The sequence below is a fragment of the Novipirellula herctigrandis genome (assembly GCA_007859835.1).
In the GTDB taxonomy this organism is placed as follows: Bacteria; Planctomycetota; Planctomycetia; order Pirellulales; family Pirellulaceae; genus Novipirellula_A; species Novipirellula_A herctigrandis.
Genome location: SJPJ01000001.1, coordinates 5,069,949 through 5,127,619, shown reverse-complemented (window position 1 = coordinate 5,127,619; position 57,671 = coordinate 5,069,949). Strand labels below are relative to the sequence as shown.

Sequence of the window (57,671 nt, the reverse complement as noted above, 5' to 3'; positions counted from 1 at the left end):
TCCGTCAGAGCGTTTGTGATCATGTTTTTTTCAGCGGTGCTGGTCTCATGTGCCGCCTTATGTTGGAAAGCATCGCAGTACGCTTCGCGTGGTAATGGAGCATCCGAAACCATCGCAGCAGTCTTCCAAGAAACCTTTCCGAATCAACGGGCTTCGGGAGCGGTCGTCAAACGGATGAAGAGCGAACACATCAAGGCACTCGGGCAACGAACAACGAGCGGTGGCGTTGAAGAGCCAATCGACGCGATCGATGTGCTTGTTCCGCTGGCCGACGCCTTCCCGCCGGATCTTGCGATGGCGGTACGTTCGATACGTATCAACGATGGTGATTTTGTTCTCGACCTCGATCTGGGGTCACATGAACAAGCAGGAACGGTTTCAAGAGCTTTGGAAGCAGCGGGGTTTCATACAGAACCTCCCTCTAGCGTTCGCGGATCGAGGGGACGAATTCAAACCAGCCTTCGCGGAACCTTTTCACCGTCAACTGCCCCTACAACGGAGCCAGCCGATGGGAGATAAAACAAATGCTTTCACGACTCGGTATCCAACGTGGGTCACTGCAATGCTTGCATTGGCAGCCCTGTTTGGACTTTTCATTTCCTACCACCAATACGCCTCGACCCGAAGATCCTCTGGTGCCACGATAGACGATGCCGCCCAAGTGCAGAAATGGGCACGGGAAATCGTACAAGCACGCCACCGACCTCGAGTCGCTTCGCTCGAAGTTGAGCCTCCCGATCGTATCTCGAGGCGAGTCGATGTAGCACTTTCCGCTGCTGAGATCAGACCATCGTCGCTGCTGTCGGTCGACCCCCAAGCCCCGAGCCGTGTCGGTCGAACCGCCTATCAATTGCGTGCCACACAAATGGTACTGCAAGACCTGACCTTAAAGCAGGTCATCCTGTTTTCAAGTGCCTTGCGGGATGCCGAGAATGGCATGACAGTCCGAGACCTCAGTTTGACGCCCCGAACGAATCCTTTGGTCCAAGAAGAACATTGGAACGTGCGGCTGACCTTGACCCAAATGATATTTTCCCCCATAAGCGACTTGTGAAGCTGTTTGTTAGTTCAGACAGCGTAGCGTTCAAGCTCGCTGAACCTCGACCCGCATCCCTGAAATTTGGGTGAGAGGGGAAACGGGCGTAATTTCCGCTTGGTTTCCCCCAAAAAAAGCAACTCTCGGTCGATTCCTCCAATGCTCCCTGTCCAATCCACGACGACAGATCGACGCAAATGCGGTGAAGGGCTGCCCGACCGACCTCGAATTCATCAACTATTTCTGTTTGTTTTCAGTTTCACGCTGATTCCGTTTCACAGCGGATGTATGGTGTTCCATCGCAATGGTGACACGGAATTCGTTCACACATCCGTGACAACCACTTCGGATGTCTCGCCGGATTCATTGGCGGCGTTCCAAAAAGGTCTCAAATCTTACAAAGCCGGAAAATGCGATTTGGCGACTAAGTCTTTTGAAAAGGCGATCCAACTCGACCCAACCAACGGACGAGCCCACAACAATCTAGGACTGATTTGGTTCAACAAACATCGGCTCTCTCAAGCGGCATTCCACTTTGATTCCGCATCACAATTGCTACCCGAAGACCCCACACCGCTAAACAACCTTGGTATGACGCTCGAAGCGGGCGGACGAACGATCGAAGCGATCGACCTTTACCGGCAAGCCAGCCAGCTTGATCCAAGCAGCCCCTTGTATCTAGGGAATCTCGTTCGCTCTAAGATCCGAATGGGCGATCAAGACGAATTGACGCGGCAACAAATGCAAGATCTCGCCATGATCGAATATCGACCGCGATGGGTACGTTGGGTCCAGGATCAATTGGCACTGGATTTGAACCCTATGCTAGACCGTGGCGGATCGGACCTACAACAAGCGGGCAATCTGATGTCGAGCCAAAATCCGCCAACATCCACGGATGCCGTCGAGTGGGAAACAACGCCAAGCGATCTGTCGGAGTCGATTATGGTTCCTGCGTCGGTTGCGAACGAATGGACATCCGATGGCGTACCGCTTGCCCTCCCTGTTGGCGTGGTTGATCAACCTGTCGACGTGTTCGACTTGAGCAGCCCAGAAACCTCTGACACACCGATGGAATCGATGCCAGAGCATTTTGATTATTGACGTGGGATTGACGTGGGATCGACGTTATTCAGGACCTGTCATGGCGCCGCCATGCCTGGACGGATCTGGGCCTACAACCAACTCAAAAACACTCTCGAGTGCTGAACTCCACTCCATCAGCAAAAACGCTACGACATCTGTCGGGGGGGAAGGCTCGGTGAGATTTCTCTGTGTTGAACTGGTTTCAATGCCTCAACAGCTGCGGAAAGAGCCCACGATGCACCATTATCAAATCAACTAAGTAAAAAACAGCACCGCAAATGCCAAAAACCGCCTGTCTCATACAAGAGTTTTTTGACTACAATGAGGGACTCTTCGTCGATCACGTATTCAATGCTCTTTTCCCAAAGGCTGTTTTATGCCTCTATCTCGCAATCTACCAAGCTTATTGCTTCTTTTGAGTTGCCTAGTTGTCGCCACAAGTGCTCCATCACATGCTGATTTGATAATCGACATCAGCGACGCGTCGATCATTGGACCGGATACCCAAGCGGTAATTGATGTGACGGTCACGAGTGATTTGCCTCCTTTTGACGTCTTGCCCGATGGCATTTTGAACTTCCTTATCAATTTTGATCTCACTCCTGTCATGGGCGGAACCAATTTGGAGTTCCCCAGCAGTTACCCGGACATTGATGTAGTGACTGGGCTTGAAGCTTACATGAGCAACGACACGAGCTATCTCTTCTATGATGATCCGACGGACAGTCTGGATATGAGTCAAAACGTGGCAACCGACACCAATGCACTGGACTGGATTAGCAGTAGCGAGGTTGACGTTAGTGATTTCTCCGGACTCGATGGCCCGCTTTTTGGCGTTGAAGTCAATAACGAAAACTCGTTTCTCCTTACACGCTTATACGTTGATCTCCCACCAGGAATGACCACATCGGACTTTGCCCCGGGTTCCACCTTTACCGTGTCGCTTGACGACGACGGAGCCGATGCGTCTGAATTTACTGACGCCTTTTTCGGCGATTTAGTTTACTCGTCGACCTCGGGAACCATCACGGTCAGCGCCGTCCCGGAACCGGGTAGCCTTGCAGTGCTTGGTTTGTTTGCTATCGGGGGTGTTTGGCAACAACATCGCCGTCGCAAACGATCCATCGACGGCTGATCCGCTTTAACAAGTAAAGCGTCTCGATGGGAAAGACATTTCCGCAAGAGCGTTCGATTGGTGTCTTGTTGAGAAATGCGGTACCGGCCACAAGGACACGGTACCGGCCACAAGGACACGGTACCGGCCACAAGGACACGGTACCGGCCACAAGGACACGGTGCCGGACAGAAGGACACAGCACCGACGGCCTCGCCTAATGAGCACATCCGCTGCCGACGGTTTCAAAGAAGTCGTTTCCTTTGTCGTCCACCAGAATGAACGCTGGGAAATCTTCGACTTCGATTTTCCAAACCGCTTCCATACCGAGCTCCGCAAATTCAACGACCTCGACTTTGCGGATGTTCTCTTTCGCCAAGATAGCGGCGGGTCCACCAATGCTGCCGAGATAGAATCCGCCATGTTTCTGGCAGGCTTCGGTCACTTGTTTGCCACGATTTCCTTTGGCAATCATCACCATACTACCGCCATTGCTTTGAAACAAATCGACGTAGCCGTCCATCCGTCCAGCCGTCGTTGGACCAAACGATCCACTCGGAAGTCCCGCGGGAGTTTTCGCAGGACCGGCATAGTAGACAGGGTGCTCTTTCAAATAATCAGGTAGCGGTTGCCCTGCATCGAGACGTTCCTTGAGTTTCGCGTGAGCAATATCGCGAGCGACGATAATCGGCCCCGACAGTAACAGACGAGTTTGAATCGGGTAGCGTTTCAGGTCAGCGAGAATCTCGTTCATTGGTCGACGCAGATCCATACGCACCGCGCCCTCGTCCTTCCGATGACGAAGCTCCTCGGGGATATACTTCAGCGGTTCGAATTCGAGTTGTTCGATGAACACGCCGTCACGCGTGATCTTTCCTTTGGCTTGTCGGTCGGCACTGCACGAAACACCAATGCCAACTGGTAGCGATGCTCCGTGACGCGACAAACGAATCACGCGAACGTCGATGGCAAAGTACTTGCCACCGAACTGGGCACCGATTCCACATTTTTGAGCCGCTTCCAAAAGCTCTGCTTCTAATTCCACATCACGGAAGGCGCGTCCTTGGGCATTCCCGGTGGTAGGCAGGTTGTCGAGGTACTTGGTCGACGCAAGCTTGACGGTTTTCAAATTCATTTCGGCGGACGTTCCTCCAATCACAAAGGCCAAGTGATAGGGAGGACAAGCGGCCGTGCCAAGCGTTTCCATCTTCTCAGTGAGGTACCCAACCAGCGTCTTAGGATTCAAGATCGCCCGAGTTTCTTGGTACAGGTATGTCTTGTTTGCCGACCCGCCACCTTTGGCGATAAACAAGAAGTTGTAGCTATCGCCTTCCACGGCACCGAGTTCGATCTGTGCAGGCAAGTTCGTGCTGGTGTTCTTTTCATCCCACATCGTCAGCGGAGCGTTTTGGGAATACCGCAGGTTGTTTTCGGTATAGGCGTTATAGACACCGTGTGCCAATGCCGATTCGTCGCCCTCGGACCAAACCGAGTTTCCTTTTTTACCCATGATGATTGCCGTGCCGGTGTCTTGGCAAAACGGCAACACGCCGGCGCTGGCAACATCCGCATTCTTGAGCATTGTCAATGCAACCATGCGATCGTTCTCGGACGCATCAGGGTCATCGAGAATCGCGGCAACTTGTCGCAGATGAGCAGGACGCAAGAAAAAGTTAATATCGTGAAAGGCCTGCTGACTCAGTAGCGTCAATGCATCGGGATCGACACAGAGAACTTCTTTCCCTTCGAAGGTCTTGGTACTTACGAAGTCACCGGTCAGTTTGCGGTACTGAGTCTGGTCGGCTGCGAGTTCGAAGAGTTCTTGGTAGACAAATTCGGGTGCCGCCATTGTTATGCTCCTTAAGGACCCAAGATGGGTTGGCTGTTTGTAATCGAAGTGAGGGACCCGGATTGTCCAGAATGGATGGATTTGGAACAAGGGGCGGTCAGCGATAAGATTCGTTCACTTCATTTCTGTTTGTCGGTCTTGATCGCCCCAAATGCTGCGAAACAGCAGTTTTTATGAAGCAGTTCCACATCACTAAAACCAACCCGCCGCAGCAGATCCAATTGGTAAGTGACCGGTCGCGGCGAATCTTCTTTATCGATATAGGCGAACACTTTGTCGCAGTAGGTTTGGCCCCCTAGCTGCGTCAAATAGTCGGCATACCGCTGCCACATCGTCGCTTGCACCGACTCGGTTTCGTGCCACACCAAGTCCGTGATCCATAGGCTGCCGCCGGGGGTCAGCAAGCGATAGAGCTTTTCGAATGCATTGAGCCAATCCGTATCGTCACGCAAATGATGCAGTACCGCAGCGGCAAGAATCACGTCATAGGATTCTTCTGGTAATTCGGCGTCACGAAAATCACCGTGCCAAAGGCGGACTTCGGTTGCTCCCTCGCTACTAACTCGAAGTTCCGCGCGATCAAGCATCGGTTCGCTCAGGTCCAACAAATCCGCTTCAAAGTCTTCACTGAGTGCCTTACGAAGTCGAAGCGTGTTGTTACCTGCGCCACATCCAATATCGAGTACTCGGCGAATCGGTTTCGTCGACGCGACCGCTGCCTCCGTAATGAGCTCCATTGCCAAAGGCGCGTCAATGGTCGCCGATTGCCCTGTTTCGAGATGACTGAATCGATCCACGTCAACATCAAACCGCTCACGAATCTCTTGAGTCGACGATTTTTCATTCAGAGGCGTGGTCACCGGAATCTCCATCTTTTTCGAGGATCGGCATCGACAGGACCGCTTGATCGCCATCGGGCCATCGAACCAAAAGTTCGCAGCGAATTTTGCCTTCTAGCTGCAGCTCCGCGACGCCAGCTTGCAACACTGCTAGCCGCTCTGACATTTCCGCGGCTATCTTTATTTGCGCTTTAAGCTGTTCGCGTTGTGGCCTTAGGTTTTGCCGCTGACTCGAACTCGCTTGGTCATAGATCGCTTCACTTCGCCGATGCAATTCGTTCAAAACCGACGACCGCTCGATCAATTGATTAGCGAGTTGTGCCAAGCCGTCTTCGGTAAAGGTTTGCCAAGGCATCGACGGATCGAGACGTCCCGCGAAACGAATTTCGCACGACATTTTGGAAGTACATCGAATATTCATCCGCACCGCGATTTGGACAAATTCTTGTTTACGGTGCGTTAGAACCGCCAAAGCTTTCGCCCGTCGAGGACTAGCAGGATCAACAGGATCGATCCAGCCAATTTCGATATCTTCGGGAAGTTCAAAATCGACCGTAATCCGAGTCACGTTAGGTGGGATCATTCCACCGAGTTCCCAAGTTGGACGGTAATCCGTTTGTGCAAACGCCATTGGCCATGGATCGGCTTCGACGCTCTGACGCAAGTAAGTGATATGGCCTTTCGCATCTTGCAGTCGACCATGATGAAGTGTCGCCGCGGCTGAAGCCGACTTTATTTCATTGGCCCATTGAAACGCGTAGCTGCCATCAACCACCTCTAACGTTGCAACGTCCGTTTCACTTCGAGAGTCATGAATGAAGTATCCATCTTTCGATTCGCCTGGGACCAACACCATTGGCACATCGATGGGAAATTGCAAAGTGAGCTTTCCCGGCGAAAGGTTGTCGATCAGACTCGGGTCAGGATCGTCACCCCAAACAGGAAACGCATTGGCTTGAACCGGAGCGATTCGGACTCTTTGAGGAGCTTCCGGCAATTCGGCGTCCGGAACGGCCTCTAAAGCATCTACCGTTGCGGGTCCATCATTGGGGTCATTCGCCCCAAGTGACATGTTTGGAGCGTCGGATGATTGTGTTTGTTCGGCTTCAGCACTTTCAATTCCGTGTGATGGCGGTGACACAACCCTTGGTACCGCAGGCAGCAAAGAATCAACCGAAAGTAAAGAATGCAATTCTGGCACCGGTGACTCGTCGGTGAGGTCTGGGGCATTGTCGAACGTCTCAAGCGATAGTGATTCATCGCGAATCGCTTCGGGACTTTTGGGATCCGACGCCACACCCTTCAGCGGCGGTTGCGAGGGCGCGGATACGCTCTCGTTGCGATTCGATGCCACACTCGCGTCCCGACGGATGAAAGGATAAGCCATCAGCAGGGCGAACAAGAGACCTGCCGCGGCGGCGGCGAACCAACCTTTCTTGGATTTCGATTTCGGCTCTTTCCCAAACTCGCTTTGGTCGGTGGTAGGAAGTTCAGGGCGGATCGTTTCCTCAGTCCCAAGTACTGCATTCTCAAATACCGAATTCCCAAGTACCGCATTTCGGAACACTTCGATGCGTTCCTCACTAGCGGCATTCATGGGCGTACCGAACTGGGAAGTCGGTGGACATGCATAACACTGGCCCGCAAACCAAAGCTCTCCTTCGGGACCAAGAAACCACTGGGCCAAATCAATCTCGGCTAGCGGATGCCCGAGTCGATTTTCGTGATCGATCGCTGCATCACGAAGTTGATTACACCAAACTTCAACGACCGATTCAGGGGGTTTCCCCAATCGCGAAACAAGTTCAGCGATCGATTCGCAAGAGGAGTCCGCCGGTGGAAAGGAGTCAGTTGATGGGGTCACAAGCCGTTCTGTGCGCAAAGCGAGTGGAATAGAATTGGCGTCAAACGTTTGAAGCCAATTCTACCACGACACTGCGGCTTGTGTGGGAGCCTGTGTGTGACAATTAGAACAACAGAAGTTCTAACATGCACGAAACCGTTACGGCATCATCAGTGCTCAACGACGCGGGGGAACCCGCTACGTGATCAATCACGGGCATGTCAGAGAAGTAGGTCACTCCGACGGTCAAGCCAACATCAACACCACGGATGTTCGACCGCGTCGTGAACGCGGTTTCAACCGTATAGGTTGTTTGCTGCATTTCACTCGCCGACGAGGCGGCCACCGAACCTGGAACCGCGAGATAATCAACATTCATGTCATAGAACCCAACGTTGAAATCAAGCTTGCTGGCTCGGCCAAATAAATAGCCGTCCCATCCGCTGACAATCTTTGCACCCTGAAAATCGGTATCGAGTTTCTCTTGGAACAACGCCGTGGAGCCATCCGCGAGATCAAAGTCCTGGTCAAACGCCATAAAGCTGTAGGCGAGACCAGCATTCAGGCCACCGAATCGGGTTTGCCATGTGTCGCGAATGATCAAGTCGCCACCATAGTGACGAACGCTCCCATCGAAGCGTGGATTGGCGCCTGTCAGAGCAACACCGGCTCCGTCGGCAGGATTGGCAAAGGTAATGTCACCGAGGTTGCCGTCGCTCGACGAATCCGCAAAGGCATAGAATATATTTCCTTCAAAGCTGGTCCGCGTGCCGAGAGCACGGCGGACGGCGTCAAGTCTGACAATGCCGCCAAAATCGCTCTGGTTATCGAAAAACGCAGAACCACCGCTTGCGTTGGTCCCGAGGTCGTAATCGGGCAGATCGGCGATCCAAGCGCCTGTGCTGGCCGTCAAATTGAAGGGTGTGTGACTAATCGTGCTCTGAGCTTGTGCATGAGAAGAAAATAGCAACGAAAGCAAGGTTAGCATCAGGGGGAGGGTGTAACGCATAGCTTAGTGTGATCCCGTAAACGCCAATCCACAAAGAGATTCAGGTTGCTCAAGCAGAGAGGCATAAAAACATTAGAAGAAACCGTAGTGCATTTTCTATCGTTCCAATTACCTTTTTGTGTGTACTCGTTTGTTACAAGAACCGAACAAACCGGTGTGCCCCGTCTGGGGTGGTGCGAATTGTGTCGGAGCTGTGCCGTACTCATGTTCTGAGCGATGCCCGCATTGGGTAAACTATGCGGGTGAGTAAACCCCTAACGCCCGCTATAATCGTGAAAGCTCTCCTCAGGATCCGATGGTGCCCCAACGAAACTTACCCAGTGAAGAAAACGAACCACGTTTCGCGTTTGGCGAAAATTGGAGAGGATTTCTCGCATCGTTGGACGAAGCCCGAATCGACGAAGCAGTGACTTCGCTGAAAAATAATCTCCAATGCGAATCACTCCGCGGCAAGCGTTTTCTTGACATTGGTAGCGGCAGCGGACTCTTTTCGCTCGCCGCGCATCGGCTAGGCGCAGAGGTTACTTCGATCGACTACGATGCCGACAGCGTCTGGTGCACGGGCGAACTGAAACGCCGTTTTGGAAAAGACGGACTTGATTGGAAAATCCATCACGGATCCGTTCTCGACCGAGCATGGATCACTGCGCTCGGCCAATTCGAAGTTGTGTATTCATGGGGCGTACTTCATCATACCGGCAACATGACCGAAGCAATCGAAATCGCTGCTGATCGCACGATTTCCGGGGGCCAATTGTTCATCGCAATCTACAACGACCAAGGAAGTGCGAGCCGACGTTGGTTGAAAATCAAACAGATTTACAATCGCTTGCCCCGAGGACTGCGGGGCGGTTGGGTGACCGTCGTTGCCGCTGCTTACGAATTGAAGTTCGCATTGGCGAGATTACTGCGAGGTAAGAACCCACTGCCCTTTGCGGACTGGAAAGCAAAACGACGAGACCGGGGCATGTCGGCGTGGCACGACTGGGTCGACTGGGTCGGCGGGTTGCCTTTCGAAGTGGCCACCGCTGAGCAGATCATCGTCCCGCTTCGCAAGCGGGGATTCGTCCTCGACTCGTTAAAAACCGTCGGCAACGGCTGGGGATGCAACGAGTATGTGTTCTGCCGCCAATCAATCGATCTTGGCGATTCGTCGTAACGTCTCGATGAATTCGTTGCGGTCTTTGGGTGAGACAAGGTAGATTCGTTTTTCAGTTCGAATCGCTACACGACGAATCGAAAGCGCCGGCGCACTGTACAGGCTTCCCGATTTTTCCACCGATTGAATTTGGTCAAACGGGATCTGGTAACAAAGCAACCCACAACGAATCGAAACGGAATCTTCAAGGACCGTGTAACGACACGGAACGGTGAAAAGGCCAGTTATCGCTAACGATGCGGCACCGATCAGAAATAAGATCGATGCGTCGCCTGGGTTGCCATCAAGGATTAAGTAAATGCCTGCGAAAGCGGCGATCACGGGCGCGAGAAACAACAGCGCCGCGAGCCAAAGGTCGACAGCGGAATCGAAACGAATCGGCGGTTTTTGAGTCTTAGGAGCGTCATTCATGTGGTTCACGAAATACCGAGTGTTGCTAACGGATATTGTAGTCGCGCGGTGAGAAACAAGGCAGGTCCGATAAGCTCAAGTTTCCATTTCACCGCTCTGCTTTGCAAGACGCCGCATTGCTTCGCGCGGGACCACAATGCCCACAACCAACCCAAACGTGATCGCGATTGCGGTATGCAGCCATGCCAATCCATTTCCCGAGTCACTTCCAGCAACCATTGCGGATGAACCGCTATAGACCCAAATCGAATGCGGCACGACTGCGGCGATCGCTGCGATCAAATAGGGAATCCGACGCGCCGAACTAGCTCCCATGGAATAGCTAATCATCATGGTGGGAATCGGCGATAGCCTGATCAACAAATGAAAGCCAACTCCGGCCTCGGCCGCCATCTCGCGAATCACGGCTGCCCACGGACTCTTGCTGCTGGCGACCTTTTCATCAAGGTATCGGCGCAGCCACCAACGCCCAATCGCATAATTCAGCATTGCGGCAAGTGTGGCAATCAATAACAACAGTAGCGAGCCAGTGAGCATCCCGAATAGCGCGCCGGCGGAAACGGCAATCGCAGTTTTGGGAACCACCGTGCTCATCATCACAATGCCAACGACGACGAAAAGAAAGGTCGCAGCATTTCCTTGGTTGGCAATCCATTGTTGGACTTCGTCAACGTCCACTCCGACAGCGGCGAAAAGCAATGCCGCCAACAACAAGACAGCGGGAACGATCAAGCGAAAAGGAAATCGTCGTGAGTCGGTTGGGCTAGCCATGCTGTCGATCGAATGCAATTTGTGCGATGATAGGCGGAATGACAAATCACATGACTTGAATGAAGGGGACTTTTTTGTGATTGGCCAGTCTACCATCTTTCCCAAAGTTCGCTGCGGCCGTCCTTGGGGTTGGTGCAATTTATTTCGCAATCCGTTTGGTGAATTGACACCCGACGAACGAGCCGAACTTGCGGTGGTGGATATCTCGGAAATCGTTGGCGTCCTAAACCAGCCACGCATTGCGATTCAATTCATCGGCGAGTGCGGACGTGGCAAGACAACGCGAATGCTCGCGATTGGAAAAGAATTGCCCGAAGCCGCCTATGTCTATCTTGAGGAGGATCGACCCTGTGGCGCAATCCCAACGGGATATCCGTTGATGATTGACGAAGCCCAGCGGTTACCGCGAAGCGTGATGCGAACGATTTTCTCATCAGGGTTAACGCTGGTTTTGGCAACTCATCGCGATTTATCTCGTCCACTGCGATCATTTGGTTACCGCGTCAAGACTTACCGATTGGGGCGAGATGGGGATGCGAATTTGATTTGGGAGTGCTTGAACCGGCGAATTGAGGCGTCACGTTTGAACGCTGGCCCGATTCCGGTTCTTTCACGAGCCGATGCAGCGGAGTTGGTCCGACAGTTCGGTAGTGATATCAGGGCGATGGAAAGTTACTTGTACGACCAGGTTCAAAAGCAGGTGTATAGCGATGGCGAAATGCGATTTATCGATTGAGTTGGAAAAAGAGCCTGAATTCCTTCATGATGGCGGCGCGACAATTCGTGGAACGCTTCATGTCCACGTTGATAAAGGTGTGTCGTGTAGTGGACTTGTTGTGGAATCGGTTTGGCGAACACATGGCCAAGGAAACGTAGCAAAAGGAACCGCAGAATCGAAAACGCTCTTCAAAGGCGAATGGACCGAGGGCCAGTCCGAATCGTACCCGTTTGAACTGTCGATCGCGGAATGGCCGCCGAGCTATCACGGTCGCTACTTGAACATCGATCACTATATCGATGCACGCGCGAAGATCCCCTGGAGTTTCGACCCCAAAGCATCGGTCCCTTTCCTGATGCGTCCCACATGCAACAGGGAACAAGCGATTGCTTCCACCAAAGTGCCAACAAAACAATTGGCGAGGTGGGCGATTGGACTTTTTGTTGTTATATGGTCAGTCTCTTTTTTTGGCGGTTTTGCGGTAGCAGGAAAGTCCATCGTTCCGTTTGTCTTGCTGACCTTGGTGATGCTTGTAGCGGGTGGATTTTATCTATTCCGTGTCTTTCTACCGCGATATTTGCTGGGCGAGGTGGTTTGTGACTTTGCAACTGCCTCCGTTGCGCCGGGCCAGCAAGCTCAAGGTGAACTCGTTGTCCGGCCACGTCGCAATGTTTCAATCAATAGTATCTCAATGACCTTCTCGGCTCGCGAAGAATGCGTCAGCGGCAGTGGAAGCAATCGAAAAACCCATAAGCATTTGTTCTATGAGCAAAAGGAACAGTTGGAAGGTCCGACGACTCTAAATGCGAATAAAGAACACCGTTTTGATTTGTCGGTCTCACTACCCAGTGACGCGCCCTATTCGATCGATTTGACGGACAACAAATTAATATGGTCTACCGACCTTCGCATCGATATCCCGCGTTGGCCTGATTGGCACAAAGCGATTCCGCTTGAGGTATTGCCGTCGGGGAAAGCAGGCCAAGTGCAGGGCAAACCGCTTCCAGAAATCATGGCTGGAGCGGCACCCGGCGGACGAGGACCGGAGCGGGCCATGCCGTCAGATTCGATCACTTTCGATGAGACCGCCGGACACCTTTGGGCCGTACGCGACGACCCGTCGCAACGCGAAATGCTGGTCGACGCAGTGACGGGATTGACATTCCAAATCTCGGCAAGGGTCGAACGGCGGTTATTGTACGCCGGCAGCGACGACCCCCATGTTTTCGATGGAGGATATGCAGTTTGGGCAAACGCCGAAGATCCCCCGTTGCCGCTGGTGCTCTACGTGCCACACCACTTGGCAGATGAATTCGAGCAGATTGGCCGCGAATTGTGGCATGGGCAAGGCAAAATATTGGGCTGGGATGATCGCCATGAACGACTGCAAATTCGTGTGGACGCCCTCTAGTCCCTCCCCTATCGGAATCGGCCCCCTCGGAATCAGCCGCCTCAGAATCTACTAGGTTCTCAATTCGCTCTGCGGAGTCTACACTGGCCCCTCTGCGTCCGTCTTCTGCTGACGGACTCCACTAATTTGCTATCCACGTTTTTGACCACCCCAATGGCTGCACCTCGCGTTTTGGTTCTCCGTGCTCCTGGCACCAATTGTGATGAAGAAACCGCCTATGCTTTCGAACAAGCCGGTGGGATCACCGAACGCGTTCACGTCAATCGGTTGATCGAAAACCCCGCGCTGCAAGATCGTTATCAGATTCTCTGTTTACCGGGCGGATTCAGTTACGGTGACGACATTGCGGCGGGTCGCATTTTGGCCACCAAACTTCGCCAATATCTCGCAGAACTTGTCGATGCTTTTGTTCACGGAAATGGCGATCGTTTGGTGCTTGGAATTTGCAATGGCATGCAAGTTCTGATGCGGTTAGGGGTATTGACCGAGGGAATCGAATCGGACAACCATGCACCGGCGACACTCGATTGGAATGACCACGGACGCTTCGAAGATCGTTGGGTCGATTTGGTCGTGGACGAAACACCGTGCGTTTTTCTAAAAGGGATCGAGCGGATGTATTTGCCGATGGCACACGCCCAAGGCAAATTTGTCGCTGCCGGCCCAAAGGTGATCGAATCGATGCAGCAAGCGGGTCGCTTGGCGGTTCGCTACGCAAACGGCGACCATGGCAAAGTACAAAACGAGCCTTTGCCGTTCCCCATCAATCCGAATGGTGCCGATGCGAATACAGCGGGCGTTTGCGACGCGAGTGGCCGTGTCTTTGGCTTGATGCCGCATCCGGAACGGCATATCGATCCCACCCAGCATCCTTTCTGGACTCGCCGAAAGACACAACCTAGCCAGGGCGACGGAATGGCGATGTTTAACAATGCGATCGAGTGGTTCAGTTAGGCATCGGATCAGAGCTCTACGTCGACCGATGGAATTTTCGTCGACCGATGGAATCCAGATGAAGTACCGCACTGGCGTTTCGGTATCGATCGTGCCGGTCGTAACGCCCAATTGCGATCGGCAATACTTCCGACAAAGCATCCGCCGATCAGGAACGTAGTGGGCTCCCTAATTGATTGCGCCTGATTTGTTTACGCCTGATTTGACCATGGATGCGTCTCAATGTTGCTTCGGCTGATCGTCGGTTATTGCGTTATAGGTGTTTTTGCTTCTGCTGCGGTTGCGGGCCCAGGCTCTCGACGTTCACTAGCTGATAAACATGCCCCCGCTGGAATCATGGGCGACCATTTACACGAGCCCGGTAAGTGGATGGTTGAGTACAAGTACATGAACATGTTCATGGAAGACAACCGCATCGGCGAAAACACGATCTCGGACTCCTCCGCACTCGGAACATCCACACCCGTTGGACCTCCTGGCCCGGGCATCACCACCGACGGGATCACAACCAACCGAGCTGCTACTCCAACGCAAATGACGATGGAAATGCACATGGCTCATGTCATGTATGGAGCGACAGACGATATCACTCTCTATACGATGGCGATGCTGCCAAACATATCGATGGATCATACGCGGGCAGACTTTACCGATTTTACGACAAGTAACAGCGGCTTCGGCGACATGGCATTCGGTGCACTGCTGCGGCTTTACAGCGACGACTGCCAAGATTGGATACTCAATTTGGGGTGCTCGGTTCCGACCGGAGACATCTTTGAAACCACTTCGATACCGACCGGTTCGCCGACCGCCTTTCCTTATCCGATGCGTCTCGGTAGTGGTACGTTCAACATGCGTCCGGGGATTACCTTTAAACGCTATTACGACTGGTATAGCTGGGGGATGCAGTTCCAAACGGACTTGCCGATTGGACACAACTATCGCGGCTATCGAGTCGGAGAGGAATACCGTTTCAATAGTTGGAACAGTATTCTCTTGACAGACAACTTGTCGGTCTCGATGCGAGGTGAGCATCTATGGCGAACCGCTTTCGATGGCAAGGACCCTGAGGCAAACGGAACGATGATTAGCACCAATGTCGAACAGTTCCGTGGCGGCTACTGGTATAGCCTTGGTTTCGGGGCTCAGTACCTTTGGGGAAGCCACTACTTCAATGCCGAAATCGTTCCGACGATCGCTCAAGAGGTTGATGGAGTCCAGCTCGAAACCGACTACGCAATCATCGCTAGTTGGTCGAGAACTTTCTAACTACATTTCCGACCGCAGCGGATCCTCAACCGCACCGACGCGATAGGTGATGGCTCACTTGATGGCTTCAACAATAGTGATGCCAAATCCTTTTGCGGCAATAGCGGTCCGAAGTCTTCGCACTAGAAAAATAGCACCCGTGTGCTGCGGAGCAGCTGATGAATCGACGGCCAATTGAACATCCGTATGGATCGATTCCATCCCGGCAAAGTGGATTGCGATTGCATACACACAAAAAAGGCTGCAAAGCAGAGTTGCAACCTTCACCATGGTGGTGGCGTTTTGTTTGCGATTCACCTAAGTCGCCCCCTTGCGCTCCTTCGGCGGTGGACATTGTTTCGCGAGCATGGTAACCGATTCGGGAAGCAATCGACTGCTATGAATTCAAACACCGCGAAGCGAGCAAAGTGAACGTCAACGGTGACCCAAAGCCGAGGGTATTCTGCCAAACGGATTGCCGGTCGACCGGAGTGACCGTCAAAGGTTTACGGAAACAGATTTGCCGATCAAGGATTGCTGCGCACCGTCACGTGATTTCAGTTGCGCTCCTTTTCGCTTGCGTTCCTTTTCGCTTGCGTTCCAGCGGCAAATCCGTTTTACGACCTGCGGTGTGAGCGGCACGATATAGGCCTACAAACGGCCAACTCAACCGTCCGACCAATACCTCCGCGTTGGCAAAAGCATCCCTAAAGCGATCGTAACCGACTATGGTTGTTGAGTGACCAAGCTCCCGTGGACGCAACCAATGGCGGTCTTTGATCGTGATTTTTCACCTAACCCGGATTATTCATGAGATCGGCGTTGAGACACGTTTGGGCTTCGATTCGGTGGTGATCGCGAGTTCGGTGGCTCTGGGGGTGTGCTCGGCGCATGCCCCCCCCTTTCCCCCACACGAGCTGCGCAACAGCTTGCCTGTCTTACTCCGCTCGTTGAAGTGGCGGTGTGTATCGAGCCAACGTTTCGGCGACTCGACGAAGAGGGTTGGTCCACGGCCAACTCGAAGAGATCAGCACACGCACTCGTCGAGTGCGAACGACCACGCGGCAAGCCACTTTGATGACGCGAGTTCGCCAGGTGCAAGCGTGACCTTCCCCCAACGGGTCGCGACGACGACGCGTGTGATGGCGATGCTTCACCGCTGGCGACTGAGCTTCCAACGGGATGTCCCTACAACCAGGTTCGTCCATCATGGGCTTGATTTCCACGATACCGTGAAGCCGTACCAGGAGATTCGCTGCCATCGAATGCATCATCGCTCGAAACAGATTCGCTATGTAGCGATGGTCACTTAGCCGATCGCAGCATAGATCACACTTGAGTTCTTTGTTTCGATTTTCGCTCTCGCCTCGATCGGCATACTCGTCGTAAACGCCTCCAGGGCAAACGCTCACGCTAGGTCGATTGCTGACCACCGCACGCCGATTGGTGGCTAGAGATTGCACCTCGCACTTGACCACAACGCTTCGCGACTGTCGCCACGTTTTGGTTTGATAATCAAGTAGGGAAAACTTCGCTGAGCTTCGCCGGTTGCTTCAAAGGCAGCCACACTTTGCTGTAATAGCTCGTCACTTTCGCATTTGACACGAGAATTCATTTGGTAACCGATGCTGTACACCACGCCCGCAATCCGCTCGAGCGTGGCGTACCTCTCGGGAACTGCGAATCCGGAATCCGCTTGCACGTGAATCGAAATGTCTGGAAAACACGCTCGAATCTTTTCAATTTCGCGCCGCAGATCATCGGCAGCCCCCAAGCTCGCATGAGCTGATCCGAACAACAGGCTCGGCAACACGATCATGTCATTCTCAGCACAGGTGATCGCGCGAACTTGGTACTGGTACTGGTTGTAGAAGCCGTGAAAGAAAACCAACTGCTGGTTGCCATGAGCCGGATCATCGAAGGTATCCATGTCGAGCGTGATGGTTGTCGGCTCTTGGTTGAACGATTCTCCTGGACTTGTTCAAATTCGACGGTCCGATTCGCTCAAGAACCGAAGACAAATTGCTGCGCAGACTGTTAACTCATTTCGGGCCTTTTGGGTTAGTCGAAAGTGCTTGTGAGATAAACACTTAGACGTCAGAAAGGCCCTTTTTGTTTCCACGTTCATGAATAACCCGAGCTAGATTATAAACCGCGATATGCACCCATCTGGCTAAGGAGATTGCATTCCGGGGGAAGTAAGCTATTTTGCCTACCGAAACACCGCTATCCTAACGTTCGGGGCGACACCAATTAACGCAAAACGATCGCTCAATTTGGTGTAGACTCTATGCCCTTATTGTCTTGCGTTACCCACCTCAACTTCACCGCCCCGGAATCACCCAAAATTGCGGGGGGAGTATTGCTAATGTCTATTGTCTTATGCCGCGGGGGCCTGTTGGGCTTCCTAGTCGCACTCTCGCTCTGCGGAACTCTACTGGTCCACCCGCCGAGTTTGGCCGAACAGCCGGATCCCAAGCGTCCGAAACCCGCAACGGTACGAGCCGACAAGCCGCTGCGAATCGCGTTCATTACTTGTTCGGTCGAGGGAAAATTCTTTGAACCGGTCAAACGAGGCATGAACGACGCCGCCAAACTACTCGGCGTGACATGCGAATTCAAAGGGACCCGAGGCGTCAACTTGGACTCGCAAGCAACAATGGTCCGCGCGGCTGTTGCCGAAGGCTACGACGGCATCGCACTGAACATTGTGGATCCCAACGCCTTCGACACTGCAGTGCAAGAGGCCATCGACGCTGGTGTGCCCGTTGTGGCATTCAATGTGGACGATCATAACTCACCCAACGCTCGTTTAGCCGCAGTGAACCAACGATTGTATGATGCCGGCCGATCCCTAGCCGAACATGTCGCTGCGGAGATCCCCGAAAACGCTCATGTCTTGATGACGATGCATGATAAAGGAGTCTCTGCATTAGAAGATCGATTGCATGGATTGCAGGATGTATTGAAAGACAAGCCCGTTCGTTGGACCATCGTGATTACCGGCAATGATTCCGCCAAAGGCGCAGCGGTGATCACCGATGCACTGCAGCAGCATCCTGACATTCGCATTGTTTTGAGCACAGGGCAAGCTGATACCGAATCGGCTGGCCTCGCGATTGAAAAAAACTTTAGCGACAACGGTTACTGGTCAGCTGGGTTTGATCTGTCCAACGAGACATTGCGTCTGATTCAAGCCGGGCATATCCACTGTACCGTTGACCAACAACCCTACGTTCAGGGATTTTATCCCGTAGTACAACTAACACACTACTTGCGTTACGGTATCCATCCTTCGGACATTGATGCTGGAGCCGCGATCATTAATCGTGACAACGTAAAACAAGTCTTGGAACTGAAGCGAGAGAACTACCGATGACGATTGACATTGAATTTCTAGACCTCGTCATCATCATTGGCTACCTGCTAGGGATTGTCGCGCTTGGTTGTTGGGTTGGAATACGGAAAAAGGGGAACACCTCCGAGGGCAAAGACTATTTTCTTGCCGGAGGCTCTTTGACATGGCCAGTCATCGGGCTTGCTCTGTTTTCAACAAACATCTCAACCATTCATCTTGTTTCGCTTGCCCAAGAAGGCTACGTGAATGGTTTGGCCTACGGCAACTTTGAGTGGATGGCACCGTTTACGCTTATTATCTTGGCGTTATTCTTCGCACCGTTTTACATTCGTTCGAAAGTCGTCACATTGCCGGACTTCTTAGAACAACGGTACAACCGTGCTTGCCGCGATTGGTTAGCGGTTTTGTCGATTATCTCAGCCGTTTTCATTCATATTGGATTCTCGCTTTACACTGGCGCTGTCGTCCTTCACGGCATGTTCGGTATGGATCTTTACCTATGTATTATCTTAACAGCTGCATTGACCGGTCTTTACACGATCGTCGGCGGGTTGAGTGCGGTGGTCATTACCGAATCGATTCAAACAATCGTCCTTTTGCTGGGTGCCTGCTGTATCACAGCGATCGCGTACTACCAAGTGGGCGGTTGGTCAGGCCTGACGGACTCGGTCGATCCCGTGAAGCTAACTGTAATGCGACCAGCCGACGATCCATCGGGTTTGCCATGGTATAGCGTACTGCTTGGATATCCCGTCATTGGCATTTGGTATTGGTGTGCAGATCAAACGATTGTGCAGCGAGTCTTAGGTGCGAAAGATGAAAACCATGCTCGTATCGGGCCACTTTTTGCAGGCTTTATCAAGATTTTTCCACTCTTTATTTTCGTTCTGCCTGGGTTGATGTGCGCGGCATTGATCAAGCAAGGAAAACTTCCCGATGAGCTCGCCAATTCCGCTGACACGTATGCGTTCATGATCGGCCATTTGTTGCCGGTCGGCCTCAAAGGAATCGTTGCTGCAGCATTGTTGGCGGCATTAATGGGAACGGTGTCTGGGGCACTTAATTCAACGGCGACATTGTTCAGCTACGACCTTTTCAAGCGTTGGCGTCCCGCGACGGAAGATCACAAATTAGTGGTGATTGGCCGTATCGTAACCTTTGTCGCCATGATTGCTGCGATCGTTTGGTCGCCACTTCTAGGTCGTTTCGAAAGTATTTTCCAAGGCGTCAATTCGATGATTTGTTACATCGCACCGCCGATCACCACGGTCTTTTTATGGGGCGTGCTATGGAAGGGAGCTTCACCGCGAGCCGCACAAGTGACCTTGTACGCAGGTTCTGTGTTGGGGCTCAGCGTATTCCTATTGGATTGGTTTAAAGAAACGACGCATTGGAATGTACCGTTCATGATGGCGGCATTCTATTTGTTTGTTGTCTGCTCGATGATGTTGGCTGCACTTTCGATGATATGGAAACGTGTAGCAACGCCCGAGAGTGATCGTTTGATTTGGGATAACCCGATGGCTTGCCTTCGTGCCGACGAAACAACATGGCGTGGAATCGGCGATTTTCGTTTGGTCAGCGCTGTGTTGTTCCTAACGATGCTTGGGCTTTATTGGCTTTTCGCCTAAACCGTGTTTAGAAAACCGAGATTTGGTGTTCGATCATGCAATCCTTGATACTTCAAGAACCGGGGCGGTTTGAGTGGACCGACACATCCGAACCGGATTGTCGTGCCGACGAAGCACTCGTGCTTGTTCGTCGTTGTGGTGTCTGTGGGACGGACATCCACGCGTACGCGGGCAAACAACCTTTTTTTTCGTACCCACGCCGACTTGGACATGAATTGGCTGTCGAAATCCTCGCAGCACCAAGCAATAGTGGTCTAGCAAAAGGTGATCACTGTGCAGTGGAAGCCTACGACTTCTGTGGCGTCTGCCCCGCATGTCGAGCGGGCAAGACGAACTGCTGCCATCGACTCAGCGTGCTCGGTGTCCATGTTGACGGAGGCCATACAATTCGGATGGCCATCCCGACGAAATACCTCCATAAAAGTGATTCACTTGATTGGGATCAATTGGCTCTCGTCGAACCGCTGGTGATCGGAGCCCATGCTGTGGAACGAGCCTCGATCACACCGCATGATCGTGTTGTGATTCTAGGGATGGGACCGATCGGATTAGCAACTGCTTTATTCGCAAAAGCATCCAAGTGCAATCTAACGTGCATCGACCTTAATGCGGACCGACTAAGCTTCGCCACGGAAACCATGAACCTCGGGACGCCCATTCGCGGCGGCGATGGGCGGAAAGAAAGGTTGATCGAACACCTCGGACAATTGCCCAATGTGATCATTGATGCAACCGGAAACCAGCGATCGATGGACGGCTGTTTTGATCTGGCTGAACATGGCGGGCGAATCGTTTTCGTCGGCCTATTCATCGGAGACTTGACCATCCACGATCCGAATTTCCACCGCCGCGAATTGACACTGCTCGCCAGCCGCGCGGGAACAAGCGAATCCTTCGCCGATGTGATTCGACAAATGGAGAATGGGTCGGTCGATGCATTACCATTGATTACTCATCGTATCGCGTTTGCGGAACTTGCAGATCGCTTGCCAACGATTCACCAAGAACCGAGGCTAGTCAAAGCCATGATCGATTTTGAATAAGCCACAACAAACGAACCACCATGAAAATCACCAAGCTCAGGCCGCTCATTCTCCACGCGCCCGTGACTCGCGGCGGAATCGCCGATAGCACACATAGCATCACCCACTGGGGCGCGCCTGGGGTGGCGATCCACACCGATTCGGGACACGTCGGTTACGGTTTTTCGGGGACCCACGCGCATTTGCCAACGGACCGACTGATCGTCGATTGCATCACCAATAGCTTTGGACCGCTGCTGATCGGAGAAGATCCATGCGAAGTGCGAGCCCTTTGGGAAAAACTCTATCATCAGAGTGAAATCTATTGGGTCGGCCGAGCTGGGATCACGCATTTGGCGCTCGGTGCAATCGATATTGCGCTGTGGGACTTGAAAGCCAAACAAGCCGAACAACCTCTTTGGAAGCTTCTAGGTGGGACGAATCAGAAAAAAGTGGAAGCCTACAACACCGACGGTGGCTGGTTGAATTGGCCAATGGAAACCTTGGTCAGTGATTGTCAACGCATGATCGACGAGGAAGGGTATCGAGCGGTGAAGATCAAAATTGGCGGACCGAGCGCAAACGAAGATTTGCGCCGTGTCGAAGCGGTCCGCACTGCACTCGGGCCGGACGTTCGCATCATGACTGACGTGAACGGTCGCTGGTCGCTACCCCGCGCGATTCAAACCGGCGGACGATTGCACGACTTCGATATCACTTGGATCGAGGAACCGATTTGCTTTGACGATTTAGAAGGGCATCGCCGACTAGCCCAGAGCATCTCGACGCCGATCGCCATGGGCGAACAATTGTATTTGGCGACCCAATTTCGTGATTTTATTCACGCCGGTGCGGTCCACTATGTCCAACCCGACATTGTCCGATTGGCTGGCATTACCGAATGGTGGCAAGTCGCGGATTTAGCTCATTGTTACCGCTTGGATGTCGTTCCCCATGTTGGCGACATGTGCCAAGTTCACCAACACCTTTGCCTTGCCCATCCCGCTTGCAGCTTGCTGGAATACATTCCTTGGCTGCGTGATTGGATGCTGCACCCCGCGATTGTCGAGGATGGTTACTACGTCGCACCGGAAACTCCTGGGGCAGGCATGGAACCGACGGCGGAAGCCATCGCCAAGATTAATCAAATTTAGCAAACTCCATTACCAACACTGAGAAGAATATGAACGAGTCTCCCTTTAGCTTAACGGGCGATGTGGCCTTGATTACCGGTGGCGGCACCGGACTCGGCTTGGGAATGGCCGAAGCGATGATTCACGCCGGTGCAAAAGTGGCGATCACCGGTCGCCGAGAAGCTCCGCTGCAAGAAGCAGTTAACCAACTCGGTCAAAACGCTATCTACATCGTGGGCGATGTCACAAAAGATTCGGATCGAAACAAGATCGTCACCGAGGCTGCGGCGCGGTTGAATGGCCCGATTTCGATCCTTGTGAACAACGCTGGGCAAAACATGAAGAAGCCAGCAATGGAAACGAGCGACGAAGAGTTTGACTCACTGCTCGAAACGCACGTCAAAGCGTCACTTGCTCTATCACGTTTAGTCGCGCCAGGCATGTTTGATCGCGAATCGGGGAATATTTTGTTTATTGCCTCGATGGCATCCTACATGGGAGTGCCAAATATTATTGGCTACACGGCAGCAAAGACCGCAGTGCTCGGACTCGTCCGCGCCCTAGCAACCGAATGGTCCCCGAAAGGGATTCGCATCAACGCAATCGCCCCAGGATGGATTGAAACACCGATGACTCGCAAAGCGTTTGATGGCGATCCCGAGCGAAAGAGAAAGGTTCTCTCGCGCACGCCCTTGAACCGGATGGGATTACCAGCGGACATCGGAAACGCCGCCGTTTTTCTCTGTTCGCCCGCAGCGAACTTTGTTACTGGACAAACCTTTCCTATCGACGGCGGTGCCTCAATTGGGTTTTGAATGAACCCACGGTTTTGAGCAATGCTTTTCCGCTAGCGTTAAGTTGACTTTCGCCACACGATTTCCGCAACGCAACATACCAAAGCCAAAGCTACCCACCATTGGAATCGGGCTTCATATTGATTGATCGTCGCGGTTTCAAACGATTGCTGAGGGACGTTAGAAACGTAGCCGCGATAGACACTAGCCATGTCCACTTGTTTCGTTCCCGCAGGGATGAACGCTCCTTCGGTTTCAGCTGCAATCGCCCTCAATATCTGACCATCGAGTTTTGACCAAACTTGCTGGCCTTCGTACTGCAAATAATCTCGTTGGCGTTGCGAGTCAAGCGGGATTCGCGCGCCCTGCTCGATGTCACCAAGTCCAACGGTAAAAATCCGAATACCATGTTCTTCGAAAGCACGTGTTGCGACTTGAACCGGCTCGCTCTCTTGGTCTTCGCCATCGGTAAAAATCACCATTGCCTTGTGATCATTCACTTTTGTCAAAAATCCTTCTACGGCCACGCGAATTGCATCACCGAGTCGCGAACCGCCTCGCGACACGCTATCAGGCGAAACGTTTCGAAGCGAGCGACGAAAGTCGTCATAGTGGCTTGTCATCGGAATTTCTTGACGAACGTCGCCTGCGAACACGATTAAGCCAACGCGGTCGCCCGTCATCGCATCAAGCATATCGCTGATCTGCTGCTTTGCTCGTTCGAGTCGATTCGGAGTCGCGTCTTCGGCTAACATCGATCGCGAAACGTCCAGAACAAACATCACTTCGATTCCCTTTTGCGGAACCTGCCTCGACACCTTTCCCCAGCGAATATCCACCAATGCCACGGACAAAAAGACGATCGCCATCGTGAGTAGAATCATATGGCTTGTGGTGCGAAGAACACGATGATGAGGCACCAAACGATCAACCAAATTTGCGGTTGCAAACCGCCTCAATCGATTTCGTCGCCAAATGGCACTTGCAACCATCACCGCCAAACAACCGATCGCCAACCACAACCCATTAAGTGCGACTAGATTTCCGTATTGAATGTCCATGGATCATCGTTCCTTAAATCAGTGCACGTATGACGGCGTGTCGCATCAGTATGCCTGCCACCAGAAACACCAATGCCACCATCGCAATTGGCGGAAAACGAAACGAACTCCAATCAAAAGATTGCACCGCAATTTCGCGGTAGTCGGTAAATTGGTGGGATTCCATTTTCGTTTTTTCTAGCTGGTCAATCGTTTCATAGATCGCCTTAAGCGATTCAGTGTCGGTGGCTCGAAAATAGGTACCGCCCGTAACATCAGCAATTTTTTTTAATGTCGCCTCGTCAATATTGACTCTCATCATTCGCATTACCGTACGTCCCATGAACGGGCTTTGCGTCGGAAACGGTGCGTTCCCCTTGGTTCCGACTCCAATTGTGTAGATCCGAATTCCTTTGGTTTGTGCTAGTTCAGCGGCTTGGACGGGTTCAAATTCACCAGCGGTGTTTTCCCCGTCTGTCATCAAAATCATAATTTTGCTGGCGACTTTCTCATCGCGGCCCTCGTCGAGCGAATTCAATTTTTCAACTGCTAAACTAATCGCGTCTCCAATCGCGGTTCCATCCTCGGACTGCTGAGAAACGATTTGGGTCCGGTTCAATTGAGCAAGCAAGAACGCATGATCAAGCGTAGGTGGAGTGATTGCATCGGCATAACCAGCGAATGTAATCAGCCCAATTAGATCACTGGCGCGGCCTGCTAAGGGGACACTTTGTGTCGGATCGCCTTGAACAAACTCCCCAGCAACATTCTTAATTGCGGTTAGCCGGTCGACATTCTGATTGTCAATTTGAAAATCCATCGCTTGCATGCTACCCGAACGGTCGACGACAATTTCCATTGCAATGCCCTCGGTATCAATGACGGTTTGCTCGCGTCCAATTCGGGGCCGGGCCAATGCGACGATCATCGCAGCAATCGACAACAACAATAAGGCATCAGGAAGCCAAGCGAGTCTTTGACGCCAAGAAACGGGAATCTCGCCAATCGTTGCGGTGGAACTAAACAGAACCGATTTCGATTTTTCAATCTCGAACATCCGCCGAGCCAAAAACGGCAGACCAAGCAGCAGAATCAAAAACCAAGGATCGTCGAACATCAAATCGTCTCCTTGGAAGCCATTTCCTGGGATTCCAACATTTGCGAATCGACTGCCTGGACCAAGCTGCGCAGCCATTCGATTGTCTCATTGCACTTTGCGACTTCTGGGCCATCCGTGTTAGGCCGATTAGTTTCACTGTGCCCAGCAAACTTCATCTCGTCTGCCTCCCGCAACAGCGATGTCAAATGATGCCGTGATTCGTCGCTGAGCCATGGACCGGTTCGAATCGCTGAGACGACTTCGTCGGTTGTCATCACTTCGGGATCGAGTCCATGATGGGAGGCTGCAAAATCACGAGCGATACGAGCCGTACGCAAATAGGCCTGCGAAGAATTGATTTCCTTTGCCGTAACTGCCTGCGAAACCGCCTCGAGTCGCCGCAGGGTCCACTGAGTCGTTGTCGGCACAATCCTTCGTCGACGTTTACCAAAAACCATCGCCGCAATTCCGACGACCGTTGCAGCAAACGCCAATCCAATCCACCAATACCAACCAAAGCTTTGCGTGGTTGTCTCGACTGACATTTGCCCTTTGATGGGGCGCGGATTCGAAGGGCTTTCGTCGTCGGTCAGTACGCTAAGCACATGCACCGTAGCCGGCTCCGTCACCAACAATTCACTCTCACCATTTAGTCGATAGCGAATCTCGATCGAAGGGATTTGATGCTCACCAATTTGCAGCGTTTGAAGCTTAAATCGCCAAAGCCATTGGCGCTGACTCGTGCCAATTGGCATGGAAGGCTTTGACTCCACCGAAACAATTTCAAATGGACCAAGTGACTCCCCTGCCTCAGGGATTTCCGAGTCCGAGAATTCGAGCTCCAAATTGGATGGCGCGTCAATCACGATCGAAAGCGTGATCGGATCAAGAATCTTTACCTCGGAGCGATCGACTTGCGTCGAGCAACCCAATTCAGCACCCATCGCGTCCTGTGCCGCCGACACTACCGCACATAGCATGACAAGCAATGCGAATCGTTTTAACCTTATCATCGGCGAAGCTCCCGCTGATGAAAGTATTGCTGCAACGGTCGGACGAAATCGTTTCCGGTTTCAAGATAGATCGCCGACATGCGCATCCGCTTCAACGATGCATCGAGTCGCTCTCTTCGCTGTTTTGCCATTTCCTCAAATGCCCTACGGACCCGTCCACTTGACGTATCGATCAATTGGGTTTGCCCGGTTTCCGCATCGCGAAGTCGTACTAAACCAACGTTGGGCATTGTTGATTCTCGTTCGTCACGCACAACCACCGGGATAATTTCATGGCGTCGGCGTGCAACCTTCAAAGTATTTTCGCTATGCTCATCTTCAAAATCGCTGATCAAGAATACGACCTTCCTACGGTGCGACGTACGATTTAGATGTTCGATCGCCGAAGTCAAATCGGTTCCCTGGCCACTCGGTTCAAAGTAAAGCAACTCTCGAATCAATCGCAAACAATGTCGGGTCCCTTTGCGTGGCGGAATCGACTTCTCAACATTATTTGAAAACAATGTCAGACCGACTTTGTCATTATTCTTGATCGCCGAAAAAGCGAGCGTTGCTCCGAGTTCAGCGACGAGTTCACGCTTGGTTTGCGTTTGCGTGCCAAAAAACTGCGACGGACTAATATCGACGAGCAATTGCACCGACAATTCCCGTTCTTCGCGAAACAGCTTAACGAATGGTTCACCGGCTCGGGCGGTCACATTCCAATCGATCGTGCGAACATCATCACCGATTTGGTACGGACGCACTTCTTCGAATTCGATGCCGCGTCCTTTGAATGCCGAATGCCACCCGCCCGCCAACAAGTCGTCGACGACATGCGACGTGCGGATTTGAATACGACGAATTTTCTTTAGAATTTCAGGAGGGATCACGGCTTAACGTTCGAATGTCGATTTGGATCGCAGAATATGATGATAGTGTTGGGCAAACCGATGGGATTCATCGCGGACGTATTGTAATAGCCTTAACGCGTACGCACTTTTGCTCAAACGAATTGGCTCCGATTCACCGGGACGAAAAATCTCTTCGTCACGTTTGGCCAATGAAATCACCGTCGGCGGCGTGATTTCTTGATCACGAAACGCAGCCATTGCCGCGTTCAATTGGCCTTTGCCGCCATCGATCAACAAGATATCGGGAAACGATTCTTGATCGTCCGACAATTTGCGGAAACGTCGCGAAACCACCTCGTACATGCTGCGAAAATCGTCGATTCCGTCAACGTCTTGAATACGAAACCGCCGATAGCCTGGCTTAAACGGCAATCCGTCAATGAACTGCACCAAGCTCGCGACCGTTTCACCGCCGCCTAAATGCGCGATATCCATCCCTTCGATCGTTCGAGGCGTTTTAGGTAAATCGAGCACTTTCCGAAGCCCCGACAAACCTTTTTGTGGATCAATGTAAAAGACCTCGGGTTGAACATGCGTATCCAATTCTCCGCGATCCTCCAATCGCTCGAGCATCCCGATTTCGTCTCTCAGTACTGCGGCTCGCTCGAAGTCTAACGATTTGCTCGCCGCCATCATCTCGTCGTGCATTTCCTTGAGCAAACGTTTCTTGCCGCCTTCCATAAAGGTTTGCAAACGCCGAATGTCACGTCGGTAATCTTCCTTACTGATACGAAAATTGCACGGCGCAGTACACTGGTTGATACTGGCTAATAGGCAAGGCCGAAACCATTTCCAACGTTCATCCGATTCGGTGATATCGAGCGTACAGGTGCGGAATTTAAAAATTCGCTGCAGCACCTGAATCGCTCCCCGCAGCGAACCGGCGCTGGGAAACGGCCCGTATAGTTTCACTCCCTTTTCACGCGGCTCACGTGTCACTTCGACGCGCGGAAACTCATCGCGTGTGGTGATCATCAAGTACGGGAATGTTTTGTCGTCTTTGAGATCTTTGTTGTGCTTGGGTTGAATGTCCTTAATCAACCGAGATTCCATCAGCAGCGCGTCCACTTCGCTTTCGCACTCGACAAAATCGATGTCGGCAATTTCACCAATCCACGGCGCGGTACGTTGGTCCTCCGCGGCCGCTTTCAAAAAATAGCTTCCGGCGCGGCTGCGCAAGTTCTTTGCTTTGCCGACATAAATCACTCGTTCGGCTGCGTCTTTCATCAAATAGACGCCCGGAACCTGCGGAAAGTTCTTTACCTTTACGGCAGCATGATCGAACCCCAACTCCTGGGGCTGTTCGTTGTCATCGTCATTCGTCTTCGTTTGATCCGTCATCCACCATCGCTTTGAATTCGTCTTCGCTGAGCACCTTGACGCCAAGCTTTTCTGCCTTGGCCAATTTGCTACCGGCCTTATCACCAGCAACCACAAAATCGGTACTTTTGCTAACACTGCTAGCCGCTCGGCCACCAAGTTTTTCAATCAGCGCTTTAATCTCATCTCGTTTATAATGAGCAAGTGTTCCGGTGACGACCAGTGTCTTCCCCAAAAGAGGCAGATCGCCCGTTTCAGTTTCCGATTGCGGCTGGGACAAATCAATGCCCGCACTCGCTAAATCGTCGAGTACTTCCGTTCCATAGTCACTATGCAGAAACTCATACATACTCATTGCGATCGCATCCCCAATTTCATGAATCGCAGCCAAATCTTCCACGGACGCCGCCCGCAATGGTTCTAAAGTTGGGTATTGCCTAGTGATCAGCTGTGCAACTCGAGGGCCGACATGCCGTATCGAAATCGACGACAGGACTTTTGCTAGTCCCCGTGATCGACTCGCTTTGATTCCTGCGATAAGGTTTTCGGCGTTCTTGGTACCGACTTGAACATCGATCAACTTGCCGTCTTTCCCTTTTCGCTGCTTGAGCCAATTGAGGTTCGCGATTTGATCCGCTGTCAAACGGTACAAATCAGCGTAACTGGAAACGACATTGCGGCCGATCAATAGGTCCACAAATTCCTCGCCAAGCCCGTCGATATCCATCCCCGGGCGGCTGCCGAAATAGATCAACCGCTGGCGTAGTTGGGCGGGGCAAGTCGGATTGGGACAACGAATGTAAACGCCACCATCGTCGCGGACCAGTGTGGTGCCACATTCGGGGCACTGCTTGGGAAATTCAAACGGCGGCAATTCCCGTTTTCGCTCATGTTTTTCCACACGCACCACTTTGGGGATGATTTTTCCTGCCTTTTCAACGACTACCACGTCCCCTTCACGCACATCCAACCGTTCGATTTCGTCTGCGTTATGCAGCGACGCGCGAGAGACCGTCGTGTCAGCAATGTCGACTGGCTGCAAATAGGCCACGGGTGTGATTGCGCCTGTCTTGCCGACTTGAACACGGATCGACTCCAAAATCGTAGTCGCTTCGTATCGTTCAAATTTGTAAGCGATCAACCATCGCGGACTCTTGCTACGAATCCCCAGTTCATCACGTTGATCAAAGCGGTTGACTTTGAATACGATTCCATCGACTTCGAAGGGTAGATCGGGCATCGCCTCTTCGAGTGCCGCGACAGCTTTGAGTGCCTCCGACGAGTTCTTTAGCTTCACCACATCGGGTGTCGGTGGAATGCCAAGCTTTCCAACTTCGTCCAAAAACGCGATATGATCCTCCGCTGTGAGACCTTCGACTTGACCGACTCCATGACAAAAAAAACGTAAGTTTCGCTGTGCTGCAATTGCCGGATCGAGTAGCCGAATCGTCCCCGCAGTAACATTGCGAGTGTTCTTATAAGGTTCCGCCCCCGCTTCGGTTTGCCTTAAATTCAAATCGGCCAAGTCGGCGTTGGTCATGTAAACTTCGCCACGAACTTCCAACACTGCCGGAACATCGTCACCGACAAGTCGGAGCGGTACGTCGCGAATCGTCCGAATGTTATGCGTGATGTCGTCGCCAACTTGTCCGTTGCCGCGAGTCAACGCGGCAGCGATTGTTCCGTTCTCGTAGCGAATTGACGCAGCAACGCCGTCGATCTTGTATTCCATGACCCACTCAGCCGGTCCGCCTAGCGACTTTTCCGTACGATCGAAATAAGCTTTCAGCTCTTCCCGGCTGTAAGTATTGTCGATCGACAACATCGGAACCGCGTGCGCAACTTGCACCAAATGTTCAACCGGCGCATCGCCGACTCGTTGCGTTGGCGAATCCGCACTCGCCAAACTGGGGTGTTCGGTCTCAAGCTGTTTCAGTTCCTCAAGCAACCGGTCATACTCAAGGTCCGTAACCGCCGGTTGAGCTTCGACATAATAGAGATGATCTAGCCGACGGATTTCCTTCCGCAACTCCGCTACACGCTTAGCAACCGAATCGTTTACGGTCATTGTTTCCTCGAATTTCAGTTCGTTCTGTCCGAACCGAAATCATAGCAGGAACCCCGCCACAGGTGACCACCTCGTTCGGCCTCCCTCGCACTACTCAATCATTAATGCGTTTGCGCAAATTTTGGTCGATGTATTGCGATTGGGATTGCTATTGAGCCTCCATGGATGACGCTATTGAAAACGCAAAACTTTTGCTGCGAGCACACTGGTGGTAACTGCGAACAGAGTAATCAAAAGTAGCGGATTGATGATCTCCGGAAGCCCTCCGCCAAAACTAATCAATTGGTGCATCGCATCCATTGCCCACGCGGTAGGAAATAGGCCACCAATTTGACGCGCAAAATCGGGAACAATTTCCAGCGGCCACCAGCAGCCACCAAGCGCTGCCATGGCGATGGAACCCAGCGTGCATAGACCTTGAACGCTCTCTTGATTTGTCACCACTGCGGCAATCAGGACACCGAGTGAAGCGCAACCCCACGCAAAGACGAGAAGCGTAGCCCCGATCAACATTAGATTACCACCATAATCAATGCCGAAAAGCAACTTGCTAACGACCAACAGGTAGACAATCTGGACAACACCCAACAGAAAACGTCCAAGAATCTTGCCGAGGACCAATTGTATTTTGGCAGCTGGATGAAGCGCAATACGACGTAAAACGCCGTTAGCCCGGATTATTCACGAGGGTGCAAACAAAAAGGGCCTTTCTGACGTCTAAGTGTTTAGCTAACAAGCACTTTCGACAAACCAAAAAGGCCCCTCATGAGCTTACAGTCTGCGCAGCAATTTGTCTTCGGTTTTTTTCAGAATCGTCCCATCCAATTTGAGCAAGTCCAGGAGAAGCTATCCTCCGACGGCGGGCTGCTCGCCTTCTCTCAATTGGACCAGAAACTGCGCTGGACCGAGACCTTTACCCACCTGATTTCCGATCCACGCAGTGATCCTCAACACACCGCGCTCTCCATCGTGCGGCAACGCATCTTCGGTATCATCGCCGGCTACGAAGATCAAAACGACCATGACTCCCTCCGAAGCGATCCGATCTTTAAACTGATCGCTGAGCAGTCTCCCGACGACGATGACTTGGCTAGCCAACCGACCATTTCAAGGCTCGAGAACACAGTCACTGCGGGAAACCTCCTTCAAATGGAAGATTGGTTCATCGATCGCTTCGTCGAGTCTTTCGAGCGAGAGCCGACAGAAATCACGCTGGACATTGACACCTTCGACGATCCCGCTCATGGCAATCAGCAACTGGTTCTCTTTCACGGCTTCTACAACCAGTACCAATATCAAGTTCGCGCGATCACTTGTGCCGAGAATGATATGATCGTGTTACCAAGTCTGCTGTTCGGTTCGGCACATGCAAGCTTGGGTGCCGCCGATGATTTGCAGCGTGTAATCGAGAAGATTCGCAAGCGGTTTCCCCGTGTAATGATCCACGTTCGAGCCGATTCGGGTTTCGCAGTTCCCCATATGTACGAAACGTTGGAGCGATGCGACAAGGTTCTTTACAGCATCGGTTACCAAATGAATTCCCGTGTCAAACGCGAAAGCGACGAGCTTTTGCAGCAAAGCGTGGCGGCGTTTCAAGCGACCGGCGAGGGGCAAAGGAATTTTCTGCTAATTGATTACCAAGCCAGGACTTGGTCACAATCACGAAGCATCGTGATCAAGTGCGAGGTGAATTCTCAAGGCACCAATCGACGAGCCGTGGTCACTAATCGTCCAGGCGCAAACGTGTGTCCTGGGGGCGTTTACGAGGAATACTCCGATCGGGGCGAGAGCGAAAATCGCAACAAGGAACTCAAGTGCGAGCTGTGCTGTGATCGCTTAAGTGATCATCGCTACATGGCGAACTTGTTTCGAGTGATGATGCATTCTCTGGCGGCGAACCTCTTGGTTCGGCTTCGTGCCATTGCCGAAATCAAACCGACGATGGAGGAGCCTGGCTGCGACGAAATACCTCTAGAGGCACAGAGGCCGTCTGTGAAACGCCGCCATCACACTCGCCGTCGCCGTCGGGATCCACTTGGTAAAGGCCACGCCTGCACCTGGCGAACTCACGTGATCAAGGTGGCCTGTCGCGTGGTTTTCAGCACACGCCGAGTACGCGTGCAAATCTCTTCAAGTTGGCCGTGGGCCAACCATCTCCGACGAGTGGCCGAAGCGTTGGCAGGGTACCGTCCATCGCTTCTACCTACGGACTAAGTCAGCCAATCGGATGCAAAGTTTCAATGGGGGAAAGGGGGCCTTGCGCCTTGTCGGCGTTCAGCAGCCACGGTTACACCAACTCAACCCAATTCAGTTGCCAATCACCCCGCGAAGCAGCGGCCGTGAATAATCCGGGTTAGAACGCTCCTGAGAAATCGCTAATCCTCCGAAAATCAGCAGGTTCATTAAGACGAACATAACGAGGTATCCCGGCACGGCTTGCTCAAATCCGGTGGGAATTTCCCTTCGTCCGGCAAACTGAACATCTAATTGGACAGGCTTTTCGCGCTGAAGCATTGCTCGCAGTTGTGCTTCGCCAAGCCTCGAATCCGTTTCCTTCGAAACGACCGCGAAAATAGCTGACGTGACTCCAACAATCGCGCGTGTGATTCTCACTTCCACCATTGCCGCTGGTTGCGGTTCACTATCGGTCTGCTGCAAAAACTCAACATCAACGTGCTCGGCCGACTCCACTTTTTCGGTCAAATCGGCAGGAATGCGGATCGTGCGAACGGCATCCCCACCCTCCTCCGAATCGACCAGCCGAAATCCCTCTTGTTCTAATTGCTCAAGGAAGACTGCTCCGATGTAGCCGCGATCCTCGTTTTGCACGAAAACAGTCGGGCGCGGGTCTTTAGGTGGTCCACTTCCCCCGTGAATCGCTGTTCCAAAGAAATAAATAAAGACAAGCGGCATTACGAACAACCAAAAATAGCCTCCCTTGTCCTTTAGGAAGACTCGAAGATCATTGCTTGCGATGACCCAAATCGTGTTCATTCCTCTGCTCCCTGACCGAGTCGATACTGAAACAGGGTGATCGCAATCATCAACATCACAATACCAACCGCCAAGAGGCCCATCGACGCGGTCGCCCAATGCGGACCAGGATAGTCAAACTGAAGTCTTTTGATCGATTCTGCGAAGTTGTGATTAGGCATCCATGGCGACAAACTCTCCCGAATGAGGGGCGGCAAAGTTTCGGTCGGTAACATCGAACCACCAAGAAATGCCATCATCATGATGATGATCGTCGACAGAATCGCAATCCGCTTTTCACGGTAAATGACTGCGACGAGTAGGTACGCGAACCCAACGCAGAATGCGGCATAGGCGCAAGTGAGGATGGTTGTTTCGAACGGACTTCGCCAATGGATTCCAAAAATCCAAGCACCGCCGACGAGGATAATGGCCGCAGCAATCCCAACAACCGTGAACGAATAGACGGCTTTGGCAAGAAAGAACGGCAGTAGTCGGACTTGATATGTACGAAACCGATTCAGTGTTTTCGTCCTTCTCTCTACAACGAGGTCTCGAGCGGTTGCCTCAGCAGTGAATAGCAGAAACAACGCGGCCAACCCCGGCATGACGAGGCCGAATACATTGAAGCCTTCGCTTTGCTCCTCGGAAGTCTCCGCCTCTGCGACAGTCCCTCGGGTGTATCCAATCACAGGTGGAAACAGGTAATCTTCGGCTCGCTGCAGACGATCGCCAATACGCGTCAAAATGCTTGCCAACTTGACGGTATCTGGTGCGCCGGGAGCCTCAATGATCTCAACGACATCAGGCATCTCTTCGGCCAAATTCTGAGAAACCGCATTAAGCCCCTCAGTCAGCAACCGCAGCAATTCCTCCGTAATTGCCGGCAAATAGCTTTGCGCAGGATTTTTGATCAACTGCATCGACGGTGGCGACTGCCCCGCAACATACTGGTTGGTAAAGTCTTTCGGGACAACGATCACGGCACTGATTTGGTTGCGATTGATCAAATCCATTGCCTCGCTGCGAGCCACGCTCTTGGAGTCGAGATAAGCCTGTGACTGTTCTCCTGAAGCCATTGCGACGATCGTGTTTCCTATCAGACTTTCATCCTCGTTCACAATCGCAAGTTTGATGCGAGGCATTTCTCCGCTGCGAGCGGAAGGTCCGAAGACGCTGCCGACTAAGGCTGTGATGCCGATCGGCATTGCCAGCAGTATCGCAAAACCGATCCAATTGGATCGTAGGCGGCGGAGATCCTTTTTGAGTAGTGTGGCAAGCATACTATTCTCGCAATTCTCGCCCGGTAAGTTGCAAAAAAACGTCGCTCAAGTTTGGCTTCTTAACCATAGCGTTATCAACTTGAATGGGAATGTCCAACAACTCGCGTAAGCAATCTGACGGGTGTCGCTCACCAATCGAAGCGACGACAAGCCGATGTTCGCGTTGATTGAGGATCCGGAATCGCTCCATAAAACCATTCCACTTGCTCGGTTCCGCTTCCGAAAAGTCACCCTCTAGGACAAACAATCGATCTCCGCCCAAGCGATTTTGTAGTTCCTGTAGCGTTCCCTCAGCCAACAGTTTTCCATGGTCGATGATTCCAATCCGATCGCAAAGTGTTTCGGCTTCCTCAAGATAGTGCGTTGTATACAGCACTCCGGTGCCTTGTTTGGTTAGTCCGCGTACAAAGTCGAGGATGTTTGCACGTGCTTGAGGATCGATACCAACGGTAGGCTCGTCGAGCAACAATAGTTTCGGATTGTGCAAGAGGCCACAGCCGATGTTGACACGCCGCTTCATTCCACCCGAGTAGGTGCGAACAGCATCCCGACGCCGTTCGGTGAGCATCAAGTCCTTGAGCAGTTGTTCGGTTCTCTGCTTTGCCATCTTCGCTGACAAACCCGCCAATTTTCCCCAGAACAACAAGTTTTCTTCTGCCGAAAGTTCTTCGTAAAGAGCGACCTCTTGAGGAACGACTCCCATACTACGTTGGGCCGATCGGGGATCGATCGAAAAGTCGGTTCCATCGACAACAACCGTACCACGGTCAGGATTACGGAGACCGCAAATCATATCGATGGTCGTTGTCTTCCCGGCTCCATTGGGGCCGAGCAATCCGTAAACTTCCCCTGAACCGATTTGAAACGACACGTCGGAAACGGCCTCAATGGCACCAAAAGATTTGGCCAATCGATCAACGGCGAGAACCTGCGAATAAGTCATTGCACTGCGGCTTGAAAGCGAGAACCGGAAAAAAACGACCGTATGCAACGTTGAAGGCTCCTCGGGTGCCTCCATCGGGCGAACAATCCCTAATATTCCCAAAGTATTTCGTTGAATTGCCAATTCTGTGACTCGGGGACCACACAACAAGAGCTTACCACCGATCGACAATAGTCCGTTCAGGCCTGCCACACTTTTTGTGCAATTCGACCATGAACCCGCCGCCTGGGACGCTCCGATGTTGTCAAGCTAGGCTCTGCGATTGCACCCAGGGCTAGCCCGTTTTTCAAGCTGGGACATCCGTTGCCGAGCGTCAGATCGCAATCACACGCGGACCGTAGCGGAACGGGCAGCGGCAAATTTGCATAATGAAAAAAACGGATTTGCCCTGGCGATTGCAGGGGTTTGACTGTGACCTAGCCGCGAATTTGGAGTAAAATGGTAGTCAATCTCAGAGTCGTTCCGATAAGGCTCAATGTCCCGTTCGATCCGCATTGATGCGCCGCGCACATTTCGAGGTTGGCTGGTAATGAACTACAAATTCGTTTTGATTGATCGCTCAAATGGAAATGACGAGGCGGAATGGATCCTGACGCCACCGGTCGTCGCAGGCCGTTGCCCCACGGCTGACATCACGATTAGTGACGAATCGATCAGTCGAAGACACTGTCAATTTTTCTTGGATCCATACGGTTCGCTTGCCGTTCGTGATTTAGGCTCAAAAAACGGAATCTACGTCGATGAACGACGAGTCGAAAAGACGGTTGTAAGCCCAGGAACGGAAGTCCGCATTGGTCGAATCACGTTGCGTCTGGAATTGACAGACGAAGAAATCGACGACGACAGCAATGATGTTGTCGACATTCTTGATCTCGATGAGACCCAGCCGATGAAGATCATCGATGTCGACCTTGAGATTGGGGCGCCGCCAGACGACGTCCTGTAAATGATTCGACGTGTCGCTTAGCTTTCGTATCAGTTGCGAAACGAAACCGTCTGAATTGGGTTCGTTTCGTCGATTCACGTGCTGATTCGAAGGGGAGTTGATCACTAGGCCTCAAAAAGATGAAAATAGTGGAAAGTCCTTTCATCCCCCTTTTTGGCACGCACACCGATGAACGAAGATGCAGCGCAAGACAAACCAAAACCGGTCCCCCTTTCACGTGACGCTCGGCGAGTGCTCGGTGTGTTGGTCGAAAAAGCAAAGACAACACCCGATAGTTACCCGCTAAGCGTATCGGGCCTCATCAGCGGATCGAACCAAAAATCGAATCGGTCGCCCCAACTTCAACTTGATGAAGATGATGTGTTGACAGCTCTCGATGAATTGAAGCAAGTGGGTGCGGCAAGGGAAATTCAAGGTAGCGGGCGAGTGACGAAGTACCGGCATGCTGCATACGAATGGCTAGACGTCGATAGTCCCGGAGCCGCGATCATGACCGAACTACTCCTTCGAGGACCACAAACGCTTGGTGAAATTCGCACGCGAGCTTCGCGGATGTATGCGCTCGATGATTTGAATGTCACACAGCAGATTGTTGAACAATTGATCGAAAAAGATTTGGTTGAACCGTTAACGCCACCAGGCCGCGGCCAGACGTTTTCCCATAAACTCTATCCACCCGAAGAACGACAATACCTCGAAGCAAAACTTGAAAAGCAAGCCGCAGCCGCACCATCGAAATCGGCACCAACGAAACCCTCAACCACTGCAGTTGATGCATTAATCGCAAGACTCGAAACGGTGAACGAGAGAATCGATGCCTTGGAAAAGCGACTTGATGAACTTGAGTCGTAGCCAAATCCTTAGTCGAACACATATTGTTTTGTCGCTGCGGGTCAACACTAACGAGACAGCGAGGAAAGCATCAAGGCGGTGTGAGCGGCAAGACGCTAGTCGCCGGTTGACGCGGCACTCCCCGCGGCTTGCGGCTCACAATAAAGAGGCGTTTTTCAGCTAATATGCCTCCTTCGACTTGATGCCGCTGCGTTCGTTGTTGAGCAGACCATCGTACAGACTTTTCTTCTCGTTTTGGAAAACTCGGTTCTGACGCAGTAGGTTGTCTCTCAAATCTCCTCTGCCGAGGGCACCCGCTTGTCCTTGGGATGGTGCATCACTGAATAGATCGTCCAAGGAATTCCCGGAGCTTCCAAAAGGTTCTCCCATCATCATTTCCTGGTATTGTGGACGTGCATTTTGTAGCGATACCTTTCCTCGATAAAATGCGTAGCGGTCATTGCCTCGTTGTGCAATCACGGTGGATGTTCCGCTGATGTCATCCGCGATCATCAGGCCTCTTAAATCGGTTTTTCCGGACACGAACCTATCGTTTTTTGACCCGATCACTTTGACATGTACATCGCTAATAAACTTGTCATCGCCGGCATGTTTGACGCTCACTCGCACGCGTCCCGATCGGGCATCTTCTTGAACCGACAACGTCAGTGGACTGACCAAAACTAAACCGGACGCATAGAGATTGTCGCCTCGGCAAACGATCAGATATGCCCCTTCTTTTTCTAGCGGTAAGGTTAACCTCTTGATCCGATCTCGGTAATCTTTGCCGTCACCAAGCGTTACGGTGTCTTCGTGGTAGGGTTTGATGCCGGCCAAGTTGATCGCCGTAATTCGATCTAGGTTTCGCTGCATCAAACTGAATTTCATCAAGTCGATCCGATACACCTTCAATGCCACTTCTTCAATATTGCGAAAACGAAGTTCCACATCCTTAGCGTCATCCGGCTTAATCGTAGTGACTTCGTCCAATTCGACTTCCTTTCGATTGAAATACGTGATCGCTTCGGTCGCATCTGCGAACCGCTCTTCGACTTTCGTGTACTCCGCAATCGCTTTGGCAGCGTCACCCAGGCTATGGTAAATCTGGCCCATGATGTAGATCGCTTCCCATCGGTTATCGGCTCGTCGCGTGCCGCCCGTTTCGGGAACTGAAAAAGTAGCATCCGCAACCTTGCGACACATCTCCAAAGCCTCGTCAGGTTGCCCGAGTTCAAAATGGCTGTAGCCGATCATGTACCAAAATGAATCAAGCAATCGGCTATTGGGATAACGATCAGCATATTTTTTGCATCGATCAATCACGTCCGCGTGCTGTTCCAATTCGACCAAAGCGGTCGCCAACGCAAAACTCGCTTCATCATTTTCAGGATCCAACGGCCAAGTGGTGACAAAGTGATCGAGCATTCGAATCGATGAACCAATCAAATGCACACGTGTTATCCCTGTTTGCTTTAGCGTCTCATCTTTGTTTGCCTCGGCGGCTCGACGGAAGGTTTCTTGAGCCAGCGCATACGTGGCCGACGCAATATAGGATTCGCGAGGGTAATCGCGAACCAATTTTTCCATCGCCTGGACACTACGTACGAATTCACCGCGAGCATTCAAAAAACCAGCAACCTGGGACTCTCGCTCAAAGCTGCCTTCGACCGTCGAACGATAAACTAGATAGCTCCGCTCATACTCGCCAAGTTCTTGATACGACTTAGCGACTCGCAAAATGTCCTCGAACGAGATCACTACGTCCGGATACTTTTCCTTCAACACTTCAAAATAGGCGACCGTGTCGGTGTGTTGATCCATCGCAAGCGAAGAGGCGAACAAACTCTCAACGCAATGTTTGTATTTATCTGCGTCCAATCGCCAATTTTTAAACAACTGCGTCAAGTGTTCGTGCGCGGCAGCAAAATTTTGTTTCGTGAATTCAGCCTGACCTAGGAAATACAACTCGTCAGGTGTCAATCGGTACAAGTCCACCGACTCATCGTTGACATTGCGCACTTCCAATTCTTTGACTTTCGCAATCGCGAATTGGGATGGTTCGTAGAAACTTCGCAGCACCGATTGCGCAGTGCGATAGGATCCCGGAACGTATCCGACAAGCGTATAGCTTAGGTTGCCGAAATACTTTCGGTCGCCTAAGTAGAATGTGATTTGCCCCGGTTCCAATTCATATCGATCAAATTGTCCCGAAACCGATCCGTCAAGCACCACACAGCCAGCAGGTATGGGCTCGCTGAGAACGAGGTAATCGAGTGGTTTTTCATCGCGACTAGATATTTGATGTCGACGCGGAATTAACGTAACCTCACCACGTTCGCCCACCGGCAATTGAGTCAGTGGATTGGTGAACGACTTGTAGCTTCCGTCGACCACATCAAAACCTCGTGGTACCGGTCGACCATCGAACAAACGTTTTGCCGGTTCATAGACGCGGCTCACCGACCACTGTTTCGTGGAACTGGCAAGGTTCTCGGCGGCGACAAATCCTGAAAGCACGGCCGAGTAGCTAAACGTCGCTCGTCCATCCAATTTGAACTCGATCCGGTTCGGTTTTTCGCTACGTAGCATTTCGGTGGGAATAACCACACGGCGACTTGGATCAGCCGACGGATCGATCACGAACGCATCGATCTCTTGATCATTCACTGCAATTGATAGAGAGTACTTCTCTAAACCGGGTCGCTTCATCAAATGCCAACGAGCCAATGCCGCAATAGCAGGACCGTTCGCCTTTTCAACCGGCCATCGCGATCCTACTCGGGCAGCCAACAAGGTTTCCACTAGCTTCGGGCCATTTTGGTGATTCGGCGCAATTGTTTCCAACAGCAGCAGATACAGCGCCTGTAGCTCGATGCGATTCCGAATCCAGGGTAACGTTTGGTCTCGATCTACGGCGCCGAGCGGTTTGTCATCCACTGGCATTTTGATCAAATCGACCAATCCGCTCGCCATTTGCGTGCGGTTCATTACCGAAAGAGTCAATGCGAGATGAATCAAACCCGCCGAACTAAGGCGATTGCGTTCGCGGTACAAACGATTCGCATACGAGAAATCGCCTGCGCCCGAAACGGTCATCGCATGCAACAGTATCGTTTGCCGCTCTAATTCGCCTAGCGGAGTCGAAGCGAACGAGGACTTCAGGAATGCTTTTCCTTTATCAAACGAATTTTGCGGCACCGCAAACCCAGCCTGGCGAGCTTCGCTTAGTGCCCACATGACTCGCGACGACAGATAAGTATCCGCATTTCCGCCCTTTGGTTTCCCCGACCATGCCCAGCCGCCATCGTCACGCTGGGCAGAGATCATCTGGGTCACCGACGAAGTAATGCGACTCGTTAGTGAAGCCGCATCAGGCGAATCAACTCGTTGAGTTGCACCAATCGTTTGCAACAAACTGACACCGCCTAGCACATCCGAATTACTACGCTCGATCGGACTAGATGAAGGTCTACCACAAAACATAAACCCATCAAAACCGGTGCCCAAAACGGCGTCCAAAAGCGAGCGATTCAGGTTAGCACCAATGAAGATTTCAAGCGAAGTTCCTTCGGTTTTTCGCTTTTCATCAAAACCCAAAAGTGCCAAGGTGCTTTGCGACGAAGTGCCGCTGGCGGTTTCATAAACCGGGAACCCATAGGGACGAATCGCGACAACTGCGTTTGATTGATCCAAATAACCATCATCCGACGCCAACGACAACTCAAACAAGGATTTGTCGGCCGCATCGATTTCAACTGGGAACATCAACTCGCTGATCGCTGGACCATCGACTTCAATGGTCTTGGTTTGTTCCGTTGATTTGTCACCAAGAATCGCCTTCAACTTGACGGTGACTTTGCGTTTCCCTTCCAGCGAGTGATGGATTTGCACGGGTATCCTGATCGAATCGCCGACCGTGACAGCAAGTGGCAATTTCATTTCGCCAAACAGGTCCTTCTTGGTCACGATGTCGGCGGTCGCTTCGCCAGCCAATGTTGCATCGTTGACACCTTTCGCACGAAGTCGCCACGCGGTCGATCGCTGTGGCAGCGTGATCGTCACGGTCGCTTTGCCGTTATCGTCCGTTATAATCACGGGATCCCAAAACGCCGTTTCTGCGTAAGCCGTCGGCGGAAGAATCTCGAGACCTCCGTCACGAGCCGCTTGCTCCGCATCGGCTTGACCTCGTCCATTGACCGTGACAAATTTGCCGTCAGCCGTCAGTCCATTGATCGATAGTTGTGATTGCAGTAGAGATTGCAACGACGTCGCTGATGGCGTTCGGTTGCTTTTCAACTCCAAGTATCGAGCAGGACTCCTTGAGGAGGGGATCGCCATCTGCATACGCATCTGTCCTGCATTACGATTGACCGCGCCGCCCAACATAATCCTACCCGTAGACTGCATCCCGAAACTCGGGCCGTCAAGCATCTCATTTTCTTCAGCCGATTGTGGTAGCCCCATTCCGCCCATGCCTCCGCCTCCATAGCCGTAGCCACCACCGCCCATGAAAGACGGATCTGCCTCGACCATGTAATCCTCATCGCGTGCTGCTCTACTAGCCGCTCCCCGTGGAGCAACCGCAAAGTCACCGACAACCGCCGCTTCTCGTTCAAGTGCCTCGCGGCGCTCGGCTTCCGCCAATAAAAATTGGCTGATGTTCCGTGTTTGGGGTCGGTAATCAAACGTGCAACTCGTCGATAGGCGGATCGATGTGGTCCGTCTACCGGAACTAAAGAATGCGTCTACGCCACCTTGCACATCGTCAAACGCTTGCAACAAATTGGATTGAACCAGTGCTAACGAAAGCTCAGCCGTAACGGGCTTACCCATCGGATCGGTCACTGTCAGCTCAACCGATAGATCACCGCCGGGTTTCTGTTCGGTTTGCTCCGGCTTGATGGTGACACGCAGCGACTGAGAGACTTCGAATTCGCTTTGCGCGTTATGGAATTGGTTCCGCTGCATCACTGCGACAGCCAAGTAGATGTTCGGTGCAAATTCGCTGACCATTGGAATCTGCAACGAATTGTTCCCCTTTTTCAGCTCCACCAACTGATGTGAGAGGATGGACGCTCCTTCAAACGTCACCAGTGCCAATGCGGGTTGTTCTCGCCAATGCAGATTAACCTCGGCTTGTTCGCCTACTTGAAACGAATGCCGATCGGCCAAAATCCGTAACCGGGTCGCATCCTTGTCACCTGAAATTCGAATTTTATGTTCGCCACTTACTTGGTTTCCAAACTGGTCAGTTCCGGTAGCGCGAATTTTGTAAAAGCCATTTTCGTCAAATGAGCACGTTTGACGGGCAACACCATCGACCGGGTCGGTTGCAACATCATGACTCGCGATCTGTTTTTCCCCCTTGCCCGCTGGAGTGGTCGTTTCTTTGAACACGTCGATCTTTAACTTCGTTTCAACCGGCTTACCGGCAGGATCGGCCACCTGAAATTTTGTCTCGAAAGATTCTCCAACCAAGTAGACATCTCGAAGCGACGACGCATTCACAGTGAAACCGCGCGTTGCGATGTAAACCATTTCTGTAGCCGACAGACGATGATCGCGATACTCGACGCTCAGCGGCAAAACCTGTGACTCACTGAGTCGCTGTGTTTCAAACTCAAACTCGATCTTGCCGTCCTTGTCCGTCTTTGCCATCAATTCTTCGCCATCGTTGCCGAAGCGATAATGGACCGTTTCATTCGCCAGCGGCGTGCCATAGTAATATTTCAGCTCGATCGATCCTTGGACTTTTTCGCCGCGAAAGTAAACCGTTTTCTCTAGGTCAATCGAAATGTCAATCGGTTCCAATTTGTACTCCGTGACCTGAAACGAGGTTTGGAACGACAACGCACCCACCAAATCGGTTTCGTCCTGATTGTCACGATGCAAATGAACGCGGCAGTCTCCTTCGACGGTAGTTTCCGGCAAAAGCAAGTTGCTATGGATGGTTCCATAGGCGTTCAATGCCACATCCTCCGAAAGCAGAAGCAAGCCTCGAGCATCGTACACATCCAACTTGAATTTTTGGCCTGGATTGAATGTGAATTGATCTTGATTGACCCATCGAACGATCCCTTTGATGTTCACTAATTGGCCCGCGCGGTACGCCGGTCGATCGGTGTAAAGGTAACCTCGCGGCGTCAGCCCCACGGCAAAGTCGAGTCCGTTCAAGTTGTTTTCGGTCGATGCGACGTGGCCATCGGTGACAGCGAAGATTCGCAAATCTTTGACCGACCTTAATTCGTCATAGTTTTTCTGAAGCACGCCATCGTCGCCGGTGATATCTTCCGCGAACACCTTTGAACCATCACTAATCAAGACGCTAACGCCCGCCGCAGGTTTTCCATTTCGCATGTTCTCAGCAAACAAGAATAATTCGTTACGAGACGTTTTCACGATCATGTCCAAATCACTGACCACCACCATTGTGGTCGCTTCGAGCTTATCGCTAGACACGGTCACGGCGGTGACGCCCGGTCCGTCAATTGAAAGCTCAACATCCCCTTCGACTTGTTTGTACTCAGCAAAGTCGGGAATCGTGTATTCGAATTGCTGGTCGGGATCGATCAGTGCGATATCGAGCGATTCGACACCACTTGCCAAATGCATCTTGCGGAAATAGTCAGTCATGTCGATGCGATAGGCTTTCACATTGACCTTTTCCAAATTCCGCGTTGTCAGCTTGATACGAGGCGTTTCATCGGAGCGAAACTTACGTTCGGTGACCAAGTTCAATTGGGGTGTCGTCAATCGAGTGATGCGAGATTTGGCTTGCGTGGCGAGTGGACCTTCGGTTTCCTCATAGGCTTCCAGCGCTTCTTTGAGCTTCCCAAGTTGGTCTTCCAAGGTCGTTCCAATCAACCAAGAGGATTGTGAAGCCTCTTTCGACTTCGGATACTTGCTGACCACACGTCGCCAATCCGCGATCGCCGCTTCGAACAATCCTTTTGACTGGTCGCTGAGTTCAACCGATTGCGGAGAATCTCCTGCTTCGACGGTTGTTGCGACTCTCTCTGTGTGTTTTTCCTCGCCTTCGGAAAAATTCATCTCACCAAATTGCAGCAAGATTGAAGCCGCTCGTGAGTCGAGAGGATATTTGTTCAAAAACGTCTGCCAGATCTCACGGGCTTCGCGGTAGCGTTTGTTCTTGCGCGCATGCTCGGCTTTGGCGTATTCAGCATCTACGATTCTCTTCTGCACCACCGGCCAATTGTGATCCGTTGGATGCTCCTCTAAGAACGCTTTCCAAGCATTGATGGCATCGTCGAATCTTTCTTGAGCCAAGAATTGGCCACCAAGCGCTTGGCGTGCCGTCGGAATTTGTTTACTAGATTGATACTTTGGATTGTTGATCAATTTTCCGAGCCACTCGATCGCCTGGGCATGCCGGCCATGATGAAAGTAGCCGCCTGCGATTTCGTACTCGGCTTTCGGAGCAAGTTTGTGATCGGGATGATTCACAAGAAAGCTTTCGACTGCAGTAACAGCAAGTTCCAAGTCACCAATGGTTGTCGGTGTTGGAAGCCCAAAAGTATGAGCGATTTCATACTCGGCACGAGCGATGAAGTCATTAATCGCGTTGGGTTCATCCCCCTTATCGGCGTCTTTCCATTTTGCAATCAAGTCTTGCCACGTACGCCGAGCCGCGGCATTCCTCTTAGCCGCTAGTTGAACATTACCGAGTCGATATTCAACTTCCGCAAGCGTTTCTGCGGGAGCCACATTGTCGCCTTGGGAATAGTGATCGAGAAATTTTTGATAAGAATCTTCCGCCTGCTTGTTTTGCTTTAGTTCTTCCTGACATCGTGCAATGTGAAACTCGATTTGTTGTTGCAGTGTAGCTGTCGGCCCGAGTTTGACCGCTTCGGAGTAGTACGATAGTGCTTGTTCATAATCGGGTTGTTTCGCTTTGCTTGGGTCATCAGCTGGAAGGCCCTCGAAGTAACGTTCTGCGAATTCGAGATAGATTTTGGCCAAGTCATCTTTGCGACCACGTGAAAGCAAACGCTCGGCTTCCTTTTCGTAGATCACTCCGGCATCGATGTACCGCCGTTGCAACACGAACACATTCGCTCGCCCAAACCGTGACCGACTGATCCAGTCACTCTCAGGAAAATCTTCCTCCAGCTGCTCGAACACAGCGATTGCAACAGCATATTTTTTCGCTTCGGTTAGCGCGACACCTTTGAGGTAACGCAAGTAATCTTCCGAAGTGACATCCGCCTTTGCCAACGCCTCATCAATGCGCTGAACGGCATCCTCGAACGCACGTGACTGCATCGCATCATGAATCGCGGCGGGAATCGTTGGCAGAGTGCAAACGGATGAAATTGCCTTTTTCGGCGGGTCATTACCAAGTGTGCTGGATACGACTAGCAACAGGGCGGCCAAACATAAAGCGAAACGCATTTCCGTTCTCCCAGAAGAGCAAAAGAGGGTCCTCCGATTCTACACTGTGCCGGTGAGAATATCGCGAAATTGGCCGAAGAGCCGGACATTGAGGTAGCAAGCCCAAAAAGGGCGAACAAATGTGCGCATTTTTTGAATTATTTCGGCTTGGTCCCGACCCAACCCATTTTTGCGCATGCGCGAACATCGCTTTGACACCACGCGGCTTCTTAACGAGCGGCTCAGCTGAATTTGACTCAGCTGAATTTCGCTGCCTGCCTCAAAATTTGAAGGAAATCAAGTATCCAACGTATAACCGTTTCGATAGGTGGGTTTGATCATCGATTCGAGACCCTGGATGTTTTTGACTTTCAATTCCGCTGCATTCCAATCGACTTTTTCACCGGACCATACCGCAAGGTTGCCCAACAGCATGACTTCCGTCAGTGGACCAGCGTAGTCAGGAAAATTTGACATTGCTTGCTCGCCACCTCGGATCGCTCGGATCCATTCTTCGAAGTGGCCGGGCGAATGCGGGAAGTCAACGTCCACTTTTTCGGCACCATCAAGCAATTGATCGTTGAGCAGAATGCCTTTGTCGCCAATCGCTAACGAACCGCCCTTGGGCGATGGCTCACGACCGCCCAGCAGTTCTTGTGGCGGCATCTTTCCGCCATCGTACCAAACCAATTTTACGGCATCGCGAAATTCGTTTGCTGCAAATTCAAATGTAATGATCGACCACTCCGGAAAACTGTCTCGGTTATGCCCTGATGTTTCCGCGACTGCGGAAATGGGATCCCGTAAATCGAGTCCCATGAACGGCATACTGACAACATGGCAAGCAATATCACCAAGTGCACCGGTGCCGAAGTCCCACCATCCTCGCCATTTGAAAGGATGATAGCCGTCGGCATAAGGACGCTCCGGTGCAACGCCAAGCCAAGATTGCCAATCGAGATGTGACGGTGGTGTACCTTGCGACGGGCGATCGATGCCTTGCGGCCACCAACCTTTGGCGCGATCCGTCCATATATGCAACTCTTTGACTTTGCCGATCGCTCCGGCACGTAACCAATGAGCACTTCGCCGCAGTGAATCACTGGCGGTACCTTGATTACCCATTTGCGTCGCGACCTTCTGCTCTCGTGCCACCTTAGCGACAAGTCGAGCCTCATAAATTGTTCGCGTCAGTGGCTTTTGACAGAAACAATGGATCCCCATTCGCATCGCCATCAGCGAAGCGGGAGCGTGCATGTGATCCGGTGTGCTAACAGTGACCGCATCGATCGAGCCACCCATTTGGTCCAGCATTTCGCGATAGTCAGTGAATCCCTTTGCGCCGGGAAAGCGTTTGAGTGCACTAGAAAGTCGATTTTTATCGACATCACAAATGGCAACCATTTGCCCGTGACTAGCGGCGTCACGTGAATCGCTGTCTCCCTTGCCCCCAATCCCAATACTAGCCATCTGTAATCGCGCATTGGGCGAATCCTCGGTGGCAAGCGAAACGCCCCCCGCAGCCCAAAACCCAGCTGCGATACCTGTACTGTGAAGGAAGCGACGACGATTTACAGAATTCAACATAATCAATCACCTTGAATGCGCGGGCAGATGTGAGGTAGGTAACAAAGGAGCCATAAGTAACACTTAGGCTGCGCGTAACTTGGCAAGGATCCCTGAGAAGGATCCCTGAGAAGAATCATTAACAAAAACCATCATCTACTGAAGCGGCAACAGCTTGACATTCTTGTACCAAACCGGATGGCCATGGTCTTGGAATCCCAAGTAGCCAACGCGGGCAAAGTCTTTGACCGCGCGGCTGTTGCCATTGAGTTTGTATTTATGGTCGCCATCAATCGCGCGTTCACCGGGCAAATCAAATTCATCCGCATCCATTTCGCAAACCAGCTCGCCGTTGACTTTGACGGACATCTTTGGTCCGACGCATTTGATTTCGAACGAGTTCCAAACGTTCGGTCCTTTCGAAGCATTCGTCGTTGTTGGCACTAGGTCATAGATTGCGCCGATATCGTGGCAACTGGTTCCATTGCCGGTGGCGACTTGGATCTCAAAGCCCGTGTGCACAGGATCATTCGGATTTTCGACGCGTAAGAAGATCCCCGAGTTGCATGACTCAGGCATTTTCACGTCACACTTCAAAATAAAGTCACCATACTTCTTCTCATGAATGATGATATATCCGCCTGACTTGTAGGGCTGCATCGCAGCATCGACAATATCCGAAGCAATTTCTTTGCCGTTGTTGCACTTCCATCCGCTGTAGTCTTTTCCATTAAACAGAAGCTGCCAACCATCACTCTTCTCCTGGTCAGTCAACTGATTGTCAGCGGCCGATGTGGCGGTTCTAAAGGCAAAAAGGCACAAAACAGCGGCGAATAGCAAGACGATTCGATTCATTGGGTAGGCTCTTTCTTGAGGGGAGGGAGGGCATGAAAGGAAGCCTCATTATACAATCGTCGCTTGTCGGATGTGTGGACTGCTGAGATTGGATCAGTAAGACAACCGTGTTGCTGAAATTTGACCAACCATCATATTCAACTCCCATGGAATGCCTTTCACGGTAACCGAATACCAATCCGCGGAGACAACTTATGATGACTTTTCCTCATGCCCTCCCCCAATAAAACAAATGATATGATATCGATTGCTCCTATTCCTAGCATACAACCAACAAAGACCAAAGAATGAACCGTACTACGCTCATCACCTTTGCACTTGCACTCTGTACCGCTGCCCCCGCAATCGCCCAAACCAGCCCTAACACTCCTAACGTTGATCCGACATCGCCGGTTCCTCCAACGGTTTCGGCAGGCGTGATGCTGGGCGACAAGATGTTGAACAACCGTCCCGAACGACTCGAGTGGCTTCGCGACAACGGCTTTGGGATGTTCATCCATTTCAGTCATGATTCACAGATAGGAAGCGTGATCAGCCACTCGTTGGTCGGCGCTTCAAAGGAATACACCGACTGGTACTTGGACGAACTGCCCAAGACGTTCAATCCAAAGCATTTTGATGCCGACGCGATTGCTTCCTTGGCTCGAGTCTGTGGGATGAAGTATGTGGTACTAACCGCCAAGCACCACAATGGATTCTGTTTATGGGATTCCGCAACGACCGATTTCAAGATCACCAACACGCCATTCAAGCGTGATTTATTGAAAGAGTATGTCGTGGCGTTACGCAATCATGGGCTAGCGGTCGGTATCTATTATTCACCCGAAGATTTCGCATGGAGCTATCGCCACGGTTTCGAAGTCCGACGGCGAGATCTGCCTTTCGAGCCAAACCAGTATCCGCCCGCGGTTCAATTCATACGCGAGCAGGTCACCGAGTTATTTACGAATTATGGCAAGATCGACATGTTGTTCATTGACGGCACCGGCGAAATACCAACCAAACAAGTTGCGTGGTCGATCAATCCCGACTGCATCATTACTCGCGGCGCCATCCCCACGCCGGAACAGTTCGTCCCCGGACGAGCCCCTCAGGGCGCATGGGAGTCGAACATGACCATGGGAACTCAGTGGTCCTATAAGCCGACCAACGATCGCTACAAGTCAGGGGGCCGGATTATCGAAATTCTGATTGAAACTCGTTGTAAGGGCGGTTCACTGATGATGAACGTTGGCCCCAAACCGGATGGTGGATTACCAATCGAACAGGAATCTCGCCTGCGCGAAGTTGCACTGTGGCGCGCGGCCAACAACGAAGCGATATTCGATGTGCGTCCTTGGGTCGTGACCAACGAAGATGATATCTGGTTCGCCCGACACAAGGCGTCTAACGCTGTCTACGTTTTTCTGACTCGAATCCCTGATTGGAGCCGCGGTAGTCGAAAAGAATTTATCCTGCAATCTGTACGTTCAACCGACAAGACAAAGATTAGTGTTTTGGGACAAAGTGACCGACTGGTTGAGTATAGCCCCAGTGCCGATGCCAAAAGTCGATTTGAACAAACCGAGGATGGCTTGCGAATATCGGTCGTCCGAGCCCAGCGTTTGTACAACGACCACAAATGGCTTAATCCCGTTGTCGTCAAGTTGGAAAACGTGCAACCCGCTTTTGATACACCGCCCTATGCTGAAACCGTCGCATCAAAATCGGTAACAAACCATTCGGTTTCGTTGTCAGGTAAGTTAATCGACAAAGGCGATGCTGCTGCGGTTGAGGTTGGCTTTGAGTATCAAATCTACGAAGGGTTTGCCGAGGCAATGTACAATACCAATTGGACTCGCAGCCCGATGAACCGGATTAGTGAAGAAGGCGCATTCGAAATCGAAATCAGCGATCTAAAACCGGCAACCGAATATCAATACCGTGCCATTGTGAAACATCCCCGCATCACTATCCGCGGTGACCATCTAAGATTCAAAACCAAGTGATCTCGATTTTGATTGCGAGCAAAGTCCCACCAACGTCCCACCACCACTTTGGCCACATTGGAGCCACGTATGATTCCATTTCAAAGCTGGTCTTTGATCGCACTTTGCGCTCTATTTTTTTCGCTAGCCGTGTCTGCGTCCGCAGATGAACCTTCCTCTGATTTTTCCAACGCGGGATGTGCTCGACGCGTTGACGGTTACAAAGGAATTTGGTTCACGCTGGGCCAGTTCTACGCTGCGGGTGAAGGCGATCATCCTTATTCCAAGGCCTCAAATAAACGCACTTTTCCTTATGGCGACAAATACTCCGGCGGCCTTGGAACGTACACGGCCAAACACACACCACTGGCGATCTACAGCCCTACGGTCGACAAAACATTCTTTGTCTATGGCGGCACCACTGCGGCAGACAAACGGCATTTGCTCTGCATGATCTCGTACTACGATCACAAAACCAAAACCGTTCCCAAGCCCGTCGTCGTTTATGACAAGCGTGGCGTCAACGATCCTCACGACAACCCGAGCTTGGTGATCGATGACGAGGGATACCTATGGGTGTTTGTCAGCGGCCGTGGGCGAACACGTCCAGGGTTCAAGTTCCGCAGCGTTAAACCGTATAGTATCGAGGAAACATTTGAGCAAGTGACGGAAGAAGAAATGACGTATCCACAACCGCATTTTCTATCCGGGCAAGGTTTCCTACACTTGTTCACCAAATACACCGGGCGTCGCGAACTGTATTTTGAAACCAGTGTCGATGGTCGTCTGTGGACAGCTGACGAAAAGATAGCGGGCATTCGCGAACCAGGTGATTCACAGGGTGGGCACTATCAAACGAGTGCAACCATTGGTAACAAGACAGGCACCTTCTTCAATCGTCATCCCGATGGCCATGCTGATCAACGCACCGACATCTATTATGTGCAAACCGAAGATATGGGGCGAACATGGACGACGGTCGATGGGAAAGAACTAAAAACGCCACTAACCGAAGTGGATAGCCCGGCGCGATTAGTTGACTATGCATCCCAAAGATTAAACGTCTACTTAAAGGACATGGGATTCGACTCGGACGGCAATCCGGTTCTTTTGTATGTCACCAGTCGAGGACACGAACCAGGACCTCCGAACGATCCGCGTCAATTTCGAATCCTGCGGTTTTCTGGGACCGATTGGCAAGACTCGCTAATCACCTCGACCGATCACAATTACGACATGGGAAGTCTCTACCTAGATCAAGAAAAATGGACGGCCCGAATTCCTTCGATCAGCGGGCCACAACCGTATCACGGCGGCGGTGAAATCGCGATCTGGGAAAGCACTAATCACGGCGAAACGTGGACCCTGGCCAAACAGGTCACCGACGATAGTGTTCACAACCACAATTACATGCGTCGACCGCTTAACGCGAAGGACCCGTTTTTTGTGTTTTGGGCTGACGGTGATCCAACAAAGCTGACCGCAAGCCATTTGTACTTTGCTAATTCGAGTGGAGAGAACATTTGGCGATTGCCCTACGAAATGCGACAAGACTTTGCCGAACCGGAACAACCGTAATTCAACGACAGCCTAGCGCCCCACCAACAAATCCCCCGACCAACAAAAACCTTAGTGTGCTTTTTTTGAAATCCACGTTTGCCGCAACCGAGCTGTTTGTCGCAATCTGGCTTACCCAGGCGTCACTCGGGTCATGGCAACGGCGGACTACCAAATACCAGCTGATTTGAGCTGCTTGGTCGCGGTTCCTGACCAATCTTTGTTCGCAGCTGGCGAAGCGGGGCTAGGATGCAAAATCCGCGAAAGCGAGATTTCGACGTTTCCGTTTTCGATCACTCGCTTAAGACAATTTTCGGCGTAGGCGCCCACTCCGACTGCGTACTGTGGCTTCAAGATCTCAAGAAGTCGACTCAAGTGACGGTCACATATTTCCGTAAGTTTTTCACGTTCCGAAGCAGCGAGCTTGTCTGGCGTACGGTTACGGGCGGATTCTTCCATAAAGACTAACGGGCAATAGTTGGTGACAAAATGATTTTTGAAAAAGTCTTTTGACTTGGGATACTTTTGCTGAAACAGTCCCCACAAACGACGCCCGCTCACTTCGCTTTTTTCACACGCAAATCCTTGGACCGGACGTTTCGGATGTTCGGGTGACGGATGGTCGACCGGAACGTCAATCCCCATCCAATCTCGGACCGCGTTGATCTCGCCAAACGGCACTCCGGTTTGTGCCATTCCCCAAGGCCCAGGGTTCATTCCAAGCAATACAACGCGGACCCCTTTGTCATTGGCAAGATTCAAATAGGTCTGATGCGACCTCCAAGCATATTGGAGTGGGTTGTAGACATGAGTGACTGGTTCGGAAAAGGAAAGCACGTCGACTTCATCGCGCAGCGCAGCGGCAGCGTCAATGAGCGAGTTTCGAGAACCGTTTCTTTTTTTTGCCATGCTTTTATTTGCCATGTACGTTATTCGATTTCTAGCTGTTGTCCCGCGAGCAATCTCATAGGAAAGATTCCCGATGAGTGACCGTCGCTGAAGGCGATACTGTATGCGTACGATCCAACGGGGGACATCGACTCAATACGAACGGGTTGTGCCTCCGCGGTGCTCAATACAGGCAATAGCATGGGTCCCCCGGAACCTTTCTGTTCTTCATTCGCTCTGCGTTTTTCGCGGCACGTCGCACACGGGCACGCCTTGCGGAGCTCCGCGGCGGTCCATCGATTGGTCGATCCATCGGTCCATGTGATTTCAATCGCTGTTTCACCATCACGAGCAATCGTAACGGGAGTTAAATCAAAGTCGTCGGGTTGAGTCGAATTCAAGAACTGCTCCATGGGGGTGGGCACTAGCCTTTTGTAGAAGGACGGTCCAATGCCTGTGATGTTAAAAACCTAGAAACCATGACCACGCTTGAAAGCGTAACCTACGACCGGACTCGCTTGTCAACCAATCGTCGTGATTTGGCTTGAAACCTTGGCAAGGATGCCTCTGCTACGGGCGTCACCTCGATTCGCAGTGCCAAGCGGTTTCTTAGCAGTGCAGCGATTTTTTTGGCCAAACCACTGGTTCCTTCCAATTCGATCCTCAATTGATCCATCTCGTCCACTTGATCGACGATCATACGATATTCGGCAATCGAATCGACTTCGCGAATGATCGCTTCAACACTGCTGGGGAAGACGTTTACGCCACGGACCACGATCATATCATCAGCGCGGCCGATCACTCCACCGTCCAACCACAGAAACGGGCTGGATTGTTCATGATTGCGATAGCCACGAACAATATCACCCGTTCGATAGCGAATGGCGGGGCCGCCGATACGGCCCAAATTGGTCAACACCAATTCACCCAATTCGCCGTCGTTGACCGCTACGCCATGCGGATTTTCGTCGTCAACACGAAGGATTTCAGCGATAAATTCCGATTCGATCACATGCAGCCCCCTGCCGTCGGCACTTCCGAATCCCCACGCCCCGAGCTCACTTGCACCACTATGGTCAACGACTTTCGCACCCCATGCCTGTTCGATCCGGCGACGCACCGACTGGATCGATCCGCCCGGTTCGCCGGCAACAATGATGCGAGAAACATGGTTTTTGATCAGGTCCATATTTTGTTCTTTCGCAACCGCCACCAAATGAAGCGCATAGGTAGGAGTGCAGCACAGAACGGTGCAGCGATAGTCGTCGATCATCTTTAGCCTCGCCTCGCTCGACATGCCGCCACCAGGTACGACCAGAGCGCCGCGACGAATCATCGCATCATTGGCGGTCCAAAATCCAATGAACGGGCCAAACGAAAACGCCATCATCGCAATGTCGTGATCGGTCACCTCCGCCGCATCGAGAACGTATTGCCAACAGTCGAGCCACCACCTCCAATCGTCCGGTGTATCGAGAACCGGTAGCGGCCATCCGCTAGTACCACTGGTTTGGTGCAGCCGCGTGTACTGCTGTATCGGCAAGTCAAAAATACGTCCTGGCAATGCGGGAACAGCAGGAACCAAGTCGGCTTTTTCAAGCAACGGCAATTGGGAGAGATCTGCTAACGATTGAAGCGGCAGCGTGATATCCGCAAGCCGTTCTCGGTAAAACGGTCGATCGCGAAGCTTTGCAAGTAGCGTATTCAAGCGGATTAACTGGTCGCACTGCAGACCGTCCCTAGGAGCGTCATCTTTTTCACCGTGATCGTCTGTCATACCGAAAAATGTCATGAACGAGAAAAGGCAAACACGCGATGCGATCAAATGGTGCTTTGCGGCTGCCTATTGAATGTGAAGTCTTTGTGAAGCTGGCATCGCGTCTCCGACATTCTATCACGCTTCGGCTCAATATGCTGTCTCCTTCAATGGCGACAACGCAGCCATTGTTTTGGCGATTGTTCCTCTATCGCCGCCAGCCATCTACTGCTTATCGCCACCAACCATCTAATCGGGTGGCGAAGCCTGACCGATCGGCAATTACAAAGAAACGGTTAAGGCTAGATGAGTTTGCCAATTGGCGGTTGTTTCGCAAAAAGTCATTGCTTAAATACCTTCGACAAGCGAGTTAGAGATCATTTTGCAGCTGAGGAATTCTCAGCGAATCTCTTTGAAATCTCCTGTCATAAACAAAAGTACTGTCTTGAAAATTCACCGTCACAAAATCGGATTCACGCTGGTCGAAATGCTAGTCGTCATCTCGATCATCGGCATGCTGGCTGCATTGCTTTTACCAGCGATCAATAAAGCAAGGGCTGCTGCCCGCGGTTCGCAATGCCAAAGTAATCTACGTCAATTCGGAATTGGTCTAGCAGCTCGAGCGACCAGTTCGCGTGACTCGTCCTATTGCAGTGGCGATTTTAATTTCCAACGCGATGGCGTGCCCACGGAATTTGGATGGGTGTCGGACCTTATCGACCGCGGCGTTGTGGTCAGCGAAATGCGTTGTCCTAGCAATCCTGCGTCTACATCTGTCGCGGTCCACCAAGCGTTAACGATGAGTATCGCTGACATCACGTTGTCAGCCGATTCCGGGTGTTCAACATGCGAAGATTGCATGGATAACCGGCGGATGGGAAACGATCCACATGTCAATGCGATGGGTGATCGTGTGGTCAATGTGGCCCACCAAATTGTGGAACAATCACTCAATGACCCACCCTCTCGCGCCCCTCTGGTCAGTCAGACAATGATCGGACAAGGATACAACACGAACTATGCCGGATCATGGTTTTTGTTCCGCAGTGAGTTTCAGCTCAATAAATTTGGCAATGTCAACCTTGGGCGATCCTCGTGTGCGAGCGCCTATTCCTCGCCTGCAACGTCCGCGACGTTCAAGAATTGGTTGACCGATACCAAGAGCCGATTCGTGACCCGGGGTCCACTTACCACCAAACGTGTCGATTCGGGCCGTGCTCCGGCAAGCACCATTCCGCTGCTTTGCGATGCAGCAACATTGGGTTATCTCGACTTAGACATCGATCTCGATGAAACCGTGCCCGCTCACTCAACCTACACCGTTTCGATGGTTGGCGAACCAGTCGCGATCGATAGCGGAGCAGGATTGACCCAATTCGAAGTGCCGCAATTTCCAAACGGAACGCCTCGTGAGGGCACCAGCGGATGGCTTCGGGCATGGAACCATCACACCAAACAAGACTATCGCGGGATGGCTCCGCTACACATGGGAATTGCCTATGTGTTGATGGCGGACGGTTCGGTCCAAGCGATCGAAGATTCCAACGGCGACCGATACATCAACAACGGTTTTCCTCAGCATCACGATTACTGGACGAGCGAGGAAATTGAAGTCGGTGACCTGAACTTAGCGAGCTACTACTCGTTGATGTCCAAAGGAAAGCACAACTAAACGCCCCCAAAAAAGCATTGGTTTTAACGCAGGAGGTTAATTGATTTAAGGATTTATTACGAACTTGTACAGGAACTGAGTCCCCGAAATGAAGCTTGGGCATGTGGTCCAAACTTCGATTACAAACACTTGTTAGGAAAATAAAGAAGATGAAGAAGAACGGTTTTACCCTGATCGAAATGCTCGTTGTGATTTCGATCATCGCGATTTTGGCAGCACTTGCGTTACCAGCACTCGCGAAAGCACGTGAAGCGGCTCGTCGTAGTACGTGTTCGAACAATCTGCGCCAATTTGGTATCGGAATGTTGACGTACGCTGAACGAGACCAAGTGGGTCGTCTTTGCACCGGTGCAAGCGATTATCGTCGCGACGGATGTATGGACACCTACGGTTGGGTTGCGGACCTTGTCAACTCTGGCCTTGCCATGCCTTCGGACATGCTTTGCCCAAGTAATGGTGGCAAGGGTAGTGAAAAACTGAACGACTTGGTTGGAACCGACACCACCAACGGAAAAGGAACGACAGCCAATCGCCTCAACACAGGACAATGCAAATCGATTTTTGGTGCGACTCCAACACTAGCAGCAAACTCGCCGGAACGAGCAGCACACATCGGTACGCAATTCCTCGAAAAGGGCTACAACACCAACTATGCTGCTGGTTACCACCTCGTGCGAAACTCACCGCTCACCAGCGGAACCGGTTCTAGCATCGTGCTGAACACACGAAGCAACAACCAAACGGAGTTCAAGCAACGCGATGGCACTAAGGGACCGATCCAACTCTCTGTCATTGATGGCAGCCGCATTCCGGCGTCGAACATCGCCCTTTTGGGTGACGCGGGCCCGGGTGACATCGACGAAGCAGTGTTGACGATCTCGATTACCGGCAGCAACGGTGAAGAACTGCTACCACAAGGCATGCTCTTGACCGAAGCTTTCAACGATGGCCCCGCTTATGTGAATACCAATGGTTCGATTTCTTTGGCTAAGCAAGACGCTGCTGGTCTTGCCGACGTCTCGCTTCCGATCGGCAGTCAAATGGGTTGCGAAAAAGGGAACCCGACCATCAACAACTGCTTCGACTTCGACGCCGGAGTTGGTCCAACCGGAAAAAGTGGCAATGGCCTGTACTTACAAGACACCCGTGATTGGTATGCCCTTCATGGTGGTATTGCAAATATTTTGATGGCTGACGGTTCCGTAAAACAGTTCTATGACG

45 protein-coding genes and 1 pseudogene (2 of these 46 cut by a window edge) are annotated in these 57,671 nt (G+C 51.9%); 21 read left to right on the top strand and 25 right to left on the bottom strand.

The window, feature by feature from the left end; all coding sequences use genetic code 11:
- The 4 genes from CA13_RS18645 to CA13_RS18630 form a co-directional block, all read left to right on the top strand.
- Positions 1-519: the 3' portion of a hypothetical protein gene (locus CA13_RS18645; protein ID WP_146399146.1), read on the top strand. The gene continues 846 nt to the left of window position 1, outside the view; the window shows 519 of its 1,365 coding nt (coding positions 847-1,365); the start codon falls outside the window, past its left edge; its stop codon occupies positions 517-519.
- Positions 509-1,054 (top strand): hypothetical protein, encoded by a 546-nt coding sequence (locus tag CA13_RS18640; protein WP_146399144.1) that lies wholly within the window; start codon positions 509-511, stop codon positions 1,052-1,054. The genes CA13_RS18645 and CA13_RS18640 overlap by 11 nt, the downstream gene beginning before the upstream one ends.
- 141 nt (positions 1,055-1,195) lie before the next feature.
- Entirely contained in the window at positions 1,196-2,140 is a 945-nt protein-coding gene (locus tag CA13_RS18635; RefSeq protein ID WP_146399142.1) for a tetratricopeptide repeat protein, read from the top strand.
- Positions 2,141-2,498: 358 nt separating this feature from the next.
- The gene (locus CA13_RS18630) at positions 2,499-3,257 is read left to right on the top strand and encodes a PEP-CTERM sorting domain-containing protein (RefSeq protein WP_146399140.1); all 759 of its coding nucleotides are present in this window, start codon (positions 2,499-2,501) and stop codon (positions 3,255-3,257) included.
- Between the two features lie 196 nt (positions 3,258-3,453).
- On the opposite strand, the gene CA13_RS18625 is transcribed toward CA13_RS18630, so the two are convergent.
- The 4 genes from CA13_RS18625 to CA13_RS18610 all read right to left on the bottom strand — a co-directional run bounded on the left by CA13_RS18625 (position 3,454) and on the right by CA13_RS18610 (position 8,776).
- Positions 3,454-5,085, bottom strand: coding sequence for a fumarate hydratase (locus tag CA13_RS18625; protein ID WP_146399138.1), 1,632 nt, complete (start codon positions 5,083-5,085; stop codon positions 3,454-3,456).
- Between the two features lie 119 nt (positions 5,086-5,204).
- Positions 5,205-5,945, bottom strand: a complete 741-nt coding sequence (locus tag CA13_RS18620) for a class I SAM-dependent methyltransferase (protein WP_473087468.1) — start codon at positions 5,943-5,945, stop codon at positions 5,205-5,207.
- On the bottom strand, positions 5,926-7,788 hold the full coding sequence (locus tag CA13_RS18615; protein ID WP_146399134.1) for a hypothetical protein: 1,863 nt from the start codon (positions 7,786-7,788) through the stop codon (positions 5,926-5,928). The genes CA13_RS18620 and CA13_RS18615 overlap by 20 nt, the downstream gene beginning before the upstream one ends.
- Before the next feature lie 103 nt (positions 7,789-7,891).
- On the bottom strand, positions 7,892-8,776 hold the full coding sequence (locus CA13_RS18610; protein ID WP_146399132.1) for a hypothetical protein: 885 nt from the start codon (positions 8,774-8,776) through the stop codon (positions 7,892-7,894).
- A 298-nt stretch (positions 8,777-9,074) separates the two neighbouring features.
- On the opposite strand from CA13_RS18610, the gene CA13_RS18605 reads away from it, so the two are divergent.
- A complete protein-coding gene (locus CA13_RS18605) occupies positions 9,075-9,935 on the top strand; it encodes a class I SAM-dependent methyltransferase (protein ID WP_419194549.1) in 861 nt (286 codons plus the stop codon).
- Here the strand turns inward: CA13_RS18605 and CA13_RS18600 are convergent.
- Positions 9,909-10,346: a PH domain-containing protein gene (locus CA13_RS18600; RefSeq protein ID WP_146399128.1), complete on the bottom strand. Its 438-nt coding sequence runs from the start codon at positions 10,344-10,346 to the stop codon at positions 9,909-9,911. The two genes, CA13_RS18605 and CA13_RS18600, sit on opposite strands and share 27 nt — an antisense overlap.
- A gap of 75 nt (positions 10,347-10,421) precedes the next feature.
- Positions 10,422-11,117 (bottom strand): TVP38/TMEM64 family protein, encoded by a 696-nt coding sequence (locus CA13_RS18595; protein WP_419194548.1) that lies wholly within the window; start codon positions 11,115-11,117, stop codon positions 10,422-10,424.
- A 76-nt stretch (positions 11,118-11,193) separates the two neighbouring features.
- Between CA13_RS18595 and CA13_RS18590 the strand changes: the two genes are divergently transcribed.
- The 4 genes from CA13_RS18590 (at position 11,194) to CA13_RS18575 (ending at position 15,469) form a co-directional block, all read left to right on the top strand.
- Complete coding sequence (locus tag CA13_RS18590; RefSeq protein ID WP_419194547.1) at positions 11,194-11,853, top strand: hypothetical protein; 660 nt, start codon at positions 11,194-11,196, stop codon at positions 11,851-11,853.
- Positions 11,828-13,246 carry a sporulation protein gene (locus CA13_RS18585; protein ID WP_419194546.1) on the top strand — a complete coding sequence of 473 codons (1,419 nt, stop codon included), beginning with the start codon at positions 11,828-11,830 and terminating at the stop codon, positions 13,244-13,246. Before CA13_RS18590 ends, CA13_RS18585 begins: the two co-directional genes overlap by 26 nt.
- A gap of 153 nt (positions 13,247-13,399) precedes the next feature.
- Complete coding sequence (locus CA13_RS18580) at positions 13,400-14,200, top strand: phosphoribosylformylglycinamidine synthase subunit PurQ (RefSeq protein ID WP_146399120.1); 801 nt, start codon at positions 13,400-13,402, stop codon at positions 14,198-14,200.
- A 336-nt stretch (positions 14,201-14,536) separates the two neighbouring features.
- Entirely contained in the window at positions 14,537-15,469 is a 933-nt protein-coding gene (locus tag CA13_RS18575) for a transporter (RefSeq protein WP_419194545.1), read from the top strand.
- A gap of 54 nt (positions 15,470-15,523) precedes the next feature.
- Here CA13_RS18575 and CA13_RS18570 read toward each other — a convergent pair whose 3' ends face one another.
- The 3 genes and pseudogenes from CA13_RS18570 to CA13_RS36135 form a co-directional block, all read right to left on the bottom strand.
- Positions 15,524-15,766, bottom strand: a complete 243-nt coding sequence (locus CA13_RS18570; protein WP_146399116.1) for a hypothetical protein — start codon at positions 15,764-15,766, stop codon at positions 15,524-15,526.
- 620 nt (positions 15,767-16,386) lie between these two features.
- The gene (locus CA13_RS36140) at positions 16,387-16,926 is read right to left on the bottom strand and encodes a transposase (protein WP_473087467.1); all 540 of its coding nucleotides are present in this window, start codon (positions 16,924-16,926) and stop codon (positions 16,387-16,389) included.
- A pseudogene (locus tag CA13_RS36135) lies at positions 16,899-17,405 on the bottom strand (transposase); the annotation flags it as partial. The pseudogene CA13_RS36135 and the gene CA13_RS36140, both read right to left, overlap by 28 nt.
- A gap of 411 nt (positions 17,406-17,816) precedes the next feature.
- Between CA13_RS36135 and CA13_RS18555 the strand changes: the two are divergent.
- From CA13_RS18555 to CA13_RS18535, 5 genes are read left to right on the top strand one after another with little or no spacing between them, the layout of a single operon-like run.
- Complete coding sequence (locus CA13_RS18555) at positions 17,817-18,827, top strand: substrate-binding domain-containing protein (protein ID WP_419194544.1); 1,011 nt, start codon at positions 17,817-17,819, stop codon at positions 18,825-18,827.
- Complete coding sequence (locus tag CA13_RS18550) at positions 18,824-20,437, top strand: sodium:solute symporter (RefSeq protein ID WP_146399108.1); 1,614 nt, start codon at positions 18,824-18,826, stop codon at positions 20,435-20,437. The genes CA13_RS18555 and CA13_RS18550 overlap by 4 nt, the downstream gene beginning before the upstream one ends.
- A gap of 35 nt (positions 20,438-20,472) precedes the next feature.
- Complete coding sequence (locus CA13_RS18545; RefSeq protein WP_146399106.1) at positions 20,473-21,480, top strand: zinc-binding alcohol dehydrogenase family protein; 1,008 nt, start codon at positions 20,473-20,475, stop codon at positions 21,478-21,480.
- Positions 21,481-21,500: 20 nt separating this feature from the next.
- Positions 21,501-22,613, top strand: coding sequence for a mandelate racemase/muconate lactonizing enzyme family protein (locus tag CA13_RS18540; protein WP_146399104.1), 1,113 nt, complete (start codon positions 21,501-21,503; stop codon positions 22,611-22,613).
- Between the two features lie 29 nt (positions 22,614-22,642).
- The gene (locus tag CA13_RS18535; RefSeq protein ID WP_146399102.1) at positions 22,643-23,407 is read left to right on the top strand and encodes an SDR family NAD(P)-dependent oxidoreductase; all 765 of its coding nucleotides are present in this window, start codon (positions 22,643-22,645) and stop codon (positions 23,405-23,407) included.
- Between the two features lie 38 nt (positions 23,408-23,445).
- Here CA13_RS18535 and CA13_RS18530 read toward each other — a convergent pair whose 3' ends face one another.
- From CA13_RS18530 to CA13_RS18500, 7 genes are all read right to left on the bottom strand, one after another.
- Positions 23,446-24,447, bottom strand: a complete 1,002-nt coding sequence (locus tag CA13_RS18530; protein ID WP_146399100.1) for a vWA domain-containing protein — start codon at positions 24,445-24,447, stop codon at positions 23,446-23,448.
- Positions 24,448-24,460: 13 nt separating this feature from the next.
- Positions 24,461-25,543: a vWA domain-containing protein gene (locus tag CA13_RS18525; RefSeq protein WP_146399098.1), complete on the bottom strand. Its 1,083-nt coding sequence runs from the start codon at positions 25,541-25,543 to the stop codon at positions 24,461-24,463.
- Positions 25,543-26,538: a BatD family protein gene (locus CA13_RS18520; RefSeq protein ID WP_146399096.1), complete on the bottom strand. Its 996-nt coding sequence runs from the start codon at positions 26,536-26,538 to the stop codon at positions 25,543-25,545. The genes CA13_RS18525 and CA13_RS18520 overlap by 1 nt, the downstream gene beginning before the upstream one ends.
- Positions 26,535-27,410, bottom strand: a complete 876-nt coding sequence (locus CA13_RS18515; RefSeq protein ID WP_146399093.1) for a DUF58 domain-containing protein — start codon at positions 27,408-27,410, stop codon at positions 26,535-26,537. The genes CA13_RS18520 and CA13_RS18515 overlap by 4 nt, the downstream gene beginning before the upstream one ends.
- 3 nt (positions 27,411-27,413) lie before the next feature.
- A complete protein-coding gene (locus tag CA13_RS18510) occupies positions 27,414-28,772 on the bottom strand; it encodes an excinuclease ABC subunit UvrC (protein ID WP_419194543.1) in 1,359 nt (452 codons plus the stop codon).
- On the bottom strand, positions 28,747-30,819 hold the full coding sequence (ligA, locus tag CA13_RS18505) for an NAD-dependent DNA ligase LigA (protein WP_146399091.1): 2,073 nt from the start codon (positions 30,817-30,819) through the stop codon (positions 28,747-28,749). The genes CA13_RS18510 and ligA overlap by 26 nt, the downstream gene beginning before the upstream one ends.
- 171 nt (positions 30,820-30,990) lie before the next feature.
- Positions 30,991-31,497 carry an ABC transporter permease gene (locus CA13_RS18500; protein ID WP_419195123.1) on the bottom strand — a complete coding sequence of 169 codons (507 nt, stop codon included), beginning with the start codon at positions 31,495-31,497 and terminating at the stop codon, positions 30,991-30,993.
- Between the two features lie 87 nt (positions 31,498-31,584).
- On the opposite strand from CA13_RS18500, the gene CA13_RS18495 reads away from it, so the two are divergent.
- The gene (locus CA13_RS18495) at positions 31,585-33,033 is read left to right on the top strand and encodes an IS1380 family transposase (RefSeq protein WP_146399087.1); all 1,449 of its coding nucleotides are present in this window, start codon (positions 31,585-31,587) and stop codon (positions 33,031-33,033) included.
- Between the two features lie 93 nt (positions 33,034-33,126).
- On the opposite strand, the gene CA13_RS18490 is transcribed toward CA13_RS18495, so the two are convergent.
- Genes CA13_RS18490 through CA13_RS18480 form a run of 3 tightly spaced genes read right to left on the bottom strand, consistent with a single transcriptional unit; the run spans position 33,127 to position 36,018 of the window.
- Complete coding sequence (locus CA13_RS18490) at positions 33,127-33,813, bottom strand: ABC transporter permease (protein WP_146399085.1); 687 nt, start codon at positions 33,811-33,813, stop codon at positions 33,127-33,129.
- A complete protein-coding gene (locus CA13_RS18485) occupies positions 33,810-35,075 on the bottom strand; it encodes an ABC transporter permease (protein ID WP_146399083.1) in 1,266 nt (421 codons plus the stop codon). The genes CA13_RS18490 and CA13_RS18485 overlap by 4 nt, the downstream gene beginning before the upstream one ends.
- Position 35,076: 1 nt before the next feature.
- A complete protein-coding gene (locus tag CA13_RS18480; protein WP_146399081.1) occupies positions 35,077-36,018 on the bottom strand; it encodes an ABC transporter ATP-binding protein in 942 nt (313 codons plus the stop codon).
- Between the two features lie 475 nt (positions 36,019-36,493).
- On the opposite strand from CA13_RS18480, the gene CA13_RS18475 reads away from it, so the two are divergent.
- Complete coding sequence (locus CA13_RS18475; protein ID WP_146399079.1) at positions 36,494-36,964, top strand: FHA domain-containing protein; 471 nt, start codon at positions 36,494-36,496, stop codon at positions 36,962-36,964.
- 168 nt (positions 36,965-37,132) lie between these two features.
- The gene (locus CA13_RS18470) at positions 37,133-37,816 is read left to right on the top strand and encodes a DUF480 domain-containing protein (RefSeq protein WP_146399076.1); all 684 of its coding nucleotides are present in this window, start codon (positions 37,133-37,135) and stop codon (positions 37,814-37,816) included.
- 159 nt (positions 37,817-37,975) lie between these two features.
- On the opposite strand, the gene CA13_RS18465 is transcribed toward CA13_RS18470, so the two are convergent.
- The 3 genes from CA13_RS18465 to CA13_RS18455 form a co-directional block, all read right to left on the bottom strand.
- On the bottom strand, positions 37,976-46,207 hold the full coding sequence (locus CA13_RS18465; protein ID WP_146399074.1) for a tetratricopeptide repeat protein: 8,232 nt from the start codon (positions 46,205-46,207) through the stop codon (positions 37,976-37,978).
- Positions 46,208-46,483: 276 nt separating this feature from the next.
- The gene (locus CA13_RS18460) at positions 46,484-47,773 is read right to left on the bottom strand and encodes a Gfo/Idh/MocA family protein (protein WP_146399072.1); all 1,290 of its coding nucleotides are present in this window, start codon (positions 47,771-47,773) and stop codon (positions 46,484-46,486) included.
- Positions 47,774-47,908: 135 nt separating this feature from the next.
- A complete protein-coding gene (locus CA13_RS18455) occupies positions 47,909-48,607 on the bottom strand; it encodes a 3-keto-disaccharide hydrolase (RefSeq protein ID WP_146399070.1) in 699 nt (232 codons plus the stop codon).
- A gap of 287 nt (positions 48,608-48,894) precedes the next feature.
- Here CA13_RS18455 and CA13_RS18450 point away from each other — a divergent pair, with 287 nt between their 5' ends.
- Both CA13_RS18450 and CA13_RS18445 read left to right on the top strand, forming a co-directional pair.
- On the top strand, positions 48,895-50,595 hold the full coding sequence (locus CA13_RS18450; protein WP_146399069.1) for an alpha-L-fucosidase: 1,701 nt from the start codon (positions 48,895-48,897) through the stop codon (positions 50,593-50,595).
- A 129-nt stretch (positions 50,596-50,724) separates the two neighbouring features.
- Entirely contained in the window at positions 50,725-52,152 is a 1,428-nt protein-coding gene (locus tag CA13_RS18445) for a BNR-4 repeat-containing protein (protein WP_419194542.1), read from the top strand.
- Positions 52,153-52,299: 147 nt separating this feature from the next.
- Here the strand turns inward: CA13_RS18445 and CA13_RS18440 are convergent, their stop codons facing one another.
- The 3 genes from CA13_RS18440 to CA13_RS18430 form a co-directional block, all read right to left on the bottom strand.
- Positions 52,300-53,040 carry a uracil-DNA glycosylase family protein gene (locus tag CA13_RS18440; RefSeq protein ID WP_146399064.1) on the bottom strand — a complete coding sequence of 247 codons (741 nt, stop codon included), beginning with the start codon at positions 53,038-53,040 and terminating at the stop codon, positions 52,300-52,302.
- 20 nt (positions 53,041-53,060) lie between these two features.
- Positions 53,061-53,420: a DUF971 domain-containing protein gene (locus CA13_RS18435; protein WP_419194541.1), complete on the bottom strand. Its 360-nt coding sequence runs from the start codon at positions 53,418-53,420 to the stop codon at positions 53,061-53,063.
- A 101-nt stretch (positions 53,421-53,521) separates the two neighbouring features.
- A complete protein-coding gene (locus CA13_RS18430) occupies positions 53,522-54,799 on the bottom strand; it encodes a phenylacetate--CoA ligase family protein (protein WP_146399062.1) in 1,278 nt (425 codons plus the stop codon).
- A gap of 466 nt (positions 54,800-55,265) precedes the next feature.
- On the opposite strand from CA13_RS18430, the gene CA13_RS18425 reads away from it, so the two are divergent.
- Positions 55,266-56,450: a DUF1559 family PulG-like putative transporter gene (locus tag CA13_RS18425; RefSeq protein WP_473087510.1), complete on the top strand. Its 1,185-nt coding sequence runs from the start codon at positions 55,266-55,268 to the stop codon at positions 56,448-56,450.
- A gap of 149 nt (positions 56,451-56,599) precedes the next feature.
- Positions 56,600-57,671, top strand: partial view of a DUF1559 family PulG-like putative transporter gene (locus CA13_RS18420; RefSeq protein WP_146399060.1) — the 5' portion only. It continues 188 nt past the right edge of the window; the window shows 1,072 of its 1,260 coding nt (coding positions 1-1,072); the start codon lies at positions 56,600-56,602; the stop codon falls past the right edge of the window.

Bases quoted from the DNA above. Each gene is read 5' to 3' on its own strand.
- CA13_RS18640 (WP_146399144.1), top strand. From the start codon at position 509: ATGGGAGATAAAACAAATGCTTTCACGACTCGGTATCCAACGTGGGTC.
- CA13_RS18635 (WP_146399142.1), top strand. From the start codon at position 1,196: ATGCTCCCTGTCCAATCCACGACGACAGATCGACGCAAATGCGGTGAA.
- CA13_RS18630 (WP_146399140.1), top strand. From the start codon at position 2,499: ATGCCTCTATCTCGCAATCTACCAAGCTTATTGCTTCTTTTGAGTTGC.
- CA13_RS18625 (WP_146399138.1), bottom strand. From the start codon at position 5,085: ATGGCGGCACCCGAATTTGTCTACCAAGAACTCTTCGAACTCGCAGCC.
- CA13_RS18610 (WP_146399132.1), bottom strand. From the start codon at position 8,776: ATGCGTTACACCCTCCCCCTGATGCTAACCTTGCTTTCGTTGCTATTT.
- CA13_RS18600 (WP_146399128.1), bottom strand. From the start codon at position 10,346: ATGAATGACGCTCCTAAGACTCAAAAACCGCCGATTCGTTTCGATTCC.
- CA13_RS18595 (WP_419194548.1), bottom strand. From the start codon at position 11,117: ATGGCTAGCCCAACCGACTCACGACGATTTCCTTTTCGCTTGATCGTT.
- CA13_RS18585 (WP_419194546.1), top strand. From the start codon at position 11,828: ATGGCGAAATGCGATTTATCGATTGAGTTGGAAAAAGAGCCTGAATTC.
- CA13_RS18580 (WP_146399120.1), top strand. From the start codon at position 13,400: ATGGCTGCACCTCGCGTTTTGGTTCTCCGTGCTCCTGGCACCAATTGT.
- CA13_RS18575 (WP_419194545.1), top strand. From the start codon at position 14,537: ATGGGCGACCATTTACACGAGCCCGGTAAGTGGATGGTTGAGTACAAG.
- CA13_RS18555 (WP_419194544.1), top strand. From the start codon at position 17,817: ATGTCTATTGTCTTATGCCGCGGGGGCCTGTTGGGCTTCCTAGTCGCA.
- CA13_RS18550 (WP_146399108.1), top strand. From the start codon at position 18,824: ATGACGATTGACATTGAATTTCTAGACCTCGTCATCATCATTGGCTAC.
- CA13_RS18545 (WP_146399106.1), top strand. From the start codon at position 20,473: ATGCAATCCTTGATACTTCAAGAACCGGGGCGGTTTGAGTGGACCGAC.
- CA13_RS18540 (WP_146399104.1), top strand. From the start codon at position 21,501: ATGAAAATCACCAAGCTCAGGCCGCTCATTCTCCACGCGCCCGTGACT.
- CA13_RS18535 (WP_146399102.1), top strand. From the start codon at position 22,643: ATGAACGAGTCTCCCTTTAGCTTAACGGGCGATGTGGCCTTGATTACC.
- CA13_RS18530 (WP_146399100.1), bottom strand. From the start codon at position 24,447: ATGGACATTCAATACGGAAATCTAGTCGCACTTAATGGGTTGTGGTTG.
- CA13_RS18525 (WP_146399098.1), bottom strand. From the start codon at position 25,543: ATGTTCGACGATCCTTGGTTTTTGATTCTGCTGCTTGGTCTGCCGTTT.
- CA13_RS18520 (WP_146399096.1), bottom strand. From the start codon at position 26,538: ATGATAAGGTTAAAACGATTCGCATTGCTTGTCATGCTATGTGCGGTA.
- CA13_RS18510 (WP_419194543.1), bottom strand. From the start codon at position 28,772: ATGACGGATCAAACGAAGACGAATGACGATGACAACGAACAGCCCCAG.
- ligA (WP_146399091.1), bottom strand. From the start codon at position 30,819: ATGACCGTAAACGATTCGGTTGCTAAGCGTGTAGCGGAGTTGCGGAAG.
- CA13_RS18495 (WP_146399087.1), top strand. From the start codon at position 31,585: ATGAGCTTACAGTCTGCGCAGCAATTTGTCTTCGGTTTTTTTCAGAAT.
- CA13_RS18490 (WP_146399085.1), bottom strand. From the start codon at position 33,813: ATGAACACGATTTGGGTCATCGCAAGCAATGATCTTCGAGTCTTCCTA.
- CA13_RS18485 (WP_146399083.1), bottom strand. From the start codon at position 35,075: ATGCTTGCCACACTACTCAAAAAGGATCTCCGCCGCCTACGATCCAAT.
- CA13_RS18480 (WP_146399081.1), bottom strand. From the start codon at position 36,018: ATGACTTATTCGCAGGTTCTCGCCGTTGATCGATTGGCCAAATCTTTT.
- CA13_RS18475 (WP_146399079.1), top strand. From the start codon at position 36,494: ATGTCCCGTTCGATCCGCATTGATGCGCCGCGCACATTTCGAGGTTGG.
- CA13_RS18470 (WP_146399076.1), top strand. From the start codon at position 37,133: ATGAACGAAGATGCAGCGCAAGACAAACCAAAACCGGTCCCCCTTTCA.
- CA13_RS18465 (WP_146399074.1), bottom strand. From the start codon at position 46,207: ATGCGTTTCGCTTTATGTTTGGCCGCCCTGTTGCTAGTCGTATCCAGC.
- CA13_RS18460 (WP_146399072.1), bottom strand. From the start codon at position 47,773: ATGTTGAATTCTGTAAATCGTCGTCGCTTCCTTCACAGTACAGGTATC.
- CA13_RS18455 (WP_146399070.1), bottom strand. From the start codon at position 48,607: ATGAATCGAATCGTCTTGCTATTCGCCGCTGTTTTGTGCCTTTTTGCC.
- CA13_RS18450 (WP_146399069.1), top strand. From the start codon at position 48,895: ATGAACCGTACTACGCTCATCACCTTTGCACTTGCACTCTGTACCGCT.
- CA13_RS18440 (WP_146399064.1), bottom strand. From the start codon at position 53,040: ATGGCAAAAAAAAGAAACGGTTCTCGAAACTCGCTCATTGACGCTGCC.
- CA13_RS18430 (WP_146399062.1), bottom strand. From the start codon at position 54,799: ATGACAGACGATCACGGTGAAAAAGATGACGCTCCTAGGGACGGTCTG.
- CA13_RS18425 (WP_473087510.1), top strand. From the start codon at position 55,266: ATGCTAGTCGTCATCTCGATCATCGGCATGCTGGCTGCATTGCTTTTA.